The sequence below is a fragment of the Paenibacillus sp. FSL R5-0345 genome, assembly GCF_000758585.1.
Taxonomy (GTDB): domain Bacteria; phylum Bacillota; class Bacilli; order Paenibacillales; family Paenibacillaceae; genus Paenibacillus_AQ.
On record NZ_CP009281.1, the window covers coordinates 6,742,513 to 6,787,172 of the forward strand.

Here is a 44,660-nt window from a genome sequence, read left to right on the forward strand (position 1 = left end):
CTTCCAGCACAAGTGTGACAAGATCCCCGGTTCCACGCCCGCCCACCATTCTGGGTCCAAGCTGGAAGAGCTTATCCATCATTTCCCTCCGCATGTTGCTGCCCGTTGCTTCCGCAAAGCGGTAAGAGATACGGCTCATCAGCATGGCGCAAGCATGGCGCACTAGAAATGCAAGAAGGAACAATAGCGAAGTAGCCCATTGTTCCTTCAGAGGTTCTCCCGCAAATAGCGCAGAGATGACTTCTGCCAGCCATTTGGCCAGCAGAAGTATGGACATGCTTTGCACCAGGGTAAGGAGGCCAACGATCAGAAAGACCGGCTTAACTCCTTTATACCCAAGCAAATTTTTATCCATTAGTATTCAAGATGCTCCTTCTCGTGAACGCGTTTATGAAAGACAAAGTAACTCCAAATTTGATATCCCAATACGAATGGAAGGATGGTCAGTGCCACAATCGTCATTACCTTTAAAGAGTAATGTCCCGAAGCCGCATTGGTGATTGTCAAATTAAAGGCTTGATCGATTGAACTAATCATAACACGTGGGAATAGTCCTACAAAGACTGAAGTTACCGACAACGCCATTACTGCTCCTGTCATTCCAAAAGCGTAGCCATCCTTCTTCTTCTTCATAAAATAACCCGATAGCACAAAAGCGATAATTCCAAGCGCTACAATAATCATAAGAACCGTTCCGCGCTGCTCGAAGATATCAGTCATATTATAAGTCATAATCACAAAAGCAGTAAACAAAACTGCAAGTGGGATCAGCAATTTCTGTGCCATCTTCCGAGCACGAGCCTGTAGATCACCCACTGTACGCAGCGTTGTGAACATGAGACCATGCACCAAACAGAGAAGAACTACCGTAAGACCTGCTACTACAGTATATACATTCACGATATCTGTAAAACCTGCGTACATTTGCATATCGCCATCAATAGGCAAACCTTTAATAAAGCTGGCGAACACTACTGCAAGGAGGAACGGTGGGAGGAAGCTGCCAATAAAGATACAAGCATCCCAAGTTCTTTTCCAAGCTACAGAATCTCGTTTACCTCTGAACTCAAAAGCAACACCACGCGCAATCAAAGCTAATAAAGCAAAGACAAAAGGAATATAGAATCCGCTAAACAACGTTGCATACCATTCCGGAAAAGCCGCGAACATTGCGCCCGCACCCGTTAGTAGCCATACCTCATTAGCATCCCAGAAAGGTCCGATAGAGTTAATCAGTACCCGGCGCTCTGTATCATTTTTAGCGAGAATCTGTGTTTCCATTCCTACGCCGAAATCAAAACCCTCCAGAAAGAAGAACCCTATAAACAGAACTGCAATCAGCACAAACCACAATTCATTAAGAGATATCATTGGGCGCCCTCCTCATTATATGGATCATGCGAATCCCCGTGATCGTTATCCATCGCATAAGGACCTTTTTTAATTACTTTCATAAACAAACCAATCAGTACTAATCCGAGAATTGCGTAAATCGTTGTAAAAGAAATAACAGAGAATAGAACCTGACCACTCGTAATATTAGGCGACACACTGTCTTCCGTGGTCATCAGTCCGAATACCGTCCATGGCTGACGCCCGAATTCGGTCATGACCCAACCCGCTGTATTCGCGATTGGAGGAAGCAGTAATCCCCATAACATAAACCGCATAAACCAGGTGTTTGGACGGTCCATTTTTTTGCGCCACATTAAATACATAGCGTACATACCCAGTACAATCATTAACGTTCCTGCTAGAACCATGATCCGGAAACTCCAGAATGTCGTACGTACAGGTGGAATATAGTCACCGGGGCCATAGGTTTGCTCATACTCAGCTTGCAGTTCAAGCATACCTTTAACTTCACCGGAAAATTTACTGTATGAAAGGAAGCTCAGCATATACGGAATTTGAAATTCTCCAGTACTTTCTTGCTTCTCTGGATCAATATTTGCCCATACGGTCCAAGGCGCTGGGTCACCACTCTTACCCCATAGTCCTTCGGAAGCCGCCATCTTCATAGGTTGAGTCTCAACCAAATACTGTGCTTGCGCATGGCCTGCCACGGCTACACCAATAGAAGAAATAATACCTACGATAGCTGCAATTTGAAAAGATTTCTTAAAGAAAGATACATCTTGTTTCTTCAATATCTTGTACGCACTAATACCCGTTACTAGGAAGGCACCTGTTGCATACGCAGCAAGAACCGTGTGCGGGAATTCAACCAACAATTGTCCGTTCGTAATAAGCGCGAAGAAATCATTCATTTCTGCACGACCATTATTAATCGCAAATCCTACTGGATGCTGCATAAAGGAGTTTGCTGCCAGGATCCAGAAAGCAGATAACATCGTACCGAATGCTACCAGCCAGATGGAGGCCAAGTGCACTCTCTTGGACACTTTGTCCCAGCCAAATATCCAGATTCCAATAAACGTAGACTCCAGAAAAAAGGCTGCCAATGCTTCTACTGCAAGCGGAGCCCCGAAGACATCACCCACAAAACGTGAATAATCAGACCAGTTCATCCCGAACTGAAATTCCTGTAAAATCCCTGTAACTACCCCTACTGCAAAATTGATGAGGAACAGCTTTCCCCAGAACTGCGCCATTCTTTTGTACTCTTCATTGCCTTTTCTAACGTACATGGTCTCCATAATGGCAATCAAGAGCGCTAGTCCGATTGATACCGGTACAAAGAAATAGTGGAATATTGTCGTCGACGCAAATTGTATACGCGACAGCATTACTGTATCCATATTTTTCCCTTCCTTCTCCCCTTTTCGTTAATTATATTGTGTCAAAAATTTAAACGTCTTTTTGTGATTAATGTCACACAAAGAGGTGTATTTAACGGTAAAATTCAAATGATTTGTGACAAAAATCACAATTTACCATAAAAAAAGCAAAAAAAATAAGACGGTTTAACCGTCTTGAAGTTGTTCACTGCTCTATAACAAGCTTGACTCATAAAGGCATTGGTTAGGTAATGGAAATACCCTTCTTCAGCGATTTGAGATCGCCATTCGAATTAAGCAATTGTGGTAGCATCTTCGTGCTGCGAACCATTGGAGAGTCACATAGACGGCAAGAAGGCGCATGTTCAAATGCGAAATTATCCCTCATCCATCCGTTGCATCCATCATTGGTACACGCCCAAATCGCGGTATTTTCTTCCGGTATTTCTTCCAAAGGTTTCTTCCGGTAGTTCATTGCCGTTCCTCCCATCCTGTAAGTCAATAGTGACTAACTAGATATAAAAAGACCGTCCCAACTTTCAAAAAGCTGGGACGGTTTCTTCTATTATTACAGTTTTACAACGTTTTCGGCTTGTGGTCCACGGTTGCCTTGAACAACGTTGAATTCAACGCGTTGGCCTTCGTCCAAAGTTTTGAAGCCGTCGCCAGTGATTGCGCTGAAGTGAACGAATACGTCGCTTCCGCCTTCAACTTCGATAAATCCGAATCCTTTTTCTGCGTTGAACCATTTAACTGTACCTGTTTGCATGTGTGTTACCTCCACAAATTTAAATTAATATGTTCTTTTTATCTTCAAACAAAGAAAAAATTCACACATTGAAAAAGGTTGTATTGCCAAATATAACAGCCCTTTTCAATGCGAAAATTAGGGACTAAATGTATGATTGATATCATATTACCACACCTGATTAGCAAAGGCAAGCTGGCATCCGGATTTATCCGGTTCTACCCTAATAAGTATTACCTTCCAATGTAAGGGTTGCCAGTCGGCCCAAAATTCATTAAATCAGCTTATAATTGCCATATTTATCAAATCTTTAGAAGAAACAAATCCCCGATAGCGATACAAAGTATCGCTATTTCAGGAAGGTCTACCTTCACAACTGAAGGGGTAGTCCGCTCTACTTGTCATTACTGCTATATCATTATATGCCGACTTTCAGTATATTATTCCTCTGGTTTTTCAAGAAGTTTAACTGTCGTCTGATTGACCTTCCCATTTCGGTAATAGGTGATCTTCAGATCCTCGCCAATCTTCGTTTGATTATATAAATACTTGCGAAGGGAAAGTGTGGATGTAATAGGCTCATCATTAAACTTTGTAATTACATCATTAAATTGTATTCCGGCTTCCTTTGCAGGTCCAACAGCATCCAGAACGACTACCCCATCCTTAACATTATTCGGTAGGTTCAGTTCCTTACGTTGATCCTCTGCAAGAGGAACGTAAGGATTATTTAAATCTACGGAATATACACCTAAGTAGGACCGGGCAATACGCCCTTTTTCAGCCAGTTCATTTGCGGTATCTATCACATGGTTAGCTGGAATTGCAAACCCTAGACCCTCTACACCTGCATCGGAGATTTTCATCGTGTTAATACCGATGACTTTACCATCCAGATCCACAAGTGCTCCGCCGCTATTACCTTCATTAATCGCCGCATCGGTCTGAATGACCTCTTGCTCCCAGTCATATACGCCGTCCTGATTTAAGGATACAGGAACCTTCCGTTCAGTATAGCTGACAATCCCTGAGGTCAATGTGTCTCCAAGTCCTAAAGGGTTACCAATGGCAATCACTGTTTCACCTAGGCGAAGCTTGGAGGAATCTCCTAGCTGTGCGATCGTATTGATACCCTTAGCATCAATAGAAAGAACTGCGATATCACTCACTTTATCCGTGCCAACAAGTGTAGCTTTACGTGTCTCACCATCTACTGTTACGACCTCAAGATTGCCGGAGTCTTCGATAACATGGTTATTAGTAATAATAAATGCTTTATTATCTACCTTTTTATAAATCACTCCAGAGCCTAATGCTGACTCATCCAGAATGTTCAATTCTTTATTATCTTCCTTATGATTGATAATACTTACTACTGCAGGACGAACCGTAGCAGCAGCTTGAATGATACGGTCAAACGGATCACTGCTTGGAGTAACCTCCCCAGTTGTTGCTACCGACTTAGGGGCAGTTTCATGACTCATTTGTCCAGTAAGCACACTGAATAAGAACACTGCTACCACAGCACTGATTAAGGAGCAGACGGCGGATATTTGCCAAGTGGATAAACCCTTGCGTGATCTTCGCACAGAATGCTTGCGGTTTGCAAATGATCCCTTTGATGCTTCATCCCCTCTGGACCGTGATACTTTAGTTGAATAGAAATCGTCATCAAACAATCCCACCGAAAATCTCCCCCTTCTATTGCCAAGCGTCCACAGTCTCTAAAACTTGAACCTAGCAATCACATCCCAAGCATAAACGCCTGTGCCGTCCTTAATAGAACGAAACGCATTTATGCGAGAATTACAAGACATACAAGAACCTTAGATGCAAAACACTTATGTTCTTATATTTCAGCACATATTACTGCATACTTTTAGACTCTCACAATCACTAAAAGGTTTCACTTTATCCATTAACCCCACAATAGTTTCAGTTAATCGAAAGAATATTAGAATCTTTCAATATATCTTCTCTATTAGGAATATTTTGCAACTTAAAAGACTACAATAATAGAAATGTTCCTTAATTTTAGGTTTTGCTCATTATGTCTACAATTGTATCACAGGCAACCCTCAATTCGTGATTTTCCTGAGGTAAAAGGTCTGCGAATTTTTTACAACTCCAATTTTGTTTTTACTATATAAGGAGGTATAATTATGAATTCTTTTTCTACAAGTATGGATCTGGTTGAGTTTATCGGTAAACTTGGTGATTTAAAGGATGAACACTATCATATGACCCTTGCCTTCAGTGCTATGATCGAATTAATGATCGATAAAGGCCTGATCTCCCGCCAAGAATTAGAACAAAAAACCGCCGAGCTTGATCAGCTTATGACAACTGGCTCAACTTATCCCATGGCGTAGGCTGATCATAATACGTATCACAAAGCTTAAACTCACTATCCTTGAAGAAACAACCCCGATCCTCCATTGCGCAACGTACCGACATTTTAGCCAAATCCATCATATTATGATCCCGGCTTAAATGCGCTAAATAGGTACGCTTGGTCCGTCCTGTGAGAATCTCACTAAGTGCTGCTCCAGCTGCTTCATTAGACAGGTGACCCATATCGCCAAGTATACGTCGTTTCGTATTCCACGGATAACGTCCCATCCTCAGCATTTCAATATCATGATTCGCTTCCAGCACCAATACGTCTGCATCTGAAATCGCATCTCTTACCTTGTCGCTAACATACCCAAGGTCCGTAGCTACACACAGCTTCTCTTTTCCATCATAAAAATTGTAACCCACCGGTTCCGCCGCATCATGAGAAATCGCAAACGACTCTACTCGCAGACTGCCAAAATCCCTATGCTGCCCCGACTCCATAATGATTCGGTTATAGTCCGGTATTTTGCCAATGCCTTTCTCTATAGCACCCCAGGTATTGGTGTTTGCATAAATCGGAAGATCGTATTTACGGGCCATTGCCCCGAGTCCCTTGATATGATCGGAATGCTCGTGCGTAACTAGAATCCCGTCTATATCATTACCCGTTAACTCGCGCATGGCTAACAGCTCATCGATCCGCTTGGCACTCAGACCTGCGTCAATCATAAGTGTTGTATCCCCGTTCCGTACCACCGTAACATTTCCGGTAGAACCACTGGACAATACTGTAAATGAAATCCCCATTTTCCTTACTCCTTCTAATCTGTTGTCTTCGGACTGATGATGTCCGCACTAATAGCATCCACATAATAGGCATTGCCGTTCTCCAGCATGAACCGCCACATCGGCGACGCTACCTGACTTTCGGAGTTGAACAGCTCACCATAATAACCAAGTTCAATCTCCTTCACTACAGAGTCTGCCGGAAAATATTTTTCAATCAAACTACTAAGCGCTTGTGATGCCGGCAGTACCTTCTGTTCCTTATCACTACTGCTTGCCCCAATCTCAATCTTCGGCGAGCGGTAAGCTACAATCTTCTGATCACTATTAATCAACTCTAGTCTAACTCGGAATAACGACCACTGATTCTGAACTAGCGGGTGAAGAACAAATTTCCCAACTTCACTTTCTTGTGAATCGAAGCGATAATTGGCGATGTCGGGAATTTGACTCTCAAGCGCCTTGCTAAGGTCAGAGAATGAAGAATAGATCAGCTTACTATCTATAGGAACATCTAATTTAATAGGTGGCTCATTCTGCTCTTCAGCAGAATATCGATAAGTTATATTAGGAAGCTGCGGGGTAGACGCAGGAATCGGACACAACACACGAATCCCTTTTTGCTCCATCACCGCTTGGGTTTCTTCAGATAGGGAAGTGAAATCGAGATTGGCACTAACCTGATCGCGCAAATCAATCCACAGCTGATAACAAAGCAGCAGATTCAGACCTAAAAAGGCGCAAATTAGTACATTTTTGGCTCTTCCCCAATCCATACCCTTACCTCCTAAATGTTATATGAACAACTTGTAATTAGTTTAAAGTAAGAACACTGCCATCAATAAGCGTTACCTTCCAGACTGGGAGCAGTTGCAGCTTCTCATCTTTCACTACAGGTACATACGCAGGCGTCAAATCCTTCACTCCCGAAGTTTTGCTGACTAACGACAATTGATTCTCCAGCTCCGCGCCTCCAGATAGCTCTACGATTTTCTTCACTGCTTTACTCTCCTCAATATAGATTAATGAGCGTTCATAAGAGGATACGGTTCCCTGCTGCAATTCCAGATTAATTACGCCATACTGTAGCTGCGAATTACTCATGATCGGATAGGAGCCATATGGGTAGGAGCCATAGTATTGTTGAAAAGAGACCTTTCTCTCCTGTCTCCCCTCCTCGGTAGCTTCAAGACGATAGGTTCCGTTCCATCCACCATGCTGGTTCACAAATTCCACAGCTTCAAGCGCATCCTTGGCAGGTGTACTGTCTCCAGCTGGAAGTGCGGCTGGATCACTATAGCTCATCCAATTCCGTTCCTTATCGACCTGAAGACTGCGTTTGCTGTCCGTATAAATCTCCGATCCGTTTTTCTCGCGAATATATCTAGTACTTCCAACATCGAAGAAAAGATTACTCTGCATTTGTTCTATGGTATACATGCCTGAAGGCATCTCAACCTGAACTAGAGAAATCTTGCTGTCTGGCACATAATAATCACCGTCTACTGCCTTGTAAGGCGTCCAGTTTTTGCCGAAATCCACATGCTGCTGCACGTCTTGAACGGTTAAATCGGCTTTTGCCGCTTCATATATAATGTCGCCTCTCGTACTGAAGAAAATGGCATGCGCTTTAGAGTCATTCTTAATGTTATAGATCCAAATGCGATCGATGCTTTCTCCTTCAAACAGGGAATCAGGTGACAACTGCATAACCCGCTGTAGTAACGTTACCGGAATGCCGGATCCGAACGAAAGCTCAATCCCCGGATTCTCACTACGAATCTTATCCCAGTCATAATCCTGTACCGAGTGCCGCTGGAAGCTTTCAAATCCACGACCTTTTAACCGATTCATAATTAAGCTATAGAACGTTGAGTCTGGATAAAAAAGCGTATGCTTGTTATCGCCCATATGGATGATCATTTTGTCAGGGTACAATAGGTTCTCGACCTTTTCTTCTGGTCCCATATTATCCGTCTTCACATATAGATTCTCGGAGAGTACCGCAGAGTCTGCACCAGGCAGCCGGTAAATCAAATAATAACTCTCAACAAGACTTCCCACCACGAGCAAAGCTAGAATCCATGATTTCAATCTCTCCTTCATGCCTCACTCCCCCTTTGCTCATTCAGAGGTAGCGTAAAGGTTACCTTGGAGCCTTCATTAAGCTCGGATTGCAGGGAAATAGAGCCTCCATGTGCTTTCACAATTTCCCGGGCAATGGAAAGACCGAGTCCGGTGCCTCCCATATTCCGTGAACGTGCCTTATCCACCCGATAAAAGCGTTCGAAGATCCGCTCGATGTCTTTCTTCGGAATACCAATCCCGGAATCACGTACAGAAATGGAGAGCATTCCATCCTCATTCTTCAAGGCTTCCAATTCAATCGTACCGCCTTCTGGCGTATATTTTAACGCATTCGAGACTAGATTCCCCAGCACTTGATCAATTTGATCCCGATCAAGCCATGCTGTGCTGACATCCCTACGAACCCTTGTGCTAATATCGATACGTTTCTGCCGAATCTGAAAAGAAAAACGGTCTGCTACATCCTCTAGCATCTCAGTAATATCGGTCTGCTGAATTCTGAGAAGTGCCTCTTTAGAATCCAGTCGCGAAAGATGCAGTAGATCTGTAACCAGACGAATCATACGCTCGGTTTCGTTACGAATAACCCCAACAAATCGAACCGCTAACTGCGGATCCTCCAGCGCTCCATCATCGAGTGCCTCCACATAGCTCTTAATCGTTGTAAGTGGTGTTCTTAGCTCATGCGAAACGTTCGCCACGAATTCTCGGCGTGATTCTTCCAGGTTTTCTTGCTCAGTTACATCCTGTAACACAGCAATGGTACCAGCAATCCCACCTTCACGGCGATGAATGGGAGTAAACGTCACTCTCACGATATTAGAATCTTCTCCACCCATATGTGTTAGATGAAGCATTGCGGATTGTGCGTTTCCTTTCGCCAAGGCGCCACTCTGCTCATAGTCAAGACCTAGCAGCTTGTCCAATGGAGCACCTTCAGGCAATGGACCTTCTGTTCCCAGCATAAGTGCTGCCCGAAGGTTCATAAGAATCACTACGCCATTCTCATCCGTGGCTACCACGCCATCGCTCATGTTCGTCAGAATAGAGGTGAGCTTCTCCTTCTCCTCCTCATTCTGCGAGAGCGCCTCACGCAATCTTCCAGTCATATAATTGAATGCCTGACTGAGTTGTCCAATTTCATCGTTGCCCAGTACAGGCATTTTCCGATTGAAACGGCCCTCTGCAACAGCTGTTGCATGCCTGGTCATTTCTTTAATCGGTTGTGTAATGGTGTGTGCAAGAATAACACATAAGACAACTGTCAGTGATAAGGCTAACAGCAAACCAGAGATGAATACACTGTTGATCCTGCCCATGGTTGCATATAAATCTTTCATGTCGGCAGCAATATAGATTGCCCCAACCACCTTATCACCGGAGAGCACCGGCTTGGCCACAACCTTTTTACGCACATTATCATCAGCAATAATATATTCTTCATTATCGCTGATCCCCTGCAAAGCACGATTCACTACAGTCTGAGTATTGCGCTGTCCGACATAGTCATTCTGCGAGGGTACGGAGGTGGTAATAATTTTGCCGCTGGCATCAAGCACCTGAATCTCGGCCCCGTTAATATATAGATTATTGACCATGCCACGCAGACTTTCTACAGCCGTTTCCTCGTCCGCCGTTCCAGCCTCACTGCCAAATTTATCAGCAGTCAGGATAGACAGCATCTCAGCACGTGCTTTAAGATCCTTCGTGAAATTATCCGTTAACGAGTTCTTCATCGAGCTGACAAAATAGACTCCGATTAACTGCATAGCTATCAGAATCAGCAGTACATAAATAATAATAAGCTTGGCCTGAATTGTCCGGAAAAAGGACCACCATTTCATCACAGTCCTCCGCTTTTAGGGCTATGCATCAAATAGCCAAGTCCGCGCCGGGTATAAATATATTCCGGCTTGCTGGGATTCTCCTCAATTTTCTCTCTTAGACGACGGATCGTCACGTCTACGGTCCGCACATCACCGAAATACTCGAATCCCCACACAGCCTGCAATAAATGCTCCCGGGTCATCACCTTACCCGCATGTTTGATCATATAATAGAGCAGCTCATATTCACGATGCGTCAAATCAAGCGGTTCTCCGCCCTTGTATACCATATACATATCTGTATCAATAAATAGATCAAAATGATAAATCCCCTGCTTGCTCTCTGCAGGCTCACTCGTCACTCCCGTTGGTGACGGTTTGTGCTGTCTCCGCATTTGGGCTTTAACTCTGGCGAGCAGTTCTCGTGTACTAAAAGGTTTAGTTACATAGTCATCCGCACCAAGCTCCAGGCCAAGCACCTTATCAATCTCTCCGTCTTTGGCAGTAAGCATAATGATAGGAATGTCCAAGTGCGCAGAACGAACCTCACGACAAACATCCATCCCGTCCTTACCAGGCAGCATAAGATCAAGCAGCATAAGATCAGGCTTTTTGGACAATGCCAGTTCCACTGCACTGTTACCGTCAAAAGCACAAATAACCTCGTAGCCTTCTTTTTCTAAATTAAACTTCAATATATCAGCAATAGGCTGTTCATCGTCTACTACCAGAATCGTTCCCATCTGCATGTCTCAGCTTCACCTTCCTATCCCTACTTAAAGATCATTCCTTTATTTTAACATACCTGTCTTACCGTCACATCCTACGAAATAAGGAATCGTCCACCTCAGCCAAAGAAATTCCTTTACCATCATTTACATATCGTAAAAAAAATAAAAACTGCTCGATTAACATCGAGCAGTTGAGGTTAACGTATGAATTATTGCAAATACTTCATCGGATTTACTGCAGTGCCATTCTTCCGAATTTCAAAATGCAGATGCGTACCCGTCGAACGGCCCGTGCTTCCCATTACGCCAATCTTGGCGCCTTGCTCCAAGCGCTGTCCCGTAGAGACTGAGATGCTATTTAAGTGACCGTAATAAGTCTCGTATCCGTTACGGTGATCCACGATAACCACATTTCCATATCCACTCTTCACACCTGCAAAGACTACAGTTCCAGCATCAGAGGCTTTTATGGTTCGATTGCCAGATACCATATCTATCCCCTTATGGGCACGGCTCCAGCGTTCGCCGAAACTACTAGTAAGGGTTGCTCCGCTTACTGGCCAACTGAACATGCCAGTTCCTTCTCCAACAACCTTCGTTCCTCGATAAACAACTTCAGGTAGTGATGCTTTTATAACGGTCTGGCCCAACCATTCTTCTTGTACAACCATTCCGTTTTTCTTTGTTAACCGATACTGCATTTCTTTAAGGCCTGTTTGTCCTGGACGAACGACCTTGCTTTTGCCAGCCGGTAACTGGTCGCTTTTACGCACGATCACTTCAGGTTCTGTAACTACCTGCTCTGACACTTGCTCTACAGTAACCACTGTAACATCTGGCTGTGGTACCTTCAGCTTCAGCGTATCACCAATCTTCAACGTTAGCTCTTTCACATCAGGATTGTTACTATAAATCTCTTTTTGTGTAATTTCAAACCGTTTGGCAATCCCCGAAATCGTATCGCCCTCTTGAACGGTGTAGAGAAGCGGTGCTTCTTTACCCTCGGTAAGCGTCTTGACTGCTTCCTCCACATCCAACACTTTATTAGGATCTGTTTTTACAGGAACAATAGAGACCTCTTCAGTAATCTTAACTGACTCCACTTGCTTGGCAGCTTTTGTCTTTGCAGCATTTGAACTTGAGGCCGCTGTTCTTGTGAGCTTACTAGCTGTTGCTACTTCAGTTTGTGGAACATAGTGATTCTTTACCCCTTCAAGCACCGCATTTGCGGTCTCTTGATCCTTAACAATACCAACAGCCTTGCCATCTACCATTAATTGTACACCTACAGCATAGGCCTTCAGCATACCATCCAATTTATTAAGTGTAGCCTCACTATCAACTTCAGGCTTATACGCTTTCTGCTGTTTAATTGTAATGCCTTCTGTCTGAAGTACCATTGTTTTATCAGGATACTTGTCCTGATATTCCTGTTGCTTCTTATCGTACAGCTGATTAAGCTGTGCCTGATCGTTAAGTTTCCCGATCTCCTCGCCCTTCACCAACACTTGATAGTAGGTTTCAGTATTGGCCGCTACATACTTTTTCTCTGCACCAACCAACACAGTGGTTAGAAGTACTAGGCCAACAGCTCCAATAATCCAAGAGCGCCGAAATCTACGAGTACCTTTTTCTTGATGAAAGTGCGTGGAGTCGTGATCGAAATTGTGGCTCTGCACATCTACCCCGGATTCTGCTTTGTGGCTATCCTGCAGTTTCCCCATCCGGCGCATGAACTTAAATCTCTTCATGAAACTCTCCCTTTCAGTCCGCTCTGTCATCCGAGACGAGCGGCCAAGCTAGTTATACGATCTCGATTATATAGATTACGACCATGAATATTTCTGCATATCCTAGTTCTAAGTTCCTGCTTCTAATGGACCGTTCAAAAGGTTACAATTGGTTACAAAAAATTAACCCTTTGACATCCTTGTCTAATGTACCATAGCTGAGCGAAAAATTTCAACTTTACACATATAAAAAAACCCACGAAATATGCGGGTTTTTTGCGCAAATATGAAAATTTAACCTATTTCTTGTGTCTATAAATTGACAATTACTAGAACTACTGAAGCGATTCTGTAGTTGGTGTAAGCATTTTCATTATGCTCTCGTATTCATCAGGATCAACATATCTGGCAATGACTTGTTGTAATTCCTTAACCTCATCCTCCGTTAGTCCATCCTCCATCGCCGTAGAGATTTTCTGCATCTCATCCTGCGGTAGTTTGGACATCAAAATATTGAATATATTTACCTTCTCCGCTGAAGGGAGATTATCTTTAAAGTCACCTAATGCCTCCGGTGTCATCACCAATTTCTGGTCCTCTGAACTTCCACTCTGGTTTTCATTAGTAGAGGACTCATTTGAGGCTTGTCCCATAACCGGTAAAGCATCTTCGGGTGCTTTTTCCTCCACAGGTTCTCCTTTTTCTTTTGCCGGTGTATCCTTACTATTATCTTTATCCTTATTTACCGTACTGCCTGTCGTCGCTTCTTTATTCGTTTTAGTGGTGTTCGTTTGGCTATCCATGCCAATAATACTCTTGATCATCCCGCCTAAACCTGGGCCTGGACTATCCACTTTAATATCGAAGCTTGCCAGCACCGATTGAATATAAGCATTTACAACCACGCCCGTGGTCAGAATTGAAAGTGTACTTGCGAGTACTACAATTAGGCATACACCCAGTACACGCTTCACAATCTTCATCTTCGTCTCTCCTCTCACCTATGTTCTAGTCTATCCGGTAGATAATATCCATATTTTTCTATACCTCCAGTATTGACTAGAACCAGCTGCGGGAAACATACGAGTAACAGTAAACATAAAAAAAGAGACCTCTCTCGAGGCCTCTTATAAATGACTATGTTGCTTAGATATAAATTGGTATTACTTGATTCGTCTGCTCACGGTTACGGCCTACTGAGAAGATGGCAATCGGAATTCCTGTAAGCTCAGACACACGCTCAACATATCTGCGTGTATTGGCTGGCAGATCGTCCAATGTTTTTGCAGAAGTAATATCTTCACTCCAACCTGGAAGCTCCTCGTATACCGCTTCACACTCTGCCAGCATCTTAAGGCTAGCTGGGTAATGCGTGATTACTTCACCACGGTATTTGTAGCCTGTGCAGATCTTCACAGTCTCAAGTCCGCTGAGTACATCCAGCGAGTTAAGAGACAAGCCTGTAATTCCACTTACACGACGAGCGTGACTTACAACAACACTGTCGAACCAACCTACACGGCGAGCACGTCCAGTAACTGTGCCATATTCATGACCCGTTTCACGGATATAGTCTCCAGTTGCATCATTCAGTTCTGTAGGGAACGGGCCATCTCCAACACGAGTGGTGTAGGCTTTAGCAACCCCGATAACTTGTTTAATCTTGGAAGGTCCAACGCCAGAACCTATGCATACTCCACCTGCAGATGGGTTAGAAGAAGTTACAAATGGATACGTACCTTGATCGATATCAAGCATTACCCCTTGTGCACCTTCAAACAATACTTTGCGGTCTGCATCAATAGCTTCATTAAGAATAACCGACGTGTCTGTCACATAGTTACGCAGTACTTCCGCATATTCTAGGTACTGGGTCAGGATCTCTTCAACATTAAGAGCTTCCGCGCCATATACTTGAGTAATCACTTGGTTCTTCTCTTCCATTAAGTGACGGAGTCTCAATTCGAATTCCTCAGCGTCCATCAGGTCAGCAATACGGATACCGTTACGCGCAGCCTTATCCATGTAACAAGGACCGATACCTTTGCGTGTTGTACCAATCTTATTCGGACCCTTGCGGTCTTCTTCTAGAGCATCCAGTACCATGTGATAAGGCATAATAACGTGAGCCCGGTCGCTGATCACTAAGTTCTTAGTGTCAAAACCGTTCTCGTGAATATAATTAATTTCTTGGATCAAGGCAGCTGGATTAATAACCATCCCGTTACCAATTACACAAGTCTTTTCTTTATAAAATACACCAGAAGGGATTAAGCTGAGCTTAAACTTCTCACCGTCAATCAGAATCGTGTGACCGGCATTATTGCCCCCTTGATAACGGGCAACCACATCTGCACTTTCCGCTAGAAAGTCAGTGATTTTCCCTTTACCTTCGTCTCCCCATTGTGTTCCCACGACGACTACCGTTGACATGTTCATTCCTCCGTAGGTGCTAGCCAGCACCATTATTTTTCATAATATGGGCCCTGTACGTCATTCTTATGTACGTAGCCCTCCGGACTCCAAGCGGATTTACCCACTAAAGGACAATACTCAGTGTAACAGCCGTTTTTTTCAAAGTCAAATAAAACGAACGATTACACAAAGAAATGTGCAATCGTTCGGATATCATACATGACAGGTTAACCAGCAAATGGTTCTGCATGTGCTCGCTCGTAGTTAACGAACTTGTTGAAATTTTTGAGGAAGACAAGCTCTACTGTCCCAACGGGACCATTACGCTGTTTAGCTATAATAATTTCAATAATATTTTTCTTCTCAGTGTCCTGATTGTAATAGTCGTCACGATACAGGAACGCAACAATGTCGGCATCCTGCTCGATAGAACCGGATTCACGCAAGTCACTCATCATTGGTCGTTTATCCTGACGCTGCTCTACACCCCGGCTAAGCTGTGACAGGGCGATAACCGGCACGTCCAATTCACGGGCAATCTGCTTCAGTGTACGGGATATATCCGATACTTCCTGTTGCCGGTTTTCCCCGCCTTTACCGCGGCCCTGAATGAGCTGCAAGTAGTCAATGACGATCATCCCGAGGCCCTTTTCCTTCTTGAGCCTCCGACATTTCGCACGAATATCCGTTACAGTAATCCCTGCTGTATCATCGATATAAATCTCCGCCTCCGATAGGGATTGAATGCCCATTGTCAGCTTCGACCAATCATCATCACTCTTGAAGTCACCGGTACGCATAGTATTCGCATCCAGATTAGCTTCGGCACAAATCATCCGTTGTACTAGCTGCGGTGCAGACATTTCCAGACTAAATATGGCAACCGTCTCTTTGGCACGCACTGCCACATTCTGAGCAATATTTAGCGCGAATGCTGTCTTACCTACAGAAGGACGGGCTGCAACAATGATCAAATCATTGCGCTGGAATCCATTAGTCATATGGTCTAAATCCACAAATCCCGTTGGAATACCTGACATGCCGCCCTTATCTTTATTCTGATGAAGGAGTTCAACCTTATCAAATACTTCCATCAAAACATCGCGGATTGCGATAAATCCACTGCCGCTGCGCCGGTTAGAGATTTCAAGAATTCGCCGTTCTGCATCACTCAGCATATCGGCAACATCTTCGCCACCCGTGTAACCCTCGCTCACGATCTGCGTCGCTGTACGAATCAAACGCCGTAGCATAGCCTTTTCTTCAATAATCTGCGCGTAGTATTCTACGTTGGCCGCAGTAGGCACAGCATGCGCCAGCTTAGCTAAGTAGCTAACACCGCCAATATCTTCAAGCTCTCCCTTGTCCTGCAGTCTTGAGGTAAGCGTAACAAGATCAATCGGCTGGCTCTCTTCTCCGAGCTGCACCATCGCCTCAAAAATCATTTGATGCGCTTTATCGTAGAAGTCTTCGGTATTCACCCGTTCCATTGCAGTAATGAGCGCTTCATCCTGCAACAGAACAGCACCGATTACCGCTTGCTCCGCCTCAAGATTCTGCGGGGGAACCCGATCGAAAAAGAGATCTCCACCCATTTTACTCCTCCGTTACCTGAACCTTAAGGGTAGCCTTTACTTCAGTGTGTAGTTTTATACTTACTTGGAAGACTCCCAAATGGCGAATCGGTTCACCTAGCTCAATCTTGCGCTTATCGATGGAAATACCTTGAGTGGAAGCTAGCGTTTCAGCAATTTGTTTACTCGTGATTGCGCCGAATAGACGGCCGCCTTCACCTGCTTTTGCCTTCATAGTAAGGGTAAGCTCATCTATTTTCTTGCCCAGTTGCTGAGCTTCTTCTTTTTCGTTATCTTTACGGCGTTGTTCAGCAGCTGCTTGATTCTCAAGCGTCTTCACATTGCCTTCCGTTGCCGGACGAACTAATCCACGTGGTAATAGGAAGTTCGAAGCATAACCTTCGGATACCTCTTTAACCTGACCTTTTTTACCTTGACCCTTAACATCTTTTATGAAAATGACCTTCATTCGAATAAACCCTCTTTCGATTCGATTTCAGCCAGCACTTTCAGCAGTCTGGCTTCTGCTTCTTTACATGTTCCTTCTAGCTGTACCGCGGCGTTCGATAGATGCCCACCGCCACCCATTTTTTCCATCACGACCTGTACATTCATACGCCCAAGTGATCGAGCACTAATGCTTATCAGGCCGTCTGGTCGCTCACTAATGACAAATGAAGCGACTACGTTCGTCATTCCAAGCAGCGTATCCGCTGTCTGAGCGATAAGCAGCTGCGGAATCTTCATACCTGGTGCCGTAACCACCAATGCGATTTGATCATAAATCATACGCGCATGCTTGATAATTTCGGCTTTTGAAATATACTCCTGTAAGTCCTCCTTCAGCATACGCTGAATAAGAACGGTATCCGCACCATTTCGGCGCAGAAATCCTGCAGCTTCAAATGTACGGGAGCCCGTATGCAGTGCAAAGTGCTTCGTATCTACAGTAATTCCCGCTAAGAGCATTGTAGCATCCAATGGACTAATCTTTACCTTCTCATGGATATATTGAAGCAACTCTGTCACTAGCTCACAGGTTGATGAAGCATAAGGCTCTAAATAGACTAATACAGCATCGTTGATGAACTCTTCACCTCTACGGTGATGATCCACCACAACAATTCTACTGGCATATTGCACAAGCCGCGGTTCCATTGTCATTGACGCCTTATGGGTGTCCACAACAATAAGCAATGTATGCTCCGTCATTACTTGTAAGGATTGCTCCGTTGTGATGAATGACTTAAACAACTCATCATCTTTCCGAATCTGCTCCATCATGTTCGTTATGGAAGGATTAGGAGTTTCCATCACAATGCTGGCCTCTACATTATACATCTGTGCGGCCCTTAGAAGGCCAATCGCAGCGCCAACAGCATCGATATCTGGAGTCCGGTGCCCAAGGATCAGCACACGGTCGCTCTCCTGCATCAGATCACGCAGCGCATGTGCAATGACTCTTGCACGCACTCGTGTGCGCTTCTCGGCGGCATTACTCTTTCCACCGTAGAAAGATAACCTCTGACCTGCTTTTACAGCAGCCTGATCTCCACCTCTGCCGAGCGCCATATCCAGACTGGATTGCGCCAGAGCGCCTAGCTCGCTTGCAGAGTCTGCTCCAAATGCCATGCCAATACTCAGTGTCATGGGAACCTTAAGGTCGGCGGTCATTTCCCTAATCTCATCGAGAATAACGAATCGACTTTCTTCCAGCGCTTGCAGGCTACGATGATTAAGCAGCATTAGATAACGTTCAGAAGACAGACGACGCAGGTAAACATCAAACTGTTTACTCCATTCGGTGATCTCACTTGCTACCTTAGCAATCAGAGAAGTACGCTGTTGATCATCCATTCCTTGAGCAGATTCATCTAGATTATCCATCATCACTATACCGATCGCCAGCTTCTCATCCTCATAACGTTCACGTAGCACCACAAGCTCAGTAATGTCATACATGTATAGAATACGTTCACTTGGAATAATTACGGCTTGATAATATCGTTCATCCACAGTGAGCTCAAGGCGAGTGTCGTGCAATACACCTTCTTTGAGGACATCCCGTTTTCCTGTTACATTCGTCGTAAAAAAAGACTGCATATCTGGCAGTAATTCCTGCAGTGGTTCACCAACTAAAGACTTGCGTGCAAAAACATCACCGGCATAGCGGTTATTCCATTCTACTGTTCGATCCTCGCTAAACAGAATGATTCCGAGGGGCAGCATGCTAACTGCTTCTCCCTCCACCCGCTTAATACGAAAAGTTAATCCATTTATATATTCCACCAAATTACGGCGGAACGTAATCTCCGTCTTCAGCATATAGAAGCATAATGTACCTGCCAGAAACAGGCTAACGACCCCTAGTGCCCAATTATAAATACTAACAATTATAATAAGGGCCAACAGCAGCATGAACGCCCATACGGTATGATAGCCGTGCCAGCGTCTTTGCAGAAATTTAGGCATGAACTCTCACCCTATCGTTTCGATTTCGTCACATACTCCCGCAGTGGGAAAGCAAGATCAATAATACCAATAATGCGTAGCGGCGGTAGTAAAATGACCGGAATTGCTAGCAGAATAGCAGCCATCTTGTTCCATTTGCGTTCATGCGCCAGGAAGAAGAAGAATCCAATCGCCTGAATCATAAAGCCAATTCGCAGCAACGGCAGCAGATTGGCAGAAATCATGAGGATGTAATTATTCTCCGATCCTGCGAAGAAGAGCTGAAGAACCACACCAATCAAATAATACCAAATAAACGATCTAGAAAGTCTCCACTCACGAGCAGGCTTCATCTTAGGCGCTGCATAATTCATACTGTTCAAAATCGGACGGACAATAGAATGCGTAATGACAGCTATCATGAAAGAGCTTACGATTAGAGTCATCGGGATCATTTGAACCGTCATATGACTTAGCTTGTTTACATCCTCAGTCGTAAACCCAAGATCAGTAAACAGTGGATTAGCGGTACCGAGATCAGACAGAGGTGAGTTAACCATCTGTAGCACATCGTTCACATAGTTAGACAGATCAAAATTAAATAACGCCGTACCGAGTAATAAGAGTAACAAGAATTCTCCAAGAATTGTAACTGTACCCGCAATCACGGTAGACATTGCTGAGGCATGTCTTTTATACCAACGTCCCATAACCAGAGCAGGTATTAAGAAATACGCCGCGATCAGCACATAAATAGGTGTAATCAGACCAACGATCAGCAACACCGGTAATACGTGTAGAACGAATTGTTTGGTGTTCAGCGTAGTGAATAACACTACTGCCGGAACAATCATAAATAAGGTAGTGATGATGAGCAGTGGAGTCGTTAAACTAAGCAGCAAAAGTAAGTATGCTACACTCCAAGCCACAGATGACCAGCGAAATTTCAACAGTATTCACCTCTTACGCATATGTTCTTCTAAAGCAGATATATCTTGATACCATTCTTCCAACTGATGCCCTTCCTGCTTATGCTTTCTGAGCTTCTCGAGTAGCAAGTCATCTAACTGACGATAAGGAATCCCTAGTCTGCGGCCCAATATATAAGAGCTCATAATCAAACTAGCCAGGCTGTCACCCACACGGGTAGTACTGCCTTCCCATAACGCTTTAAATAACCGTGAAACTTGGTCAATCACTTCTGTTTTTAACCATTCAATTACCTTAGCGCGTTTAGCTACATCTAGATCCTTCGGCACATTGGACACGTCTCTCTACCTCCGGCAAAAAGCTTTATTCTCCATTATAGCATAAAAAATTCCGTGTCACACAAGGCGCCCCGCGCACCTTAAGTATGCTTCAACAAGGGCCGAACTAATACTTCTAACCTTTTTAAAAAAAGACCTGTTTTCCGTTATCGCCGGAAATACAGGCCTTGTTCCGATTGCTTCTATTACCGCGAATAAATTGGGCTATAATGACTCTTGTGATTGTTTTGATACAAATTTCTCGCAATATTCTATGACTTGACTCCGGCGAACAATACCAATAAACCGGTTCATATCATCGACTACAGGAACAAAGTTCTGTACCTTAGCCAAATTAATCAGATCTTCCATATCCGCATCAATCGAGACAGGTCTGTTATTCATCCTTAACGGCAAATCTTTAAGTAAGAATTTTGAAGCGTTCTCGAAAGTAACCTTGCCCTCGGATTCCTTCATATACCAGAGCAGATCACCCTCTGTAACCGTGCCAGCATATTCTCCATTTCGGTTCAGAATAGGGACAGCAGTGTAACGGTGGAACTCCATCCTCTCCAGCGTTTGGCGTAGCGTTGAATCGATCGTTACGCAAGCGACTTCCTGTTTCGGAAGTAAAAAAAATGCAATATTCATCTCTTGATCCTCCTCAAAGAGTTCCGAAGGAATTACGGTTCTTTAGCTTCCTCTTACTGCCATGCAAAATTATTAATACGTGACAGCTTAATAATAGTTCCAATACATTATAGCATGAAGACAGTAAGCAGCAGCCATGAGAATGTAAATGGCTGCTGCAATTATTTATATGAGTTTAATTTCCACTTTAGAATTATTGCGTAACTGCCGTTGCTTTAGGTTCCAGTGCATTACTTGCTTTTCCAGGTTCGATTAGTTGATCTATAGGTGTTGCTGCATTCATCCAGTTGTCAATCATCGCCTTAGCTTCGCTCAGATCCTCTTCATCAACGATATCATAATAAATACCATCCATACGTTTACCTTCGCCCATAACTGTGAAGCTGGAGATATCCATCCCTTTTCCGCCCATGAATTTCTTAGCTAGGCTAATAATCATCGAAGGCTCTATATCGGTCTTGAAGTTATCCCCCATAATATCAAGCAGTTTTGGAATGTTGCCAATTTGGCTGATCGATAACATTTTATTAGCCACAACATCAATAAAAACTTGTTGGCGCTTGGTGCGGTTAAAGTCACTATCCTCACGATAACGCGTATAATTCAGCGCTTCTTGTCCGTTATAAAGCGATTTTCCAGCTTCAATTGTAAACTTTTCATGATCCTTACCTTTGTTCACAATGTCTTTCTTAATCGGCAGTGGAACGCCTCCAATAGCATCTACAGCATCCTTGAGTCCTTGGAAGTTGATTGTGGCATAATATTGAATATCATGACCAAGCAGCGCTTCTAGAGAATCCTTGGCCATTTGTTGCCCCCCAAAAGCATAGGCATGTGTAATCTTATCCTTTTTATTATCCTTATGGCCTATAATTTCCGTATACGTATCACGCGGAATAGAAATAAGCAGGATCTTATAATCCTCTGGGCGAACAACAGCGTACATCATGGTATCCGAACGTGCGGTTTCATTTTCGCGTTGATCGGTACCTAGCAGCATAATTGAGAACGGATCGCTTTTGTACACAACCGGTTCTGGCTTAACCTTGTTATCATCCTTAAGTGGCTGGTAAGATTCTTCCTTTAGCTTAGTTTCAACCCGATCAGACAAAAAGAGGTCGAAGGCTAATACAGCCAAGGAATTACGAAACAGAAAGCCTCCCGCTATAATAACAACAAGAACGATGAGGGCGATATATCTTTTCTTTATTTTTTTCATCTTTGATTCCTTCTTTATTGTAGAATAATTGCTTGCCTTATATATAATGCTCCCTGATCTTCATCAGGCAGTCATGTCTTTATTTCTCACAGCGATCGGCTATCCCTTATTCCATTATCTTATTGTCCCCCCATTCAGGAAATTCAGGTCATTCAAAATTATAGAAAAAAAATTTTTTGCGGTCCTAAAAATAATGTGGAGTAAAACAATATTTCTATTGTAATCACTAAATGGATAAAAAGAAACAACAAATAACGACATGAATAGGGAAAAAGCCCCAAACCAAGTAATATATACTGGTATGGCGCTCCAACATTAATTCCTAATTTTGAGCGGTTGTATCATATGTTTAACCCTATCTCCAGATTGCAAACCGCGGAAGAACCCATAATCAAATAATTTTGCTGCCCCTTCAAAACGGCTCTCATAAGTTTTTGCCCCCATAACAACTGCAATAAGCCGATGGCCATCCCGCTGGGCTGAGCCTGCAATGCAGTATCCTGCCCGGTTATCATGCCCAGTCTTTAAGCCATCTGTACCCTCATAAGCGTAAATACCACCCATAGCTGGAAGCATGAAATTACTGTTACTTACATATAGACCTTTATCCTTCAAATGCATTTGAGTACGGCTAGAAATATTAAGAATATCCGGATGATGATAGATTAGTGCGGCAGCCAATTTGGCGGTGTCCCGAGCTGTCATCATAGTCTCACCGCTGATATGCACATTGGGAGCAGTAAAACCAAGATCCTTACCCGATAGTCCCGTTGAGTTGGTAAATATTGTGTTGGAAGATAATCCTAGACTACGTGCCTTTTCGTTCATCATTAGCACAAATGAAGCTTCTGAGCCAGCCATATACTCTGCCAATGCAACAGTAGCATCGTTAGCAGAATAAATGGTCATTCCCTCAAATAGTTCCCTTATGGTATAGAATTCTCCACGCTTCAATGAGAGACTTGTGCCACCCATTTTACTTGCGAAATCACTAATTGTAACCCTATCTTCCCATCTAATCATTCCAGAGGAGATTTGATCCAGCACAATCATTTCTGTCATTAATTTAGACACACTGGCCGGTGGCATGGGTACATCACCGTTTATATCCACCCATATATCTCCGGTATCCATATCTAAAAGCACTGCTGATTCCGCATCAATATTCGGTTTAAAACCAAGCCCAGTTGGCCTCCACACCACAAGCAAGACAACGACTAAAACAGCTGCAATTGTCCCCACTATTATCCGTCTTTTCATCGTCGTCATCCTCCATACTATATATGACGAATGAAACTACAATTTGATTTCACTTTTCACAAAAAATTTTTATTTTATTTTTCGTCCTCTTCCTTAATCCACCATTTATAAGGATCAATAATCGTACTTATAGAGTTCACACGAACGCCTTGTAGGCGCTTATTTACTGGAACAATAGCTTTTCGTTCAGCAAAAAAGATCATAGGGACTTCTTCATTAACTAGCTTCTGCCACTCATAATAAATTTCTTTACGATAATCCATATCATATGCCTTCATACTTACGCCTTCACGAATCAGCTCTTCATTACGCTCCGAAGACCAACGCGGATAGTTCCACAGATCATTTTCTCTCCATAGACCCGTAGGATCAGGATCACTCGCCAGCCCCCATACTCCGTAAAATAGTTCGATCGACGGATCGTCGGCTTCCACTGCGTCGTAGAAGGTGTGGAATTCCTTTAATGCTCCGCCGTTTAGCTGTACATCGAGTCCAACATCACGCCAATTTCTTAAAATGGCATTCGTACGCAGCTCTGCTGTTTGGCTGCCCAGCATAGAATCAAAATGAATCATCAGCTTTTGGCCCTTCGGATCTTCCCGTAATCCATCACCGTCTACATCCAAAAAACCAGCATCATCCAGCAGTTCCTTAGCCTTTGCAGGATTATATAGATAAGCATTAATCTGATTATCAGGAATCTTTGCCCAACTTGTACTAGATATTGGAGTCTCTACAGGTTCAGCCAGACCGTGGGAATATGCTTTTATGATCCCTTCACGATCTAGAGCATAGTACATAGCTTGGCGTAACCTTTTATCTTCAAATTTAGGGTTATCCATTACGATGGTCTCGGTTTCAGTATCCCAATGTCCGAATTTAAAACCAATATATTCATAGCCTAGCTCAGCAGTTTGCAAGATATTTACATTCTCCAATTTATTTAGCTCTTCATAAGCATCCCTAGGGGCTGACTCTATATCAATTTCTCCTGTTTGAAAACGTTCGGCCACTTCCCTATCGTCAAAAGCCTTATACACTACGCCTTCCAATAGCGCCTTACCTTTATAGTATTGATCAAAACGTTTCATTTCTACCCTCTCACCAGGCTGAATAAGTTCAACTTCAAAAGGGCCAATCCCAATAGGAGATTTTCGCATCTGGTCACTCTCGGGCATATCTTTAACAGCGATTCCAGTATAGTATTTCTTATTCATCGGATAAGGCCATAGACTATCGATAGTGTTTACCCGTGCAGCAGTTACAGTTATCTTCAAAGTATAGGGATCTATAACCTTCAAGCCGGATATAGCCTTCGCTTCTTTCTTATGATAGGCTTCTGCACCCTGAATCATTTCAACACTATAATAACGCGAGCCCGTATAATCTGGATCAGCGATAGTTTCAATCGCAAATTTCCAATCCTCGACCGTTAATTCATCACCGTTGTGCCAACGGATTCCCGGTTTGATTTTAAAGGTAAATACTTTATGATCGTCAGATTCCTGCCAAGAAGCGATATTAGGAACCGTTAATAGATCATCATTTACGCTAAACATCGGCTCAGTAATAAACTCTAACACATGAAAATCATCTTCACCTTCATAAAATGCAGGCTCAAACAAGCCCGTAAACGGTGAGGAGAATCCGTAAGTAATTACTCCACCAGCTTGTGGCTTATCCTCTACCAAATTATGTCGAAAAGATAATGAATTACTGCTGGAAGTTGCTCTACTACATGCTGACAATAGGGTCGCCATCACAAGCAGCATAAACAACAACCTGCACATCTTCTTATTATTCATGTGTTTCTTCCCTTCTCTAGTTGAACGTATATCTACATATATCTACATATAAGCTACGGTATATAAATATTTTTACTGTAACAAAGTTTTATGGCGGTTACAATAACTTCTAAGCTATAGGCCTTTACTCCTGCTTGAATTTCATATTTTCGTTGTATTAATAAAAAAAGACCTGCCTCGCGGACAGATCTTCATTGCATTTATTCTTCATCCTTATGCGTAATTCTCAAGCCTTCAACATGTTTACGCTGCATCAATTTGCGCTTTTTACGTGTATCCTTACTCTCAAAAATAATATCAAAGTCATATTCCTCCGGATATAGCTCTTCTTTTGAAAGGTAAGGCTTCAACCGCTTATGATTAATTTTCATTTTTTGCTTCTGAATCATTACTCCAACCATACCTAAATGATCTCGCTTCTCGTATACGATTCCTGTCCGGCCCAGTGATGTTACAACAACTGCATCTCCAATTTCAAAATCGACCAGCTTCTCCTTACTGCGGATGGATGGAGTAGCCTCTTCTTCTGCGTTTTCATGTACCTCTACTGTTGCTACAGCGTTTCTCGGCTCTTCCTCTGTGCTGAACAGACTGCCCCATGCCTCGCCGCTACCTTTCTGCAGCCTTTGTTGCTGCGCCTCTACAATTTCCCATGATCGTTTGATAACACTATCTTGTATACCTAGCTTTTTAGCGATTTGCAGAGCATAACTCTCCCCCGCTTCCCCGATAGTCAAGCGATATAACGGTTGCAACGTCTCTTTGTCGAATTCCATTCGTGCATTTTGAAAGCCAGTCGTTGCGGCTGCGAAGGCTTTTAGCTCATTAAAATGTGTCGTAACGATAATATTCGCGCCTTTACGGCTCAGCTCTTCCAGAATCGCGATAGAGAGCGCAATGCCTTCTCCCGGGTCTGTACCAGCCGCCAGCTCATCAATGAGCAGCAGCACCCCTTTAGATGCATCTCTCAGCATTCCCTCAATACTCTTCATTTGCGCCGAGAACGTACTAAGTGATTGTGCCAGACTTTGTCCGTCGCCGATTACACTGATCACGTCCGAAAAAACAGTAAACTCGCTTCCCTCCTCAACCGGAATCAACAGCCCTGATTGAGCCATGATCGTCAGCAATCCCAGAGTCTTTAAAACCACAGTTTTCCCACCTGTATTTGGTCCTGTAATAATCAGTGATTTATAACCCCTCCCAATTTCTAGATTGATCGGAATCATATCCTTCAGCATGGGATGCCTACCACCGTTCATCTTTAAAAAGCCTTTGGCATTCAGCGTGACAGCAGATGCTCCCAGCGTTCGTGCGTATTTAGCTTTGGCAAAAATAAAATCATACGTGCCCGTAACCTCGATATTAAGGCGCAGTGTGGTCTGTTCCTGCTCTACCATACTAGTCAGCATACTAAGGATTACAGCTTCTTCTCGCGCCTCTTCTCCTAACAACAAATCAAGCTCAATCTGGAGGGAAGCAATCTCGTCCGGTTCGATAAAGACCGTCTGTCCGCTTGTGGATTGATCAAGTACCGATCCCTTTATTTGCTTATGATATTCCCGTTTTACGGGGATAACGTAACGCCCGCCTCGCTGACTATAAATATTCTCCTGTAAAATCGATTGATGGCGTAACATAATCCCGTCGATTTTTTTATGAAGACGTTCTTTAGCCACTACGATTCGCTTACGAACACGCTCTAGCCCCTTACTTGCTCCATCATCAATTGCACCAAAACGGATACAGCGATCAATAGCCTCTCTCACATGATTTAATTCCATCAACGAAGAGGCATATGCAGCAATTCGTGGAGCGCTTTGTTCTTTAGAGGACATATATTTGCGCAGTTGACTACAGCTCTTAAGAAATGTAGCAACTGCTGTGAAGTCTTGCTCATTGTACAAATATCCAGTCCCCATTAATGACATAATCCACTCAATCCCTTCTAATGAAGGAATCGGTACACTTGATCCTCGTTCCAGCAGTTCCTTAGCTTCAGAAGTTTCCTCGATTGCTCTTTGAATCGTCGGTAAATAAGTCATTGGCATAAGCTCTTCTACAGCTTTCTTTCCCACATAAGATACTGCGTGACGGGCAAGCTCAGTTTTAATAATTTCGTATTCCAATGTGTTTAGACTTTGTAAGTTCACAGCAAATCCTCCTTCAAATCTCTATTGGTTTGGACCTAATTCTCCCTAACGCAAAGAAGGACAAAGAATGCCACTATGGCAGTCCTTGCCCTTCTTTTTAAACTGATGCCTCCTATCGTTCTAAGGCCCTTAAATGTAGCAGGTGCCGAAAAACAAAAAAACCGTGCAATAAGAGCACGGTTAATTACAAAGAGAACAACAGCCGTAAAGAGGCCATTTGACGCTTCGTGTGTTCTTAACTAAATCATCCACTCGTAAGGAACAACAGACTGCTGCGTAATACGAACTCAAATAGAGCACGTAATCGCCTCATGACGAGCCTGCTAAAGCCTTCCTAATCAAGTGTTATGAAATTGCTAGTTAAGAACGGTCACCAACATCAAAATTTCCCCTTTAGTTATAGGATAGCTGTAATTTAACACATTACGGTTCCATCGTCAAATCGGTGAATACCCAAATCATTCAATTTCATGCTGTCCCTAATCGTACTCTCATTTCTATGTACAAAAAAAGCAGTCGGTTTCCCGACTGCTTTTATATAACGTCCTATTCCGTTGTGTAAGGAAGCAACGCGATTTGACGCGAGCGTTTTACAGCAATGGTAAGAGCACGTTGGTATTTTGCACTTGTACCTGTTACACGACGTGGCAAAATCTTTCCACGTTCGCTGATGAACTTCTTAAGAAGTTCGGTATCTTTATAATCAATGTGAGTAATCTTGTTCACAGTGAAAAAGCAAACTTTTTTACGCTTGTTGCGTCCACCACGACGTGCCGGTCTTTTGTCGTTGTCGGCGCCTTCTCTTGGTTTAAAAGCCATATTCTTTTCAGTCCTTCCTAATTAAAATGGCAAATCATCATCCGATATATCAATCGGTTTACCATCGCCCGAAAAAGGATCTTGAGTATTGTTGTTACGCGAGAAATTATTGTTGTTATTTCCGCGTCCAGCGTTACCACCGCCACCATATGCTGGTTCTTCAGGCATACTACTTGCACCACTTGAAGTATTTCCACCTTCACGGCTCTGTGAAGATTCCAGGAAACGAACATTATCAGCAATAACTTCAGTTACGTATACACGTTTGCCTTCGTTATTCTCATAATTCCGCACTTGGATGCGTCCTTCCACTGCTGTCAGACGACCTTTGCGCAAGTAATTGGCACAGGTTTCTGCTAGCTGTCTCCAGGTTACAACCGGGATGAAGTCTGCCTCACGTTCACCGTTCTGGCCCGTAAAGTTACGATCTACGGCTAGCGTAAATTGCGTTACGGCAACACCAGCGGGAGTATAACGAAGTTCCGGGTCACGGGTCAACCGTCCGATCAAAATGATACGGTTCAACAATTCTGGTCCCCTCCTTTAGAGCGATTCATTACAAAGCTTGTCAAGATCTTAAGCAACGTCGTTCGTAATGAGATAACGAATAACTTCGTCAGAAATCTTCATAAGACGTTCTAATTCAGTAACTACTGCAGGTTCTGCATTGAAGTTAACCAAAACATAAACGCCATCACGGAATTTCTTGATCTCATACGCAAGACGGCGTTTACCTTGCACTTCGTGCTTTGTAATTTCCCCGCCATTGGAGATGATGCCTTGGAATTTATCGACTGCTGCTTGAACGGCTTCTTGTTCAATGTCAGGACGAATAATGTACATCACTTCATATTTGCGCATAATTTTCACCTCCTTATGGTCTGAGGCCCCTAATCACGTCAGGAGCAAGGAACGAGCACAAACATAGACTCGCACCTGATTAATATACCAAAATGAACAGCAGAGTGCAAGCAATATTAATACAGGACAACCGTTCAACCTCTTTTTACATGAAAAAATCACTACCTGCGCACAATAATTACGAATTCATCTACACTAAAAAAGGAGGAATAATGATGGGTGAGAAAACGGAATATGAAGAAGGCGACAAAGCCCCTAATCCAGGTATGTACACAGAGGTAGGCGAAGCTCGAAGCTTCCATACTGAAATTTCGAATCCACAACACATCAAGATGGAAAAAGGGGATACCTTCCCTGAGACCACCAACAAAAATCGAAAGTGGAAAAAGGTCGAGAAAGCACGCGTACATTAATTCAAGCCTAAACACCTTCGACTTATATTTTTAAAATCCATGTGTATAAAAAAAGCAACACTGCACATACTATTCTCAGGCAGTACAAAAGAGAGGTGTGGTTCCGTTGGCCGTCGTAGACGAACACAATCACAGGAGATCTGATTCAGCATCTAATGTAAGCTGGGAAGAGTAGTGGGTTATTGCCTTAAAAAAGCATTAGCCTCAGCAAAGCCTAAATCACTTTAGTCGCTATAAACAGAGAAATTCCAAACATCATTGATGTACTGCCTCCTGAAGAAGGACCCGAAAGGGCCCTTCTTTTTGCATTGCATTTTGGCTTATCATAGGACACAAAAAAACCTCCGTTACAGGAACGAAGGATTCATTAAATGTTATATTATGCTGAAGTGGCGGAGAGGGTGGGATTCGAACCCACGCACGCTGTGACACGCCTAACTGATTTCGAGTCAGCCCCCTTGGGCCTCTTGGGTACCTCTCCGCAGCAAAAATAATTGTATCATGCAGACATGCCATTTGCAAGCTTATTTATTGTCTGTATTTTCCTCCACAGAGCGTAGTACCTTCTTCATATTCTTCTCGAATTTGGCACGGGGAATCAGAACACTATGCTGACAGCCTGTACACTTAATTCGGATATCCATCCCCATACGAATAATTTCCATTTCATTTGATCCACAAGGATGTTGCTTCTTCATCTGCACTATATCCCCAAGCTGAAAAACTTTACGTTCCACTATTCTTCCCCCTCTTCTCCTTCTTGTGTAGCTGCGATTTGCCGTCTTGATCCAGTGTTTAGCGATTCTGTTACTTCTCGTGCATTTTCTGTTTTTGCAAGATCTATTTCAGCCTTCGCCTCTGCTTCTGCTTTCTTACGTGCTTCCTCTCCAGCTTGAGCCTGCTCCAGCATGCTCTGTTTCTCTAATGCTTGTTTTATATCGTTTTGAATCTGTCTTTCCGCCGCATCTCTTGCATTAGGTGCACAGCTGGCTGCTATGCGTATTACATATTCCGAAGTGCTCATGGACTGTATACCGAGCACATTAGGGTAAGCAAGCACATTTGAGTTACGTTCATCTATGCCCTTTAGGGCCTCTCCAATTAATCCTAATGTGGCTTCCAAGCTTCGCTCCATTTTTACAGGAACATCGACTACAGCCAAAGCATTGGCAAGAGAATAGTTAGTCACATTCGTAATTAAGCCATTTGGGATAATAAATACCTCGCCGGTAGCGCTAAGTAATCTTGTTGTTCGTAAGCCGATTAATTCTACAGTTCCTTTATAAGTACCTGTCTGAATTACATCCCCTACCGCAAATTGGTCCTCCAAAATAATAAAGAACCCTGTAATAACATCCTTCACCAGACTTTGTGCTCCAAAACCTATTGCTAAACCAAGCACACCCGCTCCAGCTAGCAAAGGCGCTAAATCAAAGTGGAATTCTGAAAGTACGAGCATGATCATCACAAAATTACAGATAACCGTTACTACATTTTTCATCAATTCCCCTACTGTAGTAAACCTTCGGGTGTTCGACAGGATTCTGCCCCCGGTTTTGCGTTCAAGCGAACGATCAATAATATTAGAAACAATCTTAATGATAACCCTGGTTAAGAGGAAAATAATAAGAATTCGTAGACCCGAGAATAAGACGTTGGCCCACATATCCGCATCGGTAAACCAGTTCCACACTTTATCTTTAAAACGCAAAGCATCTTTTACAGCTTCACCGGGAGTAGTAGCCTCCAATATCCACCTATTCATATCGTGTATTCCTCCCTACCTCTCTATCAGTATGTAATTCTCGTTGTGTTTTCCGTAAATACCGCGTATTTCAATATTCTGCTCAGATACAATCTTCTGTACCTCTCCCAGCGCACTTTGAAAAAACTGAATCGATATTGCGCAACCTGCCGTGATCTCTTTCGGGGTTGGAAATATATCAATTTCAATCTCCGCATACTCAAGCAGCATTTCAGCACGAAGCGCCTGCTGGGTAGAGTCAAACGCGATCAGCATCTCTTCCTGCATATAGGTTACGCCTCCCATAGGATTATCGTCCTATCTCTTGCCGCTGTAGTATAAAACCCCTCTTCTATCCATATACTAGATACCATCAAATAGAATCAGCTTCAGAAAGGAAGATGGTATGAATTTTTCATCCAAAGCTACATCAGCGCAAGAAACGTCTTGTTTAAAAATATCACATACAGATCCGGATATCTATTCCGCGATTACCCACCGACTACTTTTTCACTTTGCACGTACGCGCCCGGAGACCCAAATTGTCGTCATTTGTGTGGGAACAGATCGATCCACAGGTGATTCTCTTGGTCCTCTTGTTGGTACTGCATTATCACGTTTTCATAGTCCGTTGTTTCATTTATATGGAACTCTTGAAGAGCCGGTTCATGCCGTTAACCTTGAAGAAACTCTATCCCTAATCAACGAAAGATATAGTAACCCCTTTATCATCGGAATAGATGCTTGTTTAGGCCATTCTACTAGTGTGGGCTGCATTCAAGTTGTCGAAGGTCCTTTGAGACCGGGTGCTGGCGTGAATAAACAATTGCCGCCGGTAGGCGATATCCACTTGACGGGAATCGTTAATGTCGGCGGCTTTATGGAGTATTTTGTATTGCAAAACACGCGGTTAAGTTTAGTTATGCGATTATCTGATATTATTGCTACGAGTCTATATTCCGCCTTAAAACAATGGAATCTACATGCTAGGTCCGCTGCAACGCGAGAGTAACAACTTCTTTTTCTTCAGGTGATAGGACATACTGTGACTCGCCATTCTGCATAGGTTTAGAGTAAATATAAGAATTCTCACGATTATGAAGACTCGTTAATACAATACCACTGCTGTTGTCATCCAGTATAGCGACGGAGAAGCTCAAATCATTGCCACGTTCACCGAAGGCATTATAACGCTTCAGTGCAATATTGGACTTCATGCCACGCATTTTAGTTTGAGTAGCTTCTAATACAGCTTTTTGTTCACGTTGTTCTTCTTCCAACATGTCGCTTTGGTTCTTCAGATCAACCAGAAGGCCTTCCAGATCCTCTACACCGCTCCCAGCCATCATGGCCTCATATTTACGCCGCATAGTACGTAACTTAGCCCCCTGAGCGATCACAGTGATTACCAGCACCAACATAATTACTGTAAAAGCAAACACAAACCACTGCAACTGCTCACTAATTAATTGATTCAATTCAGACATGAATGGACCATCCTTTTTATTCATCTGCTGCGGGCATTGCCATATAACTCATCCATAGCAGCCAGCATTCTGCTTATATTATGCTCTGTCGTATCTACACCTACACTCGCCCGAACAGCACCACTCTCTAGCGTGTCAACAGCCTTATGTGCCAAAGGGGTACAATGCATACCCGCTCTGACTGCTATGTTATAATCACGATCTAGACGGTGAGCAATATTCGCCGATTCTTCTCCATCCACTACAAACGATATAATTCCGGTTCTAGGCGCTCCTAGTGAGGGTCCTAATAGTTTAATACCTGGGATGTGGGACAACCCCTCCATCAGTCTCTGAGTTAACATCCACACTCTCTCATGGATAACATTCGTCCCTAAAGATTGTACCTTTTGAACACCTGCTAGTAAACCGGCAATCCCTACCGTATTTTGCGTTCCTGCTTCATACCGATCTGGACGAACAGAGGGTTGATCACTATTTTCAGATTGACTCCCCGTTCCTCCATACATTAAAGGTTCAAGATCCAATTCAGGCGATATATAAAGTCCACCGGTCCCTTGTGGTCCGAGTAGTCCCTTATGCCCCGGAAATGCCAACAAGTCGATATTCATTTTTTTAACATCAATATCAATTGAGCCTGCGCTCTGAGCAGCATCCACCAGAAATACAGCGTTATGCGATTTAACAATATCACCAATATCACCAACAGGCAGTATGCTACCAAGTAAATTGGAACTGTGATTACAAATCACCATTTTGGTGTTCAGTTGGAAAGCATTTTCGAGCTCCTGTAAATCCAATTGCCCTTCACGATCTACTTTCAGATAATCAACCGTCACCCCTAGTGTCTTACGCAAGTATTCTAGCGGTCGCCTCACAGAGTTGTGTTCTGTCATCGTAGAAATGACATGATCTCCAGCTTTAAGCATCCCTCTGATCGCCATATTCAAACTCATCGTAGTGTTATGAGTAAAGGCTATATCTTGTGCATTAGATACACCAAACAATCCAGCCAGCACACTCCGCGTCCTTACTAACACTCGCCCGCTACCCATCGCCAGCGAGTAATTACCTCTGCCAGCATTCGCTCCTGACTGTAGAGCATTCATCATCGCAGCTGCAACCTCCGGTGGTTTAGGCCACGAAGTAGCTGCATGATCCAGATATACGAAGTCTTCCATAACCTCGCCCCTCATCTAATACTCTTTTTGAAAGTCGTCTTATCCAAAAAAACATACCCCTAATTATCCGATGAAGGATATCTCAGGATATGTTCTTGGCATAGATACCCATTTAGTTACCCAATAATTCCAGCAATCTTTCTAAATCCTGAGCACTGTAGTAATTCAATTCAATCTTTCCTTTTTCCTTACCCTGTTTTATTTTCACTGTTGTTTTAAAACGTTCACGTAATACTTCCTCTACATTATCAATATAGGGGTCACGCTTAACCACCTTGGCTTTAACTCCGTTTGCTGGCTTTCGGTCCAAGTTCTTCACTGTTTCTTCTAGCTCTCTTACACTCCATTGTTGTTCTACGCATTGTTCAGCTAACTGTTTAATCACTTCCGGATCCTTCAAAGCAACAATTGCACGCGCATGCCCCATTGACATTGTTCCACGTGAAACATATTCTTTTACTTCTTCAGGTAAAGAAAGCAATCTCAGGAAATTTGCGATGTGCGATCTGGACTTACCTACCTTAAGCGATAGTTCTTCCTGTGTGAGTGAGAACTGATCCATTAGGCCTTGGTAAGCCACTGCGATTTCCATTGCATTTAAGTTTTCACGTTGCAAGTTTTCAATTAAGGCTATCTCCATGACCTGTTGATCACTAAGATTCCTAACGACTGCTGGAATTGTAGCTTTGCCACAATATTGCGAAGCCCGGAATCTGCGTTCGCCGGCAATGATCTCATATCCCTTCAATACGCTACGGACAATGATTGGCTGAATCACACCATGTTGTCTGATAGATTCTGCTAGTTCTTGGATTGCCTCTTCATTAAAATCTTTACGTGGTTGATATGGATTAGCCCGTAGTTGAGCTAAAGGAATCTCAACTACCTTATCATCCTCATTAATAGATAAAGATGGAATCAGCGCATCCAGACCTTTTCCTAAACGTTTACTCATAAGAAATCACTTCCTTTGCCAACTCTAAATACACTTCCGCTCCTTTAGAGCGAGGATCATAAGTAATTATGGATTGCCCATGTGAAGGTGCTTCACTTAACCGAACATTCCGAGGAATAATGGTTCTATATACTTTCTCTTGGAAATACTTTTTAACCTCTTCTATTACCTGAATTCCCAGATTGGTCCGGGCATCAAGCATAGTCAATAATACTCCCTCTATCTTCAGATGCGGGTTGAGATTTTTTTGCACCAGACGAACGGTGTTTAAAAGCTGACTTAACCCTTCAAGCGCATAATATTCACACTGGATCGGGATAATTACCGAATCTGCTGCAGTAAGAGAATTGATTGTTAAAATACCAAGTGAAGGAGGACAATCGATGATAATATAATCATAATTGTTTTTAACCGCATTCAGCGCCTTCTTTAGCTTTAGCTCTCTGGAAATTGTTGATACCAACTCAATCTCCGCGCCCGCTAATTGAATGGTCGCCGGAATGATGTGCAGTCCTTCATTTTGAGTTTCCAGTATGGTTTCTAGAGGGTTTACCTCATTTATAAGAATGTCATATATACAATTCGCCACGTCCGCCTTGTTGACGCCAACGCCGCTAGTAGTATTACCTTGAGGATCGATATCAACTAGAAGCACTCTTTTTCCTAATGTAGCCATACCGGCACCTAGGTTCACGGAGGTTGTTGTTTTACCGACACCGCCTTTTTGATTTGCTATGGCAATAATCTTGGACACTTATTTCACCTCGAATAGTTAGGAAGAATCTTCTCGTAGATCGCAAGTACAATGTTCCTGACGCTGATGTAGCTTCACACTTTATGAAGAATATAGACAACTATTTTTATACTGGAACTTTAAATACAGGCTGGACCAACACATCTCGGTTCTAGCCATAACAAAGGCGGCCAATCACCTCAGGGCCGCCTTCAGCTTTTGAAACAATTTATCTTTTGGGGATTTGGATTACAATCTCGTAATGGTCGCCACGGTCATTTTCTGACGTTTTGATTTCCATTCCGGAGCCTGTCACCATATCAATAGATTGACGAATTGTATTAAGAGCTAGACGAACATCCTTGGTATAGGAGACCCGTTTCGATTTTTTAGTTTGTGAGACTTGTTTGTAGAAAGCAATACGAGCTTCTGTTTGTTTAACATTTAATCCTTTTGCTATGATCTCTGCTAACACCTTCAGCTGCATTTCCACACTATCGAGTGATAATAATGAACGTGCATGTCTTTCAGAAATCTGACGCTCCATTAATGCGGTCTTAACCTCTTCTGGCAGGTTGAGTAAGCGAATTTTATTAGCTATGGTAGACTGACTTTTACCTAATCGTTGTGCCAAGCTTTCTTGCGTTAATTGATGAAGATCAATTAACTTTTGATAAGCCACAGCTTCTTCAATGGAGGTCAAGCCTTCACGCTGTAAGTTTTCTATAAGCGCAATTGAAGCGGCCTGTGAATCATTGAATTCACGAACAATGGCTGGAATCGTCTCTAAACCAAGCTTTTTAACCGCGCGCCAGCGCCGTTCGCCTGCGATGATTTCGTATACGGAATCGCGCATGCGTACAACTATGGGTTGAATGACCCCATGAGTTTTAATCGTCTGGCATAACTCATCGATCTTATCGTCATCGAATATCGTCCGTGGTTGGTAAGGACTGCTAATGACCTCATGAACTGGTATTTGTTTGATTTCTTCTCCGCTGCTCCGCTCGTTAAATCCAAATAGCTTGGTAAATTGTTCTTTCATTCCGTTCATAACCACCTAATTTCGTTATAGTACGATCTTCTTGACCTTCTTCTCGGAAAGCGTATCGTACAGCAATAAAAAACATTCTGATATTATGAAATCACCTGCTGCTATCAGGCATCATAATCTCTCCTTCTTTCGAACAAGAGTACAGAGAAGGAGTTATATACAAAATTAAAAGTCTACTATGCTATTCTATCACTTTTCTCTACATAATCATATTCTCCGTAAAGACCTATTTTTCCTGCATTTTCATAGTTATACTCTCTCAAAATCATATTCATTTAGTTTATATTTAAATATACGTTCATTTCAGCTCATTCTCGCTATTATCCACAAAAAAAGGTCATCCTCCTTAAAATGGAGAATGACCTTAAATATATTAATGAATCTATAATGTTTCACGTGAAACATTACTTAATTAGTGGTGTTTTGGCAGGAATTCCCGCTTTTCGTGGATACTTAGCAGGACTAGCTCCTGTCTTACGAATAATAACAATATGTCGCGCTGACTCTTCCACTGGTAAGCTGAATGACTCTACTTTGTCGAGCTGAGCACGAAGCTCTTTTAAGCTATACTTCGCCTCACTTAATTCCTCAGAAGGATCGTTTCCCTTCATGGCAGCGAAAACTCCATCCTTACGTGTAAAAGGAAGACAAAATTCATTCAACAAGGATAATCTTGCCACTGCACGCGCAGTCACCAAATCGTAGGCATCACGATGCTTGAATTGCCGGGCAATATCCTCCGCACGACCATGAATTAATTGCACATCAGATAATTTCAGTGTAGTACAGACATGTTGTAGAAAAGAAATTCTTTTACTTAATGAATCAATAATCGTCAGCTTCAAATGTGGAAAACAAATTTTAAGCGGAATTCCTGGGAACCCGGCTCCCGAACCGATATCTGCCAAATTGTTTATCTCATTGAGATTAAGGAAAAAAGCTAGAGAGATCGAATCATAAAAATGTTTCGTGTAAACCTGCTCACGCTCTGTTATGCCGGTGAGATTCATTTTTTTATTCCAGGATACGAGCTCTTTATAGTAGAGATCAAATTGCTCTAATTGTTCTGCTGTAAGTGTAATACCTCGTTCCTGTAAAAGCTGTGTGAATTGAATTTCCGTATTATCCATAGATTATCCTTTCGCCGCGGTTACCCGGTTGTAATGCTCCAGATATACGAGAAGAATGGAGATGTCAGCAGGTGTGACTCCCGCAATCCGAGAAGCCTGCCCGATAGAGATCGGACGGATCTTAGTCAGCTTCTGCCGTGCTTCCATCGCTAATCCATGGATCTCATTATAATTAATGTCATCTGGAATTTTCTTCTTTTCCATCTTTTGCAGGCGCTCCACATGTTGAAGCTGTTTTTCAATATAACCGGCATATTTAATTTGGATTTCTACTTGTTCCTTCATTTCTGCATCCAGCAGCTCCGGTGATGGAGAGACTTTATCTACGAAGCTATATACAAGCTCTGGACGACGCATCAGAACAAGCAAATTGCTGCCGTCTACAATAGGTGCCGATTCATATTGTGCTAGTACATGATTTACCTCAACAGGTTTAACCTTTGTCTCTTGCAGACGAACAATTTCACGCTCCACCCGTTCTTTCTTATCCGTGAAGTTATCAAATCGTTCCTTTGTGATCAAACCAATATCGTAACCAATAGGTGTAAGTCTTAGATCTGCATTGTCATGGCGAAGCAACAACCGATATTCTGCACGTGAAGTAAGCAAACGGTAAGGTTCATTAGTACCCTTAGTCACAAGATCATCAATGAGTACACCAATGTATCCCTGTGAACGATCTAAAATTACGGGTTCTTTCTCTTGCACCTTGCGCGCTGCATTTATTCCAGCCATCACACCTTGGCCTGCTGCTTCCTCATAACCGGAAGTACCATTGATTTGTCCAGCTGTGAAAAGACCTGGTAAACGTTTAGTTTCGAGAGATGGCCATAGCTGTGTAGGAACCATTGCATCATATTCAATAGCATAACCGTTACGCATCATTTCTACCTTTTCCATACCAGGGATGGAACGCAGAATGGCTAGCTGAACATCCTCAGGAAGACTAGTGGACAGACCTTGTACATAGTATTCCGATGTATTTTTTCCTTCTGGCTCTAAAAAGATCTGATGCTTAGATTTATCACTAAATCTTACAACTTTATCTTCAATAGATGGGCAATAACGTGGACCTGTTCCTTCAATAATACCCGTAAACATCGGTGCACGATGTAGGTTGTCATTAATAATTTGATGAGTAACCTCAGAGGTATAAGTTAACCAACAAGGAAGCTGTTCATTGTCGGATGATTTCGTTTCAAACGAAAAGAATTTAGGCTCCTCGTCGCCAGGTTGAATTTCTGTCTTCGAGAAATCGATCGTATCACGATGTACACGTGGTGGTGTACCGGTTTTAAAACGCACCAATTCAAAACCAAGCTCCCGCAAATTCTCGGATAGCTTCACTGATGGCTGCTGATTGTTAGGTCCACTCTCATATGTCAGTTCACCCATGATCACTTTACCACGCAGGTAAGTACCTGTAGTCAGAATAACTGTCTTACTATGGTATTCGGTTCCAGTCTTCGTAACTACACCTGCACAACGTCCGTCCTCAACGATTAAACGTTCAACCATTCCTTGACGAAGTGTCAAATTAGGCGTTTTTTCCATCGTTTCCTTCATTGTATGTTGGTAAAGGAATTTATCCGCTTGTGCACGTAAAGCATGTACAGCAGGTCCCTTGCCCGTATTCAGCATACGAAGTTGAATAAATGTCTTATCTATATTGCGACCCATTTCTCCGCCAAGCGCATCAATCTCACGCACTACATGTCCTTTGGCAGGTCCGCCTATGGACGGATTGCAGGGCATGAATGCAACCATATCCAGGTTAATTGTGATCATCAACGTGCTGCAGCCCATCCGTGCTGACGCTAGAGCTGCCTCACAACCGGCATGACCGGCGCCAATGACGATTACGTCATAGCTACCTCCATCATAACTCATGTCCTGTTTCCCCCTAATTATTATATTAAAATGTAAAACCTATTTTCCTAAACAAAATTGCGAGAATATTTGGTCTAATAACGAGTCTGCTGCTGTATCGCCAATAATCTCACCGAGCTGTTCCCATGCGAGCCGTACATCGATTTGAATCATATCAATCGGAATATACTGTTCCGCGGCATCGTATGCATCCTGTAGTGATTTATAGGCTTTTTTAAGCAGTGCTATATGTCTCACATTACTCACATATGTCAAGTCACCCGATTCCAGCTTTCCACCAAAAAAGAGTGTCGAAATGGCATCTTCAAGTTTGTCTAGACCTTCCTCTTCCAGAACGGACATTGGTACGATGTTGGACTCTTCAAAGAAAGAGAGCAACTTATCCTTATCCAGTTTGGACGGTAAGTCCATTTTATTCATGATTACTAGGCATTGTCTACCGTGGATTTGTTCCATCAATGCCAATTCATCCTCATGTAGCTCTTCATTAGCGTTTAGCACAAGTAGAATCAAATCCGCATCGCTAACTGCAGCCTTAGAGCGTTCCACACCAATCTTCTCCACTACATCGATCGTTTCACGAATTCCTGCCGTATCAAGCAGCTTAAGCGGAATGTTGTTTATCGTTATATACTCTTCAATAACATCACGTGTTGTTCCGGGAATATCCGTTACAATCGCTTTGTTATCACGTGCTAATGCGTTTAATAATGAGGATTTACCAACATTGGGACGTCCGACTATAGCTGTCGTTATACCCTCACGAAGTATTTTTCCTTCATTAGAAGTCTTGAGTAACTTTGTGATTCCTTCCATCACTTCACTGCTTTTATCCTTAATAAATTCAGCTGTCATGGATTCTACATCATGCTCTGGATAATCTATATTCACTTCGATATGCGCAAGCATCTCAATAAGTGTATGGCGCAAGGCATGAATTCGATCCGACAAGGATCCGCTAACCTGCTTTAAAGCCACCGAAAAAGCGCGATCTGACTTCGAGCGAATGAGATCAATAACCGCTTCAGCCTGTGATAAATCAATACGTCCGCCCAAGAAAGCACGCTTGGTGAACTCACCCGGCTCGGCTAACCTTATCTCCTGTTGAAGAAGTAAATCCATCACCCTTCTTACAGAGATTACACCCCCATGAGCACTGATCTCTACTACATCTTCGGTCGTAAAAGAACGTGGGCCCTTCATGACGGTTACTAGTACTTCTTCCATCTTCTCTCCGTTATCCGGACTAACGATATGCCCATAATGAACGGTATGCGATTCCGCTTCAGTTAACGGAACTCGGCTACGAAACAAAGGCGCCACTTGGGAAATAGCCTGCGGGCCACTTACCCGAATAATAGCAATTCCTCCCTCGCCTAATGCCGTCGATACGGCAGCAATGGTGTCACTAAGCATGCTGTTTTTCACCCCAAAACCTATATTTTTTGATCAGAAACGGTCTTATATTGTTAAAAAAGCAATGACCCCTTACATTGGTCAAGGAGTCATTGCATCCATATAGTCTTTACTTCAAAGTTATAACGACGCGGCGATTTGGCTCTTCGCCCTTACTAAGGGTATTCACTTGCCGATGATCCTGTAATCTGGAGTGAATAATTTTCCGCTCCTGAGGTGACATCGGCTCCAATACAACCTCTTTACGAGTCCGAATGACACGACCGGCTAAACGATCAGCCAGCTCTTCGAGAGTTTTTTTACGCCGCTCACGGAAGTTCTCCGCATCTAGCACAAGCCGTATAAAACTGTCGGAGTAACGATTAGCTACGATATTAGCCAAATACTGCAGAGCATCGAGAGTTTGTCCTCTTCTACCAATCAATAGTCCCAAATCTGGACCTGATATCTGCAGAATCGTGGATTCCTTGGTGTGGACGATTTCGACTTCCACTTCGAGCCCCATGCTCTTAGCGACATCCACAATGAAATGAACGGCTTCTTGGTAAGCTTCCTCCACCGGTTGTCCGGAATCTTGGCGCGGCACGCCGCCGTTAGCCTCCTGTTTGCTCTCTCTTGTTGACTGCTGAGGCAGTGACGGAGCACTCGCCGCTGATGCCGGTGCGGCTTCGGCTATCAAGGTTAATTCAACCTTGGCACCTTTCGCACCGATCAATCCCAGGAATCCTCTTGATGGCTGCTCAAGTACGTTGACCGTTACCCGGTCCTTTTGAACTCCAAGCTGGGTAAGTCCCCGTTCTACAGCTTCTTCAATGGTTTTCCCTGTTGCGACGACTTTGCTCATTTTGACTTTTTGGCTCCCTTCGATGCTTTACTGCCGCCTTTACTCTTCACAGCAGCTGAGTCATCTGTACTTTTCACAGCACTTGCGATTGCCAATTTGTGTTTATCGTTGTTGCGATATAAGAAATAGTTCTGAACAATAGTGTAAATGTTACTGTATACCCAGTATAGCGGCAATGCTGCTGGGAAGTTGTAGGACATAACGAAAATCAGAACTGGATAAATCATCATCATGAACTGCATTGGCCCTTGTTGTTGCATCGGGTTCATTTTAGTCATCATTCTAGTTTGTATAAATGTTGTTAATGCGGCTAGCACTGGCAAGATAAACAGATGATCGGGCTTACCTAGCTGCAGCCATAAGAAGTCGTGCTCCCGTAGATGTGGGTTATAGTATATCGAGTTGTAGAGAGCGATAAAGATAGGCATTTGTACGATCAGCGGTAAACAACCCGCCATTGGATTAACCTTATTCTCTTGGAACAAACGCATCGTTTCTTGCTGCACCTTTTCAGGTGTGTCTTTATATTTTTTCTGGATCTTTTGGAGTTCCGGTTGAATGGCTTGCATTGCTCGCGAGCTCTTCACCTGTTTAATCGTAAGCGGAAGAATCAGCGTGCGGACAATAATAACCATCACAAGTACGGCTAAACCATATTCTCCGTTAAACCAATCAGCAAACTTGTCCAAGGCAATGGCGAAATAATACACTACATTACTTTGCCAGAAGCCTCCATTCTTTAAATCCTCCGTAGTGTGCGTAACAGCAGTTGACGGAGCGCATCCCGACAGAACAGCTAACGACAACACCATCACTGTGATGAGGAGAAACCATTTTCCCCGTCTAGTCTTCATTAGAGACACTTCAAAACCCCTCTCTTGAACATTCCATTCCACCGTAAATCATACCATAATTATGAATACAAATAAACAAGCCTCTTATGCGTCCTTTATTTGCGGGAAGCCTTGAGTAGCTTGGCTTTGCGCAGTACATGCAGCACGCTTTTTTCGAGCTCACTGTATTCCATGGAAAGCGCTCCTTTTCTTACAATAAACACTATATCGAGTCCACCTGCAATCTCAGATTCATGGTGACGAACGATTTCCTTAACCAATCTTCTCATACGGTTACGGACAACCGCGTTTCCAACCTTCTTACTGACCGATATTCCTACTCTAAATCGCTCTACCTCTTTTTTGCTAAACCAATACACTACAAATTGATGATTCGCAAATGACTTCCCATGGCGATATACACGACTGAAGTCGGCACGGTTTCGTAAACGTAACTTTTTGTGCACGGGAATCTCCTTCATAAAAATCCGGTTAAAAGTGTCCTTCCGAATTTTTTTCTTCTAATAGTATAGTCATTTGGATGTCGCCATAAACGACTGCGACTACAACGCTGAAATTTCTCTTCTATATTATAGAAAGAAAAATATTCTCAACTTCTCACAAAATAATTCTGTATATACGATAAATAGCCCCGCAAAGTGTAGCTAGCGCATTAAGCGAGATCCTAGTCGTTTGCAGAGCAATAAGCATAAACCGCCTTCGGCGTCCTTATAAGAACGGTAACATTTAAATTCTTTAGAATAATAAAAAGCAGTAAAAAAAGACCACCGGAGTGGTCCCTTAGTGGCCTAACTTACGCACTCAAAACTTTTCTGCCTTTCAAGCGGCGAGCTGCCAGCACTTTACGGCCGTTTTTCGTGCTCATTCTTTTACGGAAACCGTGAACCTTCTTGCGTTTGCTCACATTTGGTCTAAATGTCGGTCTCATAATTGCACCTCCCTTACAGGAACTTAATTACTGTCATATAAGCAGAAACGGTCTAAGCCGTCCTTATAGTAGGGACAGTATCTACATGAATCATCATTTAATTATCAAGACATATCCTTACAGAAAACACCTTTATATATTTAAACATATTTTATGCGCAAAAGTCAACCTACTACTGGCTCCAGCCCCTCCCTCTAATTCAAGCTGCTTATCCACAACTTCCATTAGAAAAAAAGTAATCCACAAGATATGACAGTTATCCACCTGTGATCAAAAAATAAAGTCGACTACTCACAAATGAGCACAACCTGTGTATAAAATTATCGAAGCTTTGACGTAAACTGTCGAACCGTAAACAAATTATCAACAATATGTAGTGGTGTTCCTAATAATTGTACACAAGTGATTGAATTTGTGGATAAAATAGCCCTGCTCATTGAAAAATAAGGGGCGTTTTGCTATGATGGTATTACTTTTGAATGTGAATAGATTTGTTTGTTCTCTTAATTATCAACAAGCTGTGGATAAAGTTGTGAACAAATCAAATTTATCCATATTTTTTTGTCTCTTCATATTGCCTACTGGG

At 43.0% G+C, this 44,660-nt stretch carries 45 protein-coding genes and 1 tRNA gene (1 of these 46 running past the window's edge); 3 read left to right on the forward strand and 43 right to left on the reverse strand.

What is annotated here, in order from left to right; translation table 11 throughout:
- The 6 genes from cydD to R50345_RS29785 all read right to left on the reverse strand — a co-directional run.
- Positions 1–355, reverse strand: the start of a protein-coding gene (cydD, locus tag R50345_RS29760; protein ID WP_042131694.1) for a thiol reductant ABC exporter subunit CydD. Its footprint begins 1,412 nt before the window's first position; the window shows 355 of its 1,767 coding nt (coding positions 1–355); it begins with the start codon at positions 353–355; its stop codon lies off the left edge, out of view.
- On the reverse strand, positions 355–1,371 hold the full coding sequence (gene cydB / locus R50345_RS29765) for a cytochrome d ubiquinol oxidase subunit II (protein WP_042131696.1): 1,017 nt from the start codon (positions 1,369–1,371) through the stop codon (positions 355–357). The genes cydD and cydB overlap by 1 nt, the downstream gene beginning before the upstream one ends.
- The gene (locus R50345_RS29770) at positions 1,368–2,762 is read right to left on the reverse strand and encodes a cytochrome ubiquinol oxidase subunit I (RefSeq protein ID WP_042131697.1); all 1,395 of its coding nucleotides are present in this window, start codon (positions 2,760–2,762) and stop codon (positions 1,368–1,370) included. Before R50345_RS29770 ends, cydB begins: the two co-directional genes overlap by 4 nt.
- A 223-nt stretch (positions 2,763–2,985) precedes the next feature.
- Complete coding sequence (locus R50345_RS29775) at positions 2,986–3,216, reverse strand: cold-shock protein (protein ID WP_042131698.1); 231 nt, start codon at positions 3,214–3,216, stop codon at positions 2,986–2,988.
- Between the two features lie 93 nt (positions 3,217–3,309).
- Positions 3,310–3,510, reverse strand: a complete 201-nt coding sequence (locus R50345_RS29780; protein ID WP_019914582.1) for a cold-shock protein — start codon at positions 3,508–3,510, stop codon at positions 3,310–3,312.
- A gap of 419 nt (positions 3,511–3,929) precedes the next feature.
- Positions 3,930–5,174, reverse strand: coding sequence for a S1C family serine protease (locus R50345_RS29785; protein WP_042131699.1), 1,245 nt, complete (start codon positions 5,172–5,174; stop codon positions 3,930–3,932).
- A gap of 477 nt (positions 5,175–5,651) precedes the next feature.
- Here R50345_RS29785 and R50345_RS29790 point away from each other — a divergent pair, with 477 nt between their 5' ends.
- Positions 5,652–5,861, forward strand: a complete 210-nt coding sequence (locus R50345_RS29790; RefSeq protein WP_042131700.1) for a hypothetical protein — start codon at positions 5,652–5,654, stop codon at positions 5,859–5,861.
- On the opposite strand, the gene R50345_RS29795 is transcribed toward R50345_RS29790, so the two are convergent.
- The 21 genes from R50345_RS29795 to rpsF form a co-directional block, all read right to left on the reverse strand.
- Positions 5,827–6,636 carry an MBL fold metallo-hydrolase gene (locus R50345_RS29795; protein WP_042131701.1) on the reverse strand — a complete coding sequence of 270 codons (810 nt, stop codon included), beginning with the start codon at positions 6,634–6,636 and terminating at the stop codon, positions 5,827–5,829. The two genes, R50345_RS29790 and R50345_RS29795, sit on opposite strands and share 35 nt — an antisense overlap.
- A 14-nt stretch (positions 6,637–6,650) precedes the next feature.
- On the reverse strand, positions 6,651–7,391 hold the full coding sequence (yycI, locus tag R50345_RS29800; RefSeq protein ID WP_042131702.1) for a two-component system regulatory protein YycI: 741 nt from the start codon (positions 7,389–7,391) through the stop codon (positions 6,651–6,653).
- Between the two features lie 37 nt (positions 7,392–7,428).
- The gene (locus R50345_RS29805) at positions 7,429–8,721 is read right to left on the reverse strand and encodes a YycH family regulatory protein (protein ID WP_042131704.1); all 1,293 of its coding nucleotides are present in this window, start codon (positions 8,719–8,721) and stop codon (positions 7,429–7,431) included.
- Positions 8,718–10,547, reverse strand: a complete 1,830-nt coding sequence (gene walK, locus R50345_RS29810) for a cell wall metabolism sensor histidine kinase WalK (protein WP_042131705.1) — start codon at positions 10,545–10,547, stop codon at positions 8,718–8,720. Before walK ends, R50345_RS29805 begins: the two co-directional genes overlap by 4 nt.
- Positions 10,547–11,278, reverse strand: coding sequence for a response regulator YycF (gene yycF, locus R50345_RS29815; protein WP_042131706.1), 732 nt, complete (start codon positions 11,276–11,278; stop codon positions 10,547–10,549). The genes walK and yycF overlap by 1 nt, the downstream gene beginning before the upstream one ends.
- Before the next feature lie 191 nt (positions 11,279–11,469).
- Positions 11,470–13,011, reverse strand: a complete 1,542-nt coding sequence (locus tag R50345_RS29820) for a M23 family metallopeptidase (protein ID WP_052414782.1) — start codon at positions 13,009–13,011, stop codon at positions 11,470–11,472.
- 314 nt (positions 13,012–13,325) lie between these two features.
- Positions 13,326–13,973, reverse strand: a complete 648-nt coding sequence (locus R50345_RS29825) for a hypothetical protein (RefSeq protein WP_042131708.1) — start codon at positions 13,971–13,973, stop codon at positions 13,326–13,328.
- Positions 13,974–14,136: 163 nt separating this feature from the next.
- Entirely contained in the window at positions 14,137–15,423 is a 1,287-nt protein-coding gene (locus R50345_RS29830; RefSeq protein ID WP_042131709.1) for an adenylosuccinate synthase, read from the reverse strand.
- Positions 15,424–15,632: 209 nt separating this feature from the next.
- Positions 15,633–17,000: a replicative DNA helicase gene (gene dnaB / locus R50345_RS29835; protein WP_042131710.1), complete on the reverse strand. Its 1,368-nt coding sequence runs from the start codon at positions 16,998–17,000 to the stop codon at positions 15,633–15,635.
- A 1-nt stretch (position 17,001) separates the two neighbouring features.
- On the reverse strand, positions 17,002–17,448 hold the full coding sequence (gene rplI / locus R50345_RS29840; protein ID WP_042131711.1) for a 50S ribosomal protein L9: 447 nt from the start codon (positions 17,446–17,448) through the stop codon (positions 17,002–17,004).
- Positions 17,445–19,451, reverse strand: coding sequence for a DHH family phosphoesterase (locus R50345_RS29845; RefSeq protein WP_042131713.1), 2,007 nt, complete (start codon positions 19,449–19,451; stop codon positions 17,445–17,447). The genes rplI and R50345_RS29845 overlap by 4 nt, the downstream gene beginning before the upstream one ends.
- 11 nt (positions 19,452–19,462) lie before the next feature.
- Positions 19,463–20,380, reverse strand: a complete 918-nt coding sequence (locus R50345_RS29850; RefSeq protein WP_042131714.1) for a DUF2232 domain-containing protein — start codon at positions 20,378–20,380, stop codon at positions 19,463–19,465.
- Between the two features lie 6 nt (positions 20,381–20,386).
- Positions 20,387–20,689 carry a MazG-like family protein gene (locus R50345_RS29855; protein ID WP_170880353.1) on the reverse strand — a complete coding sequence of 101 codons (303 nt, stop codon included), beginning with the start codon at positions 20,687–20,689 and terminating at the stop codon, positions 20,387–20,389.
- A 213-nt stretch (positions 20,690–20,902) separates the two neighbouring features.
- The gene (locus R50345_RS29860; protein ID WP_042131716.1) at positions 20,903–21,328 is read right to left on the reverse strand and encodes a CBS domain-containing protein; all 426 of its coding nucleotides are present in this window, start codon (positions 21,326–21,328) and stop codon (positions 20,903–20,905) included.
- A 193-nt stretch (positions 21,329–21,521) separates the two neighbouring features.
- Complete coding sequence (locus tag R50345_RS29865; RefSeq protein WP_042131717.1) at positions 21,522–22,547, reverse strand: LCP family protein; 1,026 nt, start codon at positions 22,545–22,547, stop codon at positions 21,522–21,524.
- A 315-nt stretch (positions 22,548–22,862) separates the two neighbouring features.
- Complete coding sequence (locus R50345_RS29870; protein WP_042131718.1) at positions 22,863–23,807, reverse strand: D-alanyl-D-alanine carboxypeptidase family protein; 945 nt, start codon at positions 23,805–23,807, stop codon at positions 22,863–22,865.
- 74 nt (positions 23,808–23,881) lie between these two features.
- Positions 23,882–25,612 (reverse strand): oligopeptide ABC transporter substrate-binding protein, encoded by a 1,731-nt coding sequence (gene opp4A, locus R50345_RS29875; protein WP_231573996.1) that lies wholly within the window; start codon positions 25,610–25,612, stop codon positions 23,882–23,884.
- Between the two features lie 200 nt (positions 25,613–25,812).
- The gene (locus R50345_RS29880) at positions 25,813–27,765 is read right to left on the reverse strand and encodes an endonuclease MutS2 (protein WP_042131719.1); all 1,953 of its coding nucleotides are present in this window, start codon (positions 27,763–27,765) and stop codon (positions 25,813–25,815) included.
- A gap of 546 nt (positions 27,766–28,311) precedes the next feature.
- Positions 28,312–28,584 (reverse strand): 30S ribosomal protein S18, encoded by a 273-nt coding sequence (rpsR, locus tag R50345_RS29885; RefSeq protein ID WP_036651767.1) that lies wholly within the window; start codon positions 28,582–28,584, stop codon positions 28,312–28,314.
- 21 nt (positions 28,585–28,605) lie between these two features.
- Positions 28,606–29,112: a single-stranded DNA-binding protein gene (gene ssb / locus R50345_RS29890; RefSeq protein ID WP_036677780.1), complete on the reverse strand. Its 507-nt coding sequence runs from the start codon at positions 29,110–29,112 to the stop codon at positions 28,606–28,608.
- A gap of 48 nt (positions 29,113–29,160) precedes the next feature.
- Complete coding sequence (gene rpsF, locus R50345_RS29895) at positions 29,161–29,445, reverse strand: 30S ribosomal protein S6 (protein ID WP_036677776.1); 285 nt, start codon at positions 29,443–29,445, stop codon at positions 29,161–29,163.
- A gap of 215 nt (positions 29,446–29,660) precedes the next feature.
- On the opposite strand from rpsF, the gene R50345_RS29900 reads away from it, so the two are divergent.
- Positions 29,661–29,858: a YjzC family protein gene (locus R50345_RS29900; RefSeq protein ID WP_042131720.1), complete on the forward strand. Its 198-nt coding sequence runs from the start codon at positions 29,661–29,663 to the stop codon at positions 29,856–29,858.
- Positions 29,859–30,248: 390 nt separating this feature from the next.
- On the opposite strand, the gene R50345_RS29905 is transcribed toward R50345_RS29900, so the two are convergent.
- The 4 genes from R50345_RS29905 to R50345_RS29920 form a co-directional block, all read right to left on the reverse strand.
- Positions 30,249–30,339, reverse strand: a tRNA-Ser gene (locus R50345_RS29905).
- Between the two features lie 43 nt (positions 30,340–30,382).
- Positions 30,383–30,595 carry a DUF951 domain-containing protein gene (locus tag R50345_RS29910; RefSeq protein ID WP_042131721.1) on the reverse strand — a complete coding sequence of 71 codons (213 nt, stop codon included), beginning with the start codon at positions 30,593–30,595 and terminating at the stop codon, positions 30,383–30,385.
- A complete protein-coding gene (locus R50345_RS29915; protein WP_042131722.1) occupies positions 30,595–31,623 on the reverse strand; it encodes a mechanosensitive ion channel family protein in 1,029 nt (342 codons plus the stop codon). Before R50345_RS29915 ends, R50345_RS29910 begins: the two co-directional genes overlap by 1 nt.
- A gap of 15 nt (positions 31,624–31,638) precedes the next feature.
- Positions 31,639–31,890, reverse strand: coding sequence for a putative Se/S carrier protein (locus R50345_RS29920; RefSeq protein WP_042131723.1), 252 nt, complete (start codon positions 31,888–31,890; stop codon positions 31,639–31,641).
- Between the two features lie 118 nt (positions 31,891–32,008).
- Between R50345_RS29920 and yyaC the strand changes: the two genes are divergently transcribed.
- A complete protein-coding gene (yyaC, locus tag R50345_RS29925) occupies positions 32,009–32,614 on the forward strand; it encodes a spore protease YyaC (protein ID WP_042131724.1) in 606 nt (201 codons plus the stop codon).
- On the opposite strand, the gene R50345_RS29930 is transcribed toward yyaC, so the two are convergent.
- The 12 genes from R50345_RS29930 to rpmH all read right to left on the reverse strand — a co-directional run bounded on the left by R50345_RS29930 (position 32,589) and on the right by rpmH (position 44,074).
- Entirely contained in the window at positions 32,589–33,089 is a 501-nt protein-coding gene (locus R50345_RS29930) for a DUF4446 family protein (RefSeq protein ID WP_042131725.1), read from the reverse strand. The genes yyaC and R50345_RS29930 overlap by 26 nt on opposite strands.
- A gap of 20 nt (positions 33,090–33,109) precedes the next feature.
- Positions 33,110–34,270 carry an aminotransferase class V-fold PLP-dependent enzyme gene (locus R50345_RS29935; RefSeq protein WP_042131726.1) on the reverse strand — a complete coding sequence of 387 codons (1,161 nt, stop codon included), beginning with the start codon at positions 34,268–34,270 and terminating at the stop codon, positions 33,110–33,112.
- A gap of 112 nt (positions 34,271–34,382) precedes the next feature.
- Positions 34,383–35,225: a ParB/RepB/Spo0J family partition protein gene (locus tag R50345_RS29940; RefSeq protein ID WP_042131727.1), complete on the reverse strand. Its 843-nt coding sequence runs from the start codon at positions 35,223–35,225 to the stop codon at positions 34,383–34,385.
- Entirely contained in the window at positions 35,218–35,979 is a 762-nt protein-coding gene (locus tag R50345_RS29945; RefSeq protein WP_042131728.1) for a ParA family protein, read from the reverse strand. The genes R50345_RS29940 and R50345_RS29945 overlap by 8 nt, the downstream gene beginning before the upstream one ends.
- Before the next feature lie 208 nt (positions 35,980–36,187).
- A complete protein-coding gene (gene noc / locus R50345_RS29950) occupies positions 36,188–37,003 on the reverse strand; it encodes a nucleoid occlusion protein (protein ID WP_042131729.1) in 816 nt (271 codons plus the stop codon).
- 413 nt (positions 37,004–37,416) lie between these two features.
- Entirely contained in the window at positions 37,417–38,142 is a 726-nt protein-coding gene (rsmG, locus tag R50345_RS29955; protein WP_042131730.1) for a 16S rRNA (guanine(527)-N(7))-methyltransferase RsmG, read from the reverse strand.
- 3 nt (positions 38,143–38,145) lie between these two features.
- The gene (gene mnmG / locus R50345_RS29960; protein WP_042131731.1) at positions 38,146–40,032 is read right to left on the reverse strand and encodes a tRNA uridine-5-carboxymethylaminomethyl(34) synthesis enzyme MnmG; all 1,887 of its coding nucleotides are present in this window, start codon (positions 40,030–40,032) and stop codon (positions 38,146–38,148) included.
- 39 nt (positions 40,033–40,071) lie between these two features.
- Entirely contained in the window at positions 40,072–41,448 is a 1,377-nt protein-coding gene (gene mnmE / locus R50345_RS29965) for a tRNA uridine-5-carboxymethylaminomethyl(34) synthesis GTPase MnmE (protein WP_042131732.1), read from the reverse strand.
- 109 nt (positions 41,449–41,557) lie between these two features.
- Complete coding sequence (gene jag / locus R50345_RS29970; RefSeq protein WP_042131733.1) at positions 41,558–42,292, reverse strand: RNA-binding cell elongation regulator Jag/EloR; 735 nt, start codon at positions 42,290–42,292, stop codon at positions 41,558–41,560.
- Positions 42,289–43,155 carry a YidC/Oxa1 family membrane protein insertase gene (locus tag R50345_RS29975; protein ID WP_042131734.1) on the reverse strand — a complete coding sequence of 289 codons (867 nt, stop codon included), beginning with the start codon at positions 43,153–43,155 and terminating at the stop codon, positions 42,289–42,291. Before R50345_RS29975 ends, jag begins: the two co-directional genes overlap by 4 nt.
- 86 nt (positions 43,156–43,241) lie before the next feature.
- Positions 43,242–43,592: a ribonuclease P protein component gene (rnpA, locus tag R50345_RS29980; protein ID WP_042131735.1), complete on the reverse strand. Its 351-nt coding sequence runs from the start codon at positions 43,590–43,592 to the stop codon at positions 43,242–43,244.
- A gap of 347 nt (positions 43,593–43,939) precedes the next feature.
- On the reverse strand, positions 43,940–44,074 hold the full coding sequence (gene rpmH, locus R50345_RS29985; protein ID WP_039295761.1) for a 50S ribosomal protein L34: 135 nt from the start codon (positions 44,072–44,074) through the stop codon (positions 43,940–43,942).
- Positions 44,075–44,660: the final 586 nt, after the last annotated feature.

Excerpts from the sequence above, each read along its gene's own strand:
- rplI (WP_042131711.1), bottom strand. The coding sequence starts at position 17,448 with ATGAAGGTCATTTTCATAAAAGATGTTAAGGGTCAAGGTAAAAAAGGT.
- R50345_RS29770 (WP_042131697.1), bottom strand. The coding sequence starts at position 2,762 with ATGGATACAGTAATGCTGTCGCGTATACAATTTGCGTCGACGACAATA.
- R50345_RS29915 (WP_042131722.1), bottom strand. The coding sequence starts at position 31,623 with ATGAATAGGTGGATATTGGAGGCTACTACTCCCGGTGAAGCTGTAAAA.
- R50345_RS29865 (WP_042131717.1), bottom strand. The coding sequence starts at position 22,547 with ATGAAAAAAATAAAGAAAAGATATATCGCCCTCATCGTTCTTGTTGTT.
- R50345_RS29860 (WP_042131716.1), bottom strand. The coding sequence starts at position 21,328 with ATGAATATTGCATTTTTTTTACTTCCGAAACAGGAAGTCGCTTGCGTA.
- R50345_RS29775 (WP_042131698.1), bottom strand. The coding sequence starts at position 3,216 with ATGAACTACCGGAAGAAACCTTTGGAAGAAATACCGGAAGAAAATACC.
- mnmE (WP_042131732.1), bottom strand. The coding sequence starts at position 41,448 with ATGCTTAGTGACACCATTGCTGCCGTATCGACGGCATTAGGCGAGGGA.
- yyaC (WP_042131724.1), top strand. The coding sequence starts at position 32,009 with ATGAATTTTTCATCCAAAGCTACATCAGCGCAAGAAACGTCTTGTTTA.
- rpsR (WP_036651767.1), bottom strand. The coding sequence starts at position 28,584 with ATGGCTTTTAAACCAAGAGAAGGCGCCGACAACGACAAAAGACCGGCA.
- mnmG (WP_042131731.1), bottom strand. The coding sequence starts at position 40,032 with ATGAGTTATGATGGAGGTAGCTATGACGTAATCGTCATTGGCGCCGGT.
- rsmG (WP_042131730.1), bottom strand. The coding sequence starts at position 38,142 with ATGGATAATACGGAAATTCAATTCACACAGCTTTTACAGGAACGAGGT.
- R50345_RS29940 (WP_042131727.1), bottom strand. The coding sequence starts at position 35,225 with ATGAGTAAACGTTTAGGAAAAGGTCTGGATGCGCTGATTCCATCTTTA.
- R50345_RS29830 (WP_042131709.1), bottom strand. The coding sequence starts at position 15,423 with ATGTCAACGGTAGTCGTCGTGGGAACACAATGGGGAGACGAAGGTAAA.
- cydB (WP_042131696.1), bottom strand. The coding sequence starts at position 1,371 with ATGATATCTCTTAATGAATTGTGGTTTGTGCTGATTGCAGTTCTGTTT.
- R50345_RS29780 (WP_019914582.1), bottom strand. The coding sequence starts at position 3,510 with ATGCAAACAGGTACAGTTAAATGGTTCAACGCAGAAAAAGGATTCGGA.
- R50345_RS29870 (WP_042131718.1), bottom strand. The coding sequence starts at position 23,807 with ATGAAAAGACGGATAATAGTGGGGACAATTGCAGCTGTTTTAGTCGTT.
- R50345_RS29930 (WP_042131725.1), bottom strand. The coding sequence starts at position 33,089 with ATGTCTGAATTGAATCAATTAATTAGTGAGCAGTTGCAGTGGTTTGTG.
- R50345_RS29920 (WP_042131723.1), bottom strand. The coding sequence starts at position 31,890 with ATGCAGGAAGAGATGCTGATCGCGTTTGACTCTACCCAGCAGGCGCTT.
- dnaB (WP_042131710.1), bottom strand. The coding sequence starts at position 17,000 with ATGGGTGGAGATCTCTTTTTCGATCGGGTTCCCCCGCAGAATCTTGAG.
- R50345_RS29805 (WP_042131704.1), bottom strand. The coding sequence starts at position 8,721 with ATGAAGGAGAGATTGAAATCATGGATTCTAGCTTTGCTCGTGGTGGGA.
- walK (WP_042131705.1), bottom strand. The coding sequence starts at position 10,547 with ATGAAATGGTGGTCCTTTTTCCGGACAATTCAGGCCAAGCTTATTATT.
- yycF (WP_042131706.1), bottom strand. The coding sequence starts at position 11,278 with ATGCAGATGGGAACGATTCTGGTAGTAGACGATGAACAGCCTATTGCT.
- rpsF (WP_036677776.1), bottom strand. The coding sequence starts at position 29,445 with ATGCGCAAATATGAAGTGATGTACATTATTCGTCCTGACATTGAACAA.
- R50345_RS29900 (WP_042131720.1), top strand. The coding sequence starts at position 29,661 with ATGGGTGAGAAAACGGAATATGAAGAAGGCGACAAAGCCCCTAATCCA.
- R50345_RS29825 (WP_042131708.1), bottom strand. The coding sequence starts at position 13,973 with ATGAAGATTGTGAAGCGTGTACTGGGTGTATGCCTAATTGTAGTACTC.
- rpmH (WP_039295761.1), bottom strand. The coding sequence starts at position 44,074 with ATGAGACCGACATTTAGACCAAATGTGAGCAAACGCAAGAAGGTTCAC.
- R50345_RS29795 (WP_042131701.1), bottom strand. The coding sequence starts at position 6,636 with ATGGGGATTTCATTTACAGTATTGTCCAGTGGTTCTACCGGAAATGTT.
- R50345_RS29935 (WP_042131726.1), bottom strand. The coding sequence starts at position 34,270 with ATGGAAGACTTCGTATATCTGGATCATGCAGCTACTTCGTGGCCTAAA.
- R50345_RS29820 (WP_052414782.1), bottom strand. The coding sequence starts at position 13,011 with ATGAAGAGATTTAAGTTCATGCGCCGGATGGGGAAACTGCAGGATAGC.
- R50345_RS29790 (WP_042131700.1), top strand. The coding sequence starts at position 5,652 with ATGAATTCTTTTTCTACAAGTATGGATCTGGTTGAGTTTATCGGTAAA.
- opp4A (WP_231573996.1), bottom strand. The coding sequence starts at position 25,612 with ATGAATAATAAGAAGATGTGCAGGTTGTTGTTTATGCTGCTTGTGATG.
- noc (WP_042131729.1), bottom strand. The coding sequence starts at position 37,003 with ATGAAAGAACAATTTACCAAGCTATTTGGATTTAACGAGCGGAGCAGC.
- yycI (WP_042131702.1), bottom strand. The coding sequence starts at position 7,391 with ATGGATTGGGGAAGAGCCAAAAATGTACTAATTTGCGCCTTTTTAGGT.
- jag (WP_042131733.1), bottom strand. The coding sequence starts at position 42,292 with ATGAGCAAAGTCGTCGCAACAGGGAAAACCATTGAAGAAGCTGTAGAA.
- R50345_RS29845 (WP_042131713.1), bottom strand. The coding sequence starts at position 19,451 with ATGCCTAAATTTCTGCAAAGACGCTGGCACGGCTATCATACCGTATGG.